Origin of the sequence: Suipraeoptans intestinalis, from assembly GCF_034091795.1 — a bacterium.
Lineage (GTDB): Bacteria > Bacillota > Clostridia > Lachnospirales > Lachnospiraceae > Suipraeoptans > Suipraeoptans intestinalis.
The window spans coordinates 57,672-106,542 of sequence record NZ_JAXFXH010000016.1; the positions used below are offsets into that span (position 1 = coordinate 57,672).

Here is a 48,871-nt window from a genome sequence, read left to right on the forward strand (position 1 = left end):
CAAAGAACTTGTAACAAAGATGCTTGACGATAATCCATACATGCCACTTTACATTGAGTTTCTAATTGCTAAAAAAAGAAATCCAGAGTTGAACAATCTCATGACAGAGCTACAAGAACAGACAAAAAAAAGATTTAAAATTGTTATGAGTGAAGTTCCAAGATGGATATCTGATTCTAATATTTTTCAATTTGTTACCGACTTTATCAATGCAATGATCCTTGCATCAGATGTTTTGGAGGCTAGAGAAAATTTCACTAAAAATAGACAGATTTTAGAACAAATGATTATTTGTATATTTGAAAATGGAGCGCAATAAAAATGAAGGTGTATAAAAAATTATGTTCCTATGTTCGGATGAAATGCTAAGAGAGTGTTTATCAAATTACTTATAATATTTTTGTGAATGGGATTATGGAAGGTTGTGAAATCTTAGATGAAGCAAGGAATAGCTTTATAAGTGATAGAGAGTTCTTTGTAGAAACTATAAAGCTGTCTATTGATAGCTGTAATAAATATAAAATAAATTTTTTGATTAGAAGTTAGCATACACTAATCAAAAGGAGGTAAATCAATGAAGAAGAAAAAATATAATGATGAATTGCTTGACTCTGCTTCGGGCAGCAAGACGCTCAAGCGAAATGAAAATCTGATAAAAGAGGTAGAGAGTCTAAACTTGGATGTTCCTGATGAGATTATGCAACGAATCGAAAGTGATGTTGAGCAAAGTGAAAAACAGCCCAAAATTAGTATGGGCAGTTTAAACAAGGCACTTATGAGTGTAGCTCCGGAATATAAAGGTAGGATGCGACTTTCTGTCATTTTTGCCTGCATTGGAGAACTTTTTAGCTTTTCTACTTATTTCTTCAGTGCCTATGCGGCAGGGTGGCTTATAAAAAATGCCGGCGGTAACCCGGTCAGTTTTGATGCACTTCTGAAATATGCTTTTTTGGCAATAGGTTCACTGCTCCTTTACTTTATATTTACCGGATTTAGCACAACCATTTCACATAAAACATCATTTTCTATACTCGCAAAACTTAGACAGATTTTATTTGAGAAGTTAAAGGTAATTCCAATGGGATACTTGGTGGATAATCCTGTAGGTAAAATTAAGGTGATTATCATGGATCGAGTTGCAGATATGGAAGATTGGGTAGCTCATCTTATGCCGGAACTGCCCAGTAGACTTTTACATCCGATACTTTGTGTAATCATTTTATTTTTCTTAGATTGGCGTATAGGGGTATCAATATTTGTACCACTGCCAATTGCCTTTATCGGAATGGCTACTATGATGTACAAATATCGCAGCAGGATGGCTGTGTGGTTATCAAGTTATGCCAATGTTGCCGATAGAAGTGCTGAATATGTTCGTGGAATCCCTGTAATCAAAGCATTTGCACAAGATAAAGCTTCGTATGGAAAATTTGCAGATGCGGTAAAATTTTATCATTTCTCTACGATGAAATGGTGGAAACAAAGCTGGTTTGGCAAAGCGCTGATGACTGCAGCAATGATGATACCACAGATAGTGAGTATGCCTTTAGCTTTTTATTTATATGGGAAGGAACAAATCGGCATCGAAACCCTGCTTTTAGCACTTATTCTGCCGATTGCCATTCTCCCACAGGCTTTTGCAATCATGATGAGCTTTGAACTTTTCCAGATGGCATCCAATACTTGGGTATCCATACAAGAATTGCTTGATATGCCTGCCCAAAAACGCCCTGATTCAGAAAATAAGGTTACTATAGACAAGAATAAGGGGATCAAATTTGATCATATAAGTTTTTCTTATCATGATGGAACGGAGATATTGCATAATATTTCTTTTGAAACAAAGCCGGGAGAAGTAACTGCAATTGTAGGGCCTTCAGGTGGGGGGAAATCTACAATTGCAAAGCTTTTAGCAGGCTTTTGGGATCAGTCATCGGGTACGATTTCTCTTGGAGGTGTGGATACAAAGAAAATTTCATTTAAACAGCTTGCAGAAGAGATTTCTTTCGTATCACAAGATAATTTTCTCTTCGATGTGAGTATCAGGGATAACATAAGACTTGGTAAGCCTTATGCGACCGAAGACGAAATTGTTGCGGCGGCAAAAGCTGCTCATTGTCATGATTTTATTATGTCACTTCCTGATGGCTATGATACTAAAGCAGGGGAAGAGGGCGGAGCAATGTCAGGAGGGGAACGACAACGAATAACTCTTGCCAGAGCAATTTTGAAGCCTGCATCAACAATTATTTTAGATGAAGCAACCGCTTATGCCGATCCGGAAAATGAAGCACTCATTCAAGAAGCAATATCCAATCTCGTAAAGGGGAAAAATCTTGTGATGGTCGCCCATAGATTAAATACCATTAAGCAGGCACACCAAATCATCCTAATCGATAAAGGTCAAATTATAGCCAAGGGCAAACATGAGGAGCTTATGGAAGAATCGCTCTATGCAAGTCTTTGGAAACAATATTTGGGAGAGGAGTAGAATATGGAGTTTATAAAATTATCATTCAAATTAGCGGGACAGTATAAGAATCGACTGAAAGCGGGGATGTTACTTATCTTTCTTCAAAATGCTTCCATGTTGTTTGGATTTTTCGCTCTATTCCTTGCATTCGGCTGGATGAATGAAACTACCATCGGGCATATGTGGACGATTTTGGGAGTATTGTTTGCATCCTTCCTTTTTAATTTTCTGACAGGGTGGGCGAAAAGCGGTCTTAGCGACGGTGTTTTCTTTGGGATTTTCAAGGATTACCGACTTACAGTTGGCGAAAAACTTAAAAAAGCACCTATGGGATATTTTGCAGAACAAAGTTTATCAAGAATTATGGCGGCATTTACCAATGTTATGAAGAGCCTTGAAAATTACTCCGCAATGAGTATAGACTTTGCTGTTTCCGGTATTTCAATATCCTTTTTCCTTTTAATCGGAATGTTTAGTGTAAATATTAAAATCGGAATTTTAACTTTCATTTGTCTAATTCTTATTTGGCTTTGCGTATTTCTCATGGTAAATCAGGCAAAGAGAGAGATTGCACGTGAACATGCTGCCATTACCAAGGTGGGAGACGCTCTGGTTGACAGTATCAGTGGCGTTCCTGTGCTTCGTAGTTTTCCTTTTGCGGACAAGGGCGTTGTGGAAGAAATTCACTCTAAATTAAAAAATGCTTCTGAGGAACTTAGAGTTTCCCAAGTACATTTCGAGATTGTTTTTGTTATTTATGCTAGAATTTTTTCTACTATTATCAATCTCTCAAGCCTGCTTGTTACACTGTTTTCTTGCTATCTTTATACGAAAGGGGAAGTTTTATTACCACAAGCACTCACTGTTTCGGCTGCTGGCTTTATGATTTTTGGCGGCTTAAAACAACTTGAGAATGCGGCTATCCTGATGGTGAAAAATCCTGCCAATATGCAGTATTTGGATGAGGTCTTAGATATTCCTGAAATCAGTGACGGGACTTTAGAAGTTATGGAAAACCAAGAGATCGTCTTTGATAAGGTGAGTTTTAGTTACGACAAAAGAAATACTGTTTTAAAAGATCTTTCATTTACGATTCCTCAAGGCTCAAAGACAGCTATTGTAGGACCGTCGGGTTCCGGAAAGACTACAATTATCAATTTAATATCTCGTTTTTATGATGTTGACAGTGGTGAAATCAGATTAGGGAATAAGGATATACGAGATTATAAAGTAGAAAGATTACTAAAAAAACTTTCACTTGTTTTCCAGGATGTGTATCTTTTCCAAGATACCATAGAAAACAATATTCGCTTTGCAAACCCTAAGGCAAGCCATGAAGAAGTAGTGGAGGCTGCCAAAAAGGCTCGTTGCCACAATTTCATTATGGAACTTCCTTATGGTTATAACACTATGGTAGGCGAGGGTGGAAGTTCCCTTTCCGGCGGAGAAAAACAGCGAGTTTCTATCGCAAGAGCGTTACTTAAAAATGCACCGATTATTCTTTTAGATGAAGCGACCAGTTCTGTTGACCCTGAAAATGAGCATGAGATTTTAGCGGCGATCGAAGAATTATCCAAGGGGCACACTGTTATTTCCATAGCGCACAGACTTTCTACCGTGAAAAAAGCGGATCAAATCTTGGTAATTGATAGTGGTACATTGGAGCAAGTGGGAAAACACAATGATTTGATCTGCAAGGAAGGAATTTATTCATCGTTTATTCAAGCACGAGAACGTGCGGCTAATTGGACATTGTAGAAGCCGAAAAATAAAAAATTTTAATAGGAGGATATAAATGAAAGAAAAGAAGCTAAAAATTAAAGATCTAGTAACTATTGGGGTATTTGCTGTCATCTATTTTATAGTGATGTTTGGTGTAGGAATGATTGGAATGGTGCCTGTTTTATTTTTAATCTATCCTAGCATTCTTGGTGTTGTGACAGGTACCATCGTTATGTTATTTATGGCAAAGGTTCAAAAGCCTTGGAGTTTGTTTATATTGGGAATACTATCCCCGTTATTAATGTTTGCCATGGGACATACTTATGTAATAGCAGTTCATGCTCTTGGCGTTATGGTTATTGCTGAAATGATCAGAAGAGCGGGGGAATACCATTCTTTTAAACACAATATGATGGCTTTTGCCATTTTTAATACATGGATTTGTGGATCTTTAATGCAAATGCTATGGGCAAAAGAAAAATATATTGAATTATCAATGATGATGGGCAAAGAATATGTAGATGCATTAGAAAAGTTGATTACCTATCCACATATGGCATTAGTGTATGTAGGTGCTGTAATCGGTGGAATTATAGGAGCATACATTGGAAGGGCACTTCTTAAAAAACACTTTAACAAAGCGGGGATTATTTAATGGTGGTTGCGGAAAACAGCAGATTAAATCCCAATCCCATAACAAAGTTTTTTGTTGTGGGGTTGTTGGGTTTAACTGTGGTGCATTCTATTCACCCTATTTTGGAATGGGCAGTCATATTTATTATTTCCATTATGTATTTAATAAATGGATTTAGAAAAGATGCAGTAAAAAATATCATAGTCTTTGGTATTTTATTTCTTGCACCAAATTTTAAGATACTAGCTCAGTTGCCAATCATAATAAAGCTGCTCTTTTCTTTGATTTTTGTGATTCGTATGTTTTACATCCCTTATGCAGCAGGTAAATTCCTAATTAAAACATCAGATGTGGGGAGCATTATTTCATCTATGGATGCTTTAAAGATACCAAAAGTTGTATCTGTTCCTGTGGCAGTGATGTTTCGATTTTTTCCGTCTTTTGTGGAGGAAAAGAATAACATCAAAATGGCAATGAAAATAAGGGGGATAGATACAAAAAATCCTTTGAAATACTTAGAGTATGTAGCTGTACCGCTTTTAATTATTTCATCTAATATCGCTGATGACATCTCCAAGGCTGCAGAAACGAAATGTATTGCAAATCCCATAGAGAAAACAAGATATATTACAGTGGGGGTAGGACTGATTGATTTTATTTATGGGCTAACGATGGCGGTAATAGTGATAGGAGGATGGTTATGCTTGAAATAAAAGAGTTTTCTTTATCCTATGGAGAAAATAGAGTATTGGAGGATATTTCCCTAAAAGCCCTTGAGGGAGAATGTATTTTACTCACGGGAGAAAGCGGAAGTGGAAAATCTTCCGTTATTAATTCAATTAATGGAGTAGCTTTTGCCTATGAAAATGCTAGTAGCACAGGAAGTATTAAAGTCAATGATAAGCAAATAAAAGACTTAGAGATTTATGAAATATCACTAGCTATTGCTAGCGTTTTTCAAAATCCAAAGACGCATTTCTTTAACGTCAACACGACACTTGAACTCTTATTTTATTTAGAAAATATTGGATTAGTGAAAGAAGAAATGGATGTTCGTATGGAAGAAATGTTAAGAATTTTTCATATAGAGCATTTACTTGGACGTAGTATTTTTGAATTGTCCGGTGGTGAAAAGCAAATTTTATGTATAGCTTCTTGCTACATCTCAGGGTGTAAAATCATAGTTCTCGATGAACCATCTGCCAACCTGGATGATAAGCATACGGATGTTATAACAGAAATGCTGAAAATTCTGAAAAGGAAAAATGTAACACTTATTCTTGCGGAGCATCGAATTTACTACCTAATGGATTTGGTTGATCGTATTTACTTGATTCACCAAGGAAGGATTCAGCAGGCCTTTAGTAAAGAAGAGTTTTTATCTTTGTCAAACGAATATTTACTTATGCGTGGACTTCGTTCAAGACAAAAAACACTTTTAACTAAGGATAAAATACATCAAGGAAAAGATTTTATGATTCGAACGATGAAAATTGAGTTTGAAGATAAATGTAAGCTAAGGCTTGACAATGTATCTTTTGATTTGGGAAAGATTTATGGCGTTGTTGGCAGAAATGGTTGTGGCAAGTCTACTTTTTTGCGTGTAATGACAGGGCTAAATAAAAAAGATAAGAGTGAAATTGTTTTTAGAAGTAAAAAACTAAGCAAAAGAGAAAGAATAAAAAATTCAGCCTTGGTCATGCAAGATGTAAATCATCAACTTTTTACAGACTCCGTAGAAGAAGAATTGAAACTTGGAGTTAAGGATTTAAGTCAAGACAAAATGGATAGAGTACTTATTGGCCTTGGACTTACTAAATTAAAAGACAGGCATCCCATGAGTTTATCAGGAGGACAAAAACAAAGGGTGGCGATTGCTTCCGTTTTATGTAAAAATTCGAGATTTATATTTTTTGATGAACCGACAAGTGGGATGGATTACAAGAATATGCTAAGAATTTCAAAATTGATAAAGCAAATGAAAACAGAAAATAACATCATATTTATTGCTTCTCATGACATTGAATTTCTAAATGCAACAACAGATTATGTCCTTTGCTTAGAGGACTTTCAAAGCTATAAACATTCAGAATAATTACGAATAATGTTCAGAATAATGTTCAAATGAAATAAAAAGGAATTCAATAAGGTAAGGGATGTATGTAGAACTTTAATAAGTGAGAGAATTAATAATGTGAACAATAACACATTAAAAATAAAGGAGTTGCTTATGAAAAAAGATGTGAAAGAACAATTATTAACCAAAAAGCCGATAGATTTACTATTTCAGTTATCTGTTCCGGCAGTTATAGGGATGATAGTGATTGGACTTTACCCGTTGATGGATGGAATATTTGCAGGGAATATTATTGGCCAAAATGCTATGACTGCTTGTGGGATTGCAATGCCGCTTACTTTTTTCAACAGCGGTGTTTCAACCTTACTTGGCGTAGGTTCTGCTTCTGTTTTATCACGAGCAATTGGAAAAGGCGATCAGAAAACTGTAGATAAAATCATGGGAAATCTGATTTTCTGGGTGATTTTGTTTTCCGCAATCATAACGGTTGGAGGAATACTGCTTGCACCACATTTTTTAAATATGGTAGGCGCAACAGGGGAAATCAAAGCTTATGGCATGAGATACCTGAGAGTGATTTTTATTGGCTCCATCTTTGTAAACTTCACACAGTCCGCAAACATGGTCATGCGTGGCGAAGGACTGATGGAAAAAGCCATGATGATTATGGGGCTTGGAGCTTTACTAAATATTATTCTTGATCCGATTTTAATGACAATCATGGGGGAATATGCCATTGAAGGTGCTGCTATTGCTACCGTTACAGCTCAGTTTGTTCAAGCGATCGTAACGTTGCACTACTTCTTGAAAAAGAGTAAAGTTGTTAAAATTCATAAGATTGAGTCTGATACGGAAATAAAAAAAGAAATGTTCGGAGTAGGTTCATCTGCGATGCTGATGCAACTTCTGTTTATGATTCAGCAGACCATGCTGTATAAAATGGCATTTAAATACGGGGGAGATAGCAATGGGATTTTGATGGCAGCTTCATTAAGAATGTATGCATTTTCATTTATACCACTTTGGGGAATGAGTCAGGGGTTACAACCTGTAGTAGGAACGAACTTTGGAGCAAAGAAATATGACAGAGTAAGACAGACGATGAAAGTATTTTCTATTGGCGGACTTATCCTTGCTGTTATGTTCTGGCTTCCATCTTTATTGCTATCCAGTCAAGTACTTTCTTTGTTCGGCGTAGAAGCAAACATTATTGCACAAGGAGTTGGTAACTTTAGATTATTCTACTCTGTGTTTAGTTTATATGGGATAATGGTTATGAGTATTACCTTTTTCCAATCAATCGGAAACGGGAAGAAAGCAGGAATAATTGTGATGCTTAGACAACTGTTCCTGTTTGTTCCCGCTATGATTTTCTTACCAATGATATTTGGTATAAATGCGGTATGGTTTACGCAACCACTTATAGATTTCATAATGATTGTTGTTGGAATACTTATGATGATTGGGGAGCTGAATAAGATGGGAAGAGAAAAGGCGGTCAATTAAAGTTTGTTAAAAAATACTTAGATATTCATATCTATCCTGTTCACCTCTCTTCTGAAATGGGTGTATGTTGTTTAAACAACATACACTGGCTGTTGTCGGACTATAATGAAGGTATGAAAAAGACAAGGAGGCAAATGCGATGGCAAAGAAAATAGATTTCACAAAAACAGTGTTTGAGCTGACGGAAGAATACCCGGAACTGATAAAGATTATGGCGGATCTCGGGTTTTCAGAGATCATGAAGCCGCTGGTTTTAAATTCGGTGGGAAGGATGGTCACCATACCCAAAGGGGCGAAGATGAAGCAGATCTCCATGCTGGATATTGTCACAGCGCTGGTGGCAAATGGATTTGAGCTGGAGGGAGAGATGCCCTCTGTGGTTTCCACTGAAAATCCCGCAGAGCAGTCGGTTTTGCAGGGCGCAAAAAAAGCGGAACCTCAAAGCCGTAAGGAATTGCTAAAGAGTTATCTCAAAAGATTGGGAAATGGCGAGGATCTGGAAAGTGTCCGGATGGATTTTGTGAAGCATTTTCATGCCGTGGAGGCCACAGAGATCATGGAGGCAGAGCAGGAATTAATGAAAGAGGGGACGCCCATTACGGAGGTACAAAGATTGTGCGATCTTCACTCTGCTCTGTTTCACGGAACGACCACGGAGGAAAAGCTTGTCGGGGAGGAAAAGGATGCAGAAAAGTCCCTTCTGGTAAAAAAAGCGAGGGAAGAACTGGCAAAAAGAGACGCTTTCCCTCAGAAGGATTATTCAGACAAGCAGGCACGTGCGGCAGCCCTGGCTGAGATTCCGGGACATCCCCTCTATACCTTTGTAAAAGAAAATGAAGCGCTTTCCGGATTACTTGCACAGTTTCGGGAATCCGAAACAAAGGAACTTTTTGCCTCTATCCGTGAGCTTTCCATCCATTATGCAAAAAAGGGAGATCTGCTCTATCCCCACCTAAAGGTCAAATATGGGATTTCAGGACCATCTGATGTGATGTGGACAGTAGATGATGAGATCCGGGATGAGTTGGGAGCGCTGGGCAAAGAACAGGAGCAAAGTGCAGAGTGGAACACACGCCTGGATGCTGTGTTGAAGCGGGCGCAGGAAATGATCTACAAGGAGCAAAACGTGTTGTTTCCCATCTGTGCAGTAAACTTTACAGAGGAGGAATGGTACGGGATTTATCAGGATTCCAAGGATTATGCCACCTGCTTTGGCGTGGAGCACGAAACGTGGGAAGAAGCGGAAAAATACCGACCCGGGAAAATTGTGGCGTCGGAAGGTGAGATCGTAATGCCCGGCGGCCATATGACGCTTCCGCAGCTTACCGCCCTGCTGAACACCATACCGCTGGAGATCAGCTTTATTGATGCGGACAATATCAACCGTTTTTTCAACGAAGGCCCCAAAGTGTTCAAACGTCCCGGCATGGCCATTGACCGAGAAGTGTTTTCGTGCCATCCGCCTAAGATAGAACCCATGGTGCGTTCCATTCTTGAGGATTTCCGCAAGGGTGTCAGGGACAGTGTTCCGGTGTGGATGGAAAAAAACGGCAGGCTGATGCTGGTCACCTATATGGCAGTCAGAGATCGTGACCAAACCTATCTGGGGACAGTAGAGCTGGTGCAGGATATGGAATTTGCAAAAGCACATTTTCAAAAATAGAAAAGATAGGGAGGTCCTTCTAAAGGAAGAGGTTTTGTAAGCCGGAAAGCTAAACCGGAAATCGAAAACCTCTTGACGGAGAAGGCATCCTGTACTACACTGAAGAAAAAAACAGGGGAGCTTGTACTGGCAGGCTGAGAGGAAGTGATCAACTTCGACCCTTTAACCTGATGCGGATAATGCCGTCGTAGGAAGTAAAAGAAACGATTACAAGGGGCGCCCGCAGGGCGCCTTTTTTTGCTTCCCGGGAGATGGCGCCTGGTGGAACAAAATCAGGGCGTCGCCTGGAAGGCAGAAGCAAAGCACAGATAAAGGGTGGCAGGATAGTCGAATATAGAAACAGGCTTCGCAAAAGGAGGATGACGATGTTTCAGGAATGTTTAGAGGAAGTAAGGAAGAAAACCCCGTTGGTGCATAATATTACCAACTATGTAACCGTCAATGATTGTGCCAATATTTTATTGGCCTGCAAAGCCTCTCCCATTATGGCAGATGATGTGGAAGAGGTGGAGGAGATCACTGCCATCTGCAGCGGACTGAATCTGAATATCGGTACGTTGAACCAAAGAACGATACAGGCTATGAAGCTGGCAGGAAAGAAGGCAGGACAGTTGGGGCATCCGATTCTTTTGGATCCGGTGGGAGCAGGAGCCTCGGCTCTCAGAACCCGTACAGCCCGGGAGTTGCTGGAGGATCTGAAGATCTCTGCAGTTCGAGGAAACAGTTCGGAGATAAAGACGTTGGCGCTGGGAACGGGAGCGACCAGAGGCGTGGATGCAGATATCAGCGACCGGATAACGGAAGATAGCCTGGAAAAGGCGGCGGCTTTCGCCAAAGCATTTTCCAAAAAAACGGGAGCGGTGATCGCGATCACCGGAGCCATTGACATCGTGGCAGATGAAGAAAAAGCGTTTTGCATATTTAACGGGCATCCCATGATGAGCAGCATTACGGGAACCGGGTGTCAGCTTTCCGCAATGATGACCGCCTACATCTGTGCCAATCCGGACAGAAGGACAGAGGCGGCGGCAGCGGCAGTGGCAGCAATGGGAGTGTGCGGAGAAAAGGCATACGAAAGCCTGACGGTACAAGACGGAAACACAGCCTATCGGAGTCGTATCATAGATCAGGTATTTCATCTGACGGGAGAAGAACTGGAAAAACGGGCAAAATATAAGCTGCTGTAAGAAGCTGTCTTCCTAAAAGAAAACACCGGAAAATGGGAGCTACGTCAAAAGTCAAAGCGGGAAGCAAAAAACCGGTTCTGACGGGGCGAAAGTGAAAGGACAGAAGCACAAAAAAAGACAGAAAGGAACATACAGAAGCTGAAAAAGATGGGAAAAAACATGGAAATACAAGAAAAAAGAGAGTGGATCCGAAACAGGTTGCTTTTATATGGGGTGACGGATCGGGCCTGGACAGGGAAACAGACATTGCTGCAGCAGGTAGAGGCGGCATTAAAGGGAGGCGTTACCTGCATCCAGCTAAGAGAAAAAGACCTGGATCCCCAGGCGTTTTTGGAGGAAGCAAAGCAGATCAAACGGGTGTGCAGGGCATATCAGGTACCCTTTATCATAAATGATCAGGTAGAGATCGCCATTGCCTGTCAGGCGGACGGGGTACACGTAGGACAAAAAGACAGGGAAGCGGCGCAGGTGCGAAAACAGATAGGAAAAGACAGGATACTGGGAGTATCGGTCCAGACGGTGGAGCAGGCGAAACGGGCGCAGGAAGCAGGGGCGGACTACCTGGGAGTAGGAGCAGTATTTCCTACGGGAACAAAGCAGGATGCCTGTGAAGTTTCTCATTTGGTACTGCGGGACATCTGCCGGGCGTGCCGGATTCCGGTAGTAGCCATAGGGGGGATCCACGCCGGGAATATCCATCAGCTGGCGGGAACAGGAATTGACGGGGTGGCGCTGGTTTCCGCCATATTTGGAGCGGCAGACATCGAGGAGGCATGCAGAAGACTGGCGGTTGCCTCAGAGAAAATCACAGGAGAGCAGACAGATGAAAACGGTAGTATCGATTGCAGGAAGTGATTCCAGCGGAGGAGCCGGAATCCAGGCAGATCTAAAGACGATGATCATGAATGGAGTCTATGGTATGAGTGTGGTCACAGCGCTGACCGCACAGAACACGTTGGGAGTGACGGGGATCTATGAAGTATCTGCCGAGTTTGTAGGGCGGCAGATGGAGGCAGTATTTGAAGACATCCCTCCGGATGCAGTGAAGGTAGGGATGGTATCCTCTGCCTGTATCATCCATGAAATCGCAGAAAAATTAAAGAAATACAAGGGAGAGAACATTGTGGTAGATCCGGTGATGGTGGCGACCAGCGGGGCCAGGCTGATCCGGCCGGAGGCTTTGGAGGTCCTGCGAAAGGAGCTGCTGCCTCTTGCCAGTGTGATGACGCCCAATCTGCCGGAGGCAGAAATTTTGCTGCAGGCGGAAGAGGAAGAAAGCGGAAGAGAGTTTTTCCGGATCCGGACAAAGGAAGATATGGAGAGGGCAGCCAGAAGGCTGGGAGAAAAATATAAGGTAGCGGTCCTTTTAAAAGGAGGACACGCAGTAGAAGACGCCAATGATCTTTTGTTTCAGAAAGGGGAATTCAGGTGGTACAAAGGAAGGAGGATCCCAACGCCAAACACACACGGAACCGGATGCACCCTTTCCAGTGCCATTGCAGCCAACCTGGCCAAGAAGTTTCCGCTGGAACAGGCAGTAGAGGCAGCCAAAGAGTACATCTCGAAGGCCCTGGAAGCCGGACTGGATCTGGGAGAGGGAAGTGGGCCGATGAATCATGGCTTTTGTATCCCCGAGGCCTACAGAAGGGAGAAGTAAGATGGAAAAACGAAAAACGACACTGCTGGAGAACGGACTGATCTGGTTTGGGGCAGGTATTTCCATTGCAGAGATCCATACAGGAACCTATTTTTCCGGGCTCGGATGGCAGAAGGGGATTCTGGCGATCTTACTGGGGCATTTGATCGGGTGTACGCTTTTGTTTCTGGCGGGAGTGCTGGGAGGAAGGCAGGGAAAAAGCGCTATGGAGACGGTGAAGGGAAGCTTCGGAGAAAAAGGCGGCGTATTGTTTGCCGTGCTGAACATCGTCCAACTGGCAGGCTGGACGGCGATCATGATCTACGATGGCGCCATAGCGGCCAATGAGATCTGGGGGCTTTCTCTTCGGATCTGGTGCTTGATCATAGGCGGGCTGATCCTGCTGTGGATCTGTATAGGGATCACACATCTGGGCAAATTAAACAGAATCGCTATGACCGGCCTGTTTTTTCTGACCGTGCTGTTGAGCTTTGTGATCTTTGAGGGAGAGGCCGGCCAGAAAGCGGGAAAAGAGGTTCTTTCCTTTGGGATGGCGGTAGAATTGTCGGTAGCTATGCCCCTTTCCTGGCTTCCTTTGATCAGCGACTATACACGGGAGGCCAGGGAACCGGTGAAAGCGTCTGCTGTCAGCGCCGTTGTCTATGGAGGGATCAGCAGCTGGATGTATGTGATCGGAATGGGAATGGGGATGATGACCGGAGAATCCGACATTGCCCGCATCATGTGGAAAGCGGGGCTTTCAGCGGCCGGTCTGTTTATTATTGTATTTTCAACCGTTACTACCACATTTTTAGATGCTTATTCGGCGGGGGTATCGGGAGAGTCGGTATTTCCGGGACTTCGGGAAAGATACCTGGCGATGGCGGTAACCGGCGTGGGAGTGGCGGGAGCCATGTTTTTCCCACTATCCAACATGACCGGCTTTTTGTATCTGATCGGCTCCGTCTTTTCGCCTATGATCGCAATACAGATTACGGATGTATTTTTCCTGAAAAAGGAGAGTACAAAAAAAGTTGTGGATAAAAGAAATCTGTTGCTGTGGGGAGCAGGATTTGTCATTTACCGTTTTCTTATGAAGATGGATTTTGCCCTGGGAAGTACTGTCTTGGCCATGCTGCTGACGGGACTGCTGTGTGTGGGGGCAGATTGGTTCTGCCGGAGAAAGGCGGATACGGCAAGAGCCTGACGGCAGACTTTTAGATGCTGTCGTGCGTGGGGAAACTGCTTTACATCGGAGGGAAGCCCGTTGTAGAATGAAACATGCGACAAAAAGAAAACGGGCAGAGAAAGGAACGGATACATGATAAGACATATCGTACTATGGAAATTGAGAGAAGAGCTGGGGGTGGAAGAAAAAGACAGGATCAAGGCGGGCATAAAGGAAGGGCTGGAAGGGCTTTTTGGGAAGATTCCCGGATTGAGGGAGATAGATGTACAGATGAAAGGGACAGACGGATCTACGGCAGACCTGATGCTGGATTCTGTGTTTGAAGATCTGGAAGCGCTGGCTGCTTACAGAAAGCATCCGGCGCATGTAGAGGTGGCGACCGCCAAGGTGCGCCCCTTCGTAGAAGAGAGACTGTGTCTGAACTTTGAGGTTTAGGGCGGCAGTACCGGAACCATCAAAAAAAGAATGGATCCTGTATCGTTTCTCTCTGCCGGAGAAATTTCCGGCAGAGAGAAACGATACAGGATCCATTTTGCGGCTTGTGGTTATTTGCCACGCAGCCTTGCAAAAAACCCTTTTTTCTTTTCGGGAGTCTCCAATGCTCCGCGAAGCCCTTTGACATGGGTGATATAAATGCCGCTGACTGTGGCTTTTACTTCCTTTTTTACGGGAATCAATGGAAAGATCTGTGCGTCACACATCAAAGTCATCACCTTTGGTCCCACCTTTGCCTTTACGACGGGAACTTTGGAACGACGTAGATATTTGGGCGTGCTTTCCACTACAATAGATGGAAAACCGGCATCCTTCAGACGGATCTTGCCCTTATCAATGATCAGCATGGATACTGTCTGGGCAACGGAAGCCATCTGCTCCTGTTGCTCTTCCTGTCTTTTCTGTGCTTTTTTTCCAAGGAAATACAGCACGATGCAGGCAATGATCAAAATTGCCAAGATTACGAGTAAAACTATCGTTAACGTACTCACGGAAACCCTCCTCACATCAATTTATCGCGAAGACTATTGTATCATTGTTTGAAAGGAAGTGCAAGGAAAAACGGGATGCTTCTACGTTGTTGACAGCGGACCGATCTCCTTACATAATAAAAGCGAGGAAACGCTTTCCAAATGTTTGTGAAAACGGGACAACGCTTTTTCGGAAGAAAAATTCTGCTGAAACAGATCTCATACAGGGAGGGATAGGAATGAGTGTGATCCAGGTTCAAAATCTGACAAGAGATTACGGTTCGGGAAAAGGGATTTTTGATCTGTCTATCCATGTAGACAGTGGAGAGATTTTTGGGTTTTTAGGTCCCAACGGGGCGGGGAAAACAACAACGATCCGCCATCTGATGGGCTTTATCAGGCCGCAGACCGGAAGATGTCAGATTGATGGAAAGAATTGCTGGGAGAAACGGGACCAGATTCAAAAAAGACTGGGATATATTCCTGGTGAAATCAGTTTCTTTGACGATATGACAGGAAAAGAGTTCCTGAAATTCAGTCTGGATTACCGGAACATAAAAAATGGGAATCGTATGCAGGAGCTGCTTGAAAGGTTTGAACTGGATGCCAAGGGAAAAATTAAAAAAATGAGCAAGGGAATGAAACAAAAGATCGGGATCGTTGCCGCTTTTATGCATGATCCTGATATTCTGATTCTGGATGAGCCTACAAGCGGACTGGATCCTCTCATGCAAAACCGCTTTATAGAATTGCTGGAAGAAGAAAAGAAGAAGGGAAAGACCATTTTGCTTTCCAGCCACATATTTGAAGAGGTGGAGAAGACCTGCGATCGTATCGGCATGATCCGAAACGGAAGGCTGGTTACGGTAGACTCGGTTGAAACGCTGAGAAGCCGCCATATGCACACGTATACTGTGCGTTTAGATACACCGGAGGAGGCAGAAGCATTTGCAAAAGATTTTGGCGGGATCTGTCATACGGATCGTGTAACGGTTACCGCAAAGCAGGGACTGGAAGAGATCTTTATGGACTACTATGGAGGGAAGCCGGATGATTCAGTTGACTTTGTATAAACGAGAAATGAAAAACAGCATAAAGATCCTCTGCCTTTTTGCGGCGGTACTCTCCCTGTACGTCACCATGATAATCAGAATGTATGATCCGAAAATGATGGCGTCTCTGGATCAGTTTTATGAAGCGATGCCGGAGCTTATGTCAGCGGTTGGGATGGAAGCCGGAGCAACCAGCCTGATAGGATTTATGATCTCTTATCTGTATGGATTTATTTTTCTGGTATTTCCCATGATATTCTGTATAGTAAGAGGCAATGGGCTGCTTGCAAAATACATGGACAAGGGCTCGATGGTAACACTTTTGGCGGCGCCGGTAAAACGCAGCACGGTAGCGGTTACACAAATGTCTGTGTTGATAAGCGGAATCGTTTTGCTCCTTCTGTATTCTACCGGTCTGGAACTTGTCGTTGCATCTACGAGTTATCCGGGAGAACTGGCTGTTTCTGATCTGCTGAAAGTGAATGCGGCGCTGCTTTGTTTGCAGTTGTTTATTGGCGGCATCTGTTACCTTGCTTCCTGTCTGTTTTCAGAAACAAGGTACAGCATCGCATGCGGAGCCGGGATCCCTGCGCTCATGTATGTGCTTCAAATGCTTGCAAATGCGGGAGAAAAAACGGAGGCAGTAAAGTATGCCACCTTCTTCACCCTGTTTGATGCAAACGGCGTACTGGCCGGCGACAGAACTGCAGTGACAGGAGCAGTGATATTGGGGATCGGCGCAGTGGCATTTTACTGGGCAGGAGCGATGGTTTTCTGTAAAAAGGATCTACATATTTAACCGGAGCTGCATCTGGGGAAATCGGGCAAAAGTCTGAAATAACTGTGAAAAGTCTATGAAACAGAGAACAGATATGTTATAACTGTAGGGTATGTAGGCTGTAGCTCCGAAGGCAGGGGATACAGGAATCGAGGTATGGAGGATAAAAGAAATGAGCAAAAAGACGACGACCGTATTGTTGGCGGGAATGTTGGCGGGTGCGCTGTGTCTGACCGGCTGTGCGACCAGCAAGGGACTGGAAACAAAAAACCTGAAGATCAGTAAATATAAGGGCGTGGAAGTGGACAAGGTGGACAAGCCGCAGAAAGTGACTGATGAAGCGGTGGACAGTGCCATTGAGGCCAGTCTGAATGCCAATGCCACGAAAAAGGAAATTACCGACAGGGCAGTAGAAAACGGAGACACCGTTACGATTGATTTTGTGGGTAAGATAGACGGAGAAGCCTTTGAAGGGGGATCCGCACAGGATTATCCTCTGGTAATCGGATCCGGATCGTTTATTCCGGGATTTGAGGAGAGCGTCATCGGCCACAAGACAGGAGAGACGTTTGACTGGAACGGAACATTTCCGGATAACTATACACCGGAGTATGCGGGAAAAGCGGTGACATTTACGATCACGGTAAAGGGGATCACCCAGAACGATGTTCCCAAGCTGACAGACGAAGTGGTAAAGACCTTGTCGAAAACTTCCAAAACGGTGAAGGAATACAAGGAAGAAGTCAGGAAAAATCTGGAAACAGAAGCGCAGAGCAATTACGACAACACTTTGGCGCAGAAGGTATGGGATAAGGTGCTGGAAAATACCAAGATCAAATCCTATCCGAAGAAAGAAGTCAAGGCATTTGCAGATAAATTTATCAACCGGTACAAAGAAATGGCCTCTAGCTATGGCATGGAGTATGAGACCATGATCAAAGAGCAGATGAATATGTCGGTGGAAGACTTTGAGAAGGAAGTGGACAAAATGGCCAAGTCCAGCCTGAAGCAGACGATGATCACAGAGGCGATCGCAAAGGAGGAAGGGATCAAGGTTTCCGGAAAAGAATATGAGAAGCAGCTGAAGGCGCTTGCGAAGAATTATGGATACGGCAGCGTAAAGGAATTGAAGGCAGTGGCACCCAAGGAGGATCTGGAAGATATCGTGCAGAACAAGCTGGTAAAAGAATGGCTGGTGAAGCACTGTGTACAGGTAGAGAAAAAATAGGCGGAACAGGCAGAAAAATCGGCCGTCAATGAATTGGGAAATAGAAAAGGATGTTTCCGAGGGACAGAGTGCCCGGGAAACATCCTTTTGTTTTTATAGCGACATCCTTCTAGAGAGGAAGCCGGGCTTCAAAACGGTCTTTTCTGGTGTCGGAGGGAATGGAAGTAGGATACTGCCCGTCAAAACAGGCGCTGCAGTACCCGTGACCGCCGGCCAGGGCAGACAATTGATCCAGGGGGAAAAATCCAAGACTGTCGGCGCCGATGGATCGTGCAATGCCATCGGGATCCATCGAGGTGGCGATCAGATGCTCCCGGGAGTCAATATCCGTTCCGTAATAGCAGGGATTGAGAAAAGGCGGCGCAGAGATCCGAAGATGGATCCTGGCGGCGCCTGCGTCCCGCAGCAGTCGGATCAGTCGTTCGCTGGTCGTTCCACGGACGATGGAATCGTCCACCAAAACGACATTTTTCCCGCGGACGACAGCTTCCACCGGACTCAGTTTAATCTTCACACTGTTTTGCCGCTGCGTTTGCCCGGGAGAGATAAAGGTTCTCCCAATGTATTTGTTTTTGATCAGACCAATGCCGTAAGGAATGCCGGATTGCTGGCTATAGCCCAAAGCGGCGTCCAGCCCGGAATCCGGAACCCCCACCACGACATCGGCGGACACCGGATGCTGCCGGGCAAGGATTTGTCCGGCCTGAATTCTTGCGGAGTGCACCGAAATCCCGTCGATCACAGAATCCGGGCGGGCAAAGTAGATGTACTCAAAGACGCACAGCCTGTTGGGGCGGGTTTTGCAGTGTTCTGTGCGGGAAAGGATCCCGTCTTTGGTAAAGACCAGAATCTCTCCGGGAAGAAGATCCCGGATCACGGTGCCGCCTACGGTGGTAATCGCACAGCTTTCTGAGGCGACAATGTAGGTGCCGTCCTCCAGCACTCCATAACAGAGAGGACGAAAGCCGTAGGGATCCCGTACCGCGATCATTTTTGCGCTGGACATCAGACACAGGGAATAAGCCCCTTCCAGCGTATGCATGGCACGGCTGACAGCCTCTTCAATGGAAGGGGCAGAAAGCCGTTCACGGGTTACGATATAGGCAATGGTCTCCGTATCGCTGGTGGTATGGAAGATGGCGCCGGACAATTCCAGACGGTTGCGCAGTTCTGCCGCATTGGAGAGATTTCCGTTGTGAGCAAGCGCCATCTTCCCCTTTTGATGGTTGACTTCAATAGGCTGACAGTTTTTCCGGCTGCTGCCGCCGGTGGTGCCATAGCGGACATGCCCCACTGCCATGGAGCCTTCCGGAAAGTCGGACAGTACTTCCGGAGAGAACACCTCGCTTACCAGACCAAGGTCCTTGTGGGAGGAAAACACCCCTCTGTCATTGACCACCATACCGCAGCTTTCCTGTCCCCGATGTTGGAGAGCGTACAATCCATAGTAACAAACGGCTGCAACATTTTGAGGATGTTTGGAAAATATCCCGAATACTCCGCATTCTTCGTGTATGCTCATGATCTGCTCCTCCTTTTCATAGCCGCCTGGACAAATCCTTTGAACAGAGGATGAGGCTTGTTGGGACGGCTCTTGAATTCCGGATGAAACTGGACGCCCACATAAAAATCCCGGGAGGACAGTTCCACCGTTTCTACCAGAAGGTCGTCCGGGGAGGTTCCGCTGAAGATAAGGCCGGCGTCTGCCATTTCCCGGCGATATGCGTTGTTAAATTCATAGCGGTGCCGGTGGCGTTCATGGATCAGGAGGCTGCTGTAACACGCCTCCATCACGGAACCTTCGGCGATGCGACAGGGGTAAGAGCCAAGACGAAGGGTCCCTCCCTTGTTGATCTCCTGGGTCTGTCCGGGGATGAAGTCGATGACCTTATGAGGCGTCTCTTCGTCAAATTCTCCGGAGCTGGCATCAGAAAGACCAAGGACATGTCTGGCAAATTCAATGACGCAGATCTGCATGCCCAGGCAGATTCCAAAATAGGGAAGGTGCTGTTCCCTGGCATATTGGCAGGCGGTGATCATGCCCTCGATCCCACGGCTGCCAAAACCGCCGGGAATCAGGATGCCGTCCAGATCACCCAGGAGCGTGGAAACATTTTCCCGGGTGATCTCCTCAGAATCGATCCACTGGATCGTTACATGAGTATTGTAATCATATCCGGCATGACTGAGAGCTTCGGCCACCGACAGGTAGGCGTCGTGAAGTCCCACATATTTTCCCACCAGACCGATCTGTACCGTATGTCGGCGACTTTTGATCTTTTCCACCAGATCCGTCCATTCCTTCAGATCAGGTGTGGTATCGGGAAGCCGCAGCTCCCGGCATACGATAGAAGAAAAGTTGGATTCCTCCAGCATGAGAGGCGCTTCGTACAGGTTTGGAAGGGTAATATTTTCAATGACACAGTCCGGTTTCACATTACAGAACAGGGAAATCTTTTGAAAAATGGAGCTCTCCAAGGGTTCGTCGCTGCGCAGGACAATGATGTTGGGAGTTATCCCCATTCCCCGAAGCTCTTTCACCGAATGCTGGGTGGGCTTGGATTTATGCTCATCGGAGCCTCGAAGAAATGGCACCAGGGTAACATGAATGAAGAGGCTGTTTTCCTGGCCGACCTCCAGAGAAACCTGCCGGACGGCCTCCAGAAAGGGCTGAGACTCGATATCTCCGATCGTGCCGCCGATCTCCGTAATCACGACATCGGCATTGGTCTGCTTCCCCACAGAGTAAATAAACTCTTTGATCTCGTTGGTGATGTGGGGAATGACCTGGACGGTAGAACCCAGATATTCTCCACGACGCTCTTTATTCAAAACATTCCAGTAAACCTTTCCGGTAGTCAGATTGGAGAAGCGGTTCAGGTCTTCATCAATAAACCGTTCATAGTGCCCCAGGTCCAGGTCGGTTTCAGCACCGTCTTCCGTGACATAGACTTCTCCATGCTGGAAAGGGCTCATGGTGCCGGGATCCACATTAATATAAGGATCCAGCTTTTGAGCGGCGACTTTCCAGCCTCGCGCTTTCAGGAGACGACCCAGGGAGGCGGAGGTGATTCCCTTTCCGAGACCGGATACGACACCGCCGGTTACAAAAATATACTTCGTCATAACAGCATTGCTGCACTGGCAGCTTTCACATGGATACACCAGTGCACTCCTTTCTTTGGTAATTTGAATGGCTCCCTGACTAAGAGCCGGTCAGGAAGCGGTTTCGTGTTTCTTTGAAGAGTTCAGACATTGCCCCGAATACGCCTCCTACTTTCCGCTGTCACCGTAATTGGACAGGACACGGGCGGAGGGATCGTTTACGTTGCAGCCTTCCCAGGTTTTGTTGGGCATCCAGAAATCCGTGATCATATGACTCTGGCCGGGGTAGTAGGCTTCAAATATCTGACGGTACAAAAGAGACTCTTTTGTGAAAGGCGCAGCATGGGTGTAGGTGTTACAGAGGGCTTCAAAGGTATCGTCAGAATAACGGCTTTCTGCGTAATCCTTCAGATGATCTACCAGAGAATGACCTACCGCGTCAGAAAAGGCCGCCTTTTCCCGGTAGAGAATATCGGAAGGAAGATAACCGTCTTCAAAGGCGTGGCGGAGCAGATATTTCCCTTTTCCGTAGGTGTTCAGCTTTAAAGCAGGATCGACGGACATGACGTACTTTACAAAATCCAGATCTCCGAAAGGAACTCTTGCCTCCAGGGAGTTTACACTGATACAGCGGTCTGCCCGAAGAACATCATACAGATGCAGTTCCCGGATCCGTTTGGCAGACTCTTCCTGAAAGGCCGCGGCAGAAGGGGCAAAATCGGTGTATTTATATCCAAACAGTTCATCGGAGATCTCACCGGTAAGGAGGACGCGAATGTCTGTGGTTTCATGGATCGCCTTGCAGAGAAGGTACATTCCCATACTTGCCCGGATCGTGGTGATGTCAAAGGTCCCAAGAAGAGCGATCACTTCCTCCAAAGAAGAGAGCACATCCTCTTTGGTAATAAGGACTTCTGTGTGATCGCTGTGGATATGATCCGCCACCTGCCTTGCGTATTTCAGATCGATGGCGTCCTCGTTCATGCCGATGGCGAAGGTACGGATGGGAGTGGAAGATTCCCGGGCGGCAATGGCGCATACCAGGGAAGAATCCAGACCGCCGGACAGGAGAAAACCTACTTTTGCATCGGCTGTCAGGCGCTTTTTGACGCCTGCTACCAGTTTTTTTTGAATCTTTTGGCAGACGGTCTCCAGATCGTCCCGGCAGACTTCTTTTACGTCGGTAATGTCACAGTAGCAGTGGAAAGCACCGTCCTGATAGTAGTGCCCCGGCGGAAAAGGAAAGATCTCCTGAACCAGGGGAACCAGATTTTTCGCCTCGCTGGCAAACACGATACAGTGGTCTTTGCTGTATCCATAGTAAAGGGGACGAATGCCGATAGGATCTCTTGCCGCAAGAAATTGCTTTGTTTCCCCATCGTAGAGGATCAGGGCAAATTCTGCGTCCAGCATGGAAAACATCTGAACGCCGTATTCCTTGTAAAGAGGAAGCAAAACCTCACAGTCCGAGTCGCTGTGAAACGAATAGGTACGGGACAGGGATTCTTTTAGAGCCTGAAACCCGTAGATCTCTCCATTACAGACCACATAGCTTCCGTCCAGTTGGAAGGGCTGCATGCCGGAGGGAGTCAGACCCATGATGGCAAGACGATGGAAACCGAGAAGTCCGGTGGGAAGAGAGACGATACGACTGTCGTCCGGTCCCCGGGAGACCGTTTTGGAAAACCCTTCCCGGAACAGGGAAAGGGGTGGGTGAGAGCTGTTACAGTAGCCCATGATGGAACACATAATCATTTCCTCCAATTCTGATGTAGTATCGATTTTCACAGCAGGATTGCCGTGCATATGACTGAAAATACCGACAGATATCTCCCGGAAAAAGACAGATATCTGCAGCAAACTATTTGAAAAGCTTCGGATCTACCATACGCCAAAGAGAAGGTCTCCGTATGTGGGGAATGGCCAGAGCCGTTTGGGACAAAGAAGCTCTGCCTCGTCACAGGCAACACGCAGGGTACACATGGAGGGCAGGATCACATCCCGTATCTGAAAAGCGGTGCGGCAGGTGTCGGAGAGTTCCTGTAATGCCACCAGATGATCGGACAAGGCTTGGACCTGGCTGTGAATCCGCTGGGACAGGCCGGTCAGCTGATGTAGGACTTCTTTTTCATAAACACAGGAAAGAGAAGCATCTACTTCCTGCTTCGTGCGAGCGATCTGAGCCATTTCCAGTGTGTAGCTGCTGATGGCGGGAAGGATCTCTTTCATGACCATATCCACCATGGTAGTGGCTTCAATGGTGATGGATTTGCAGTAATTTTCCAGAATGATCTCCATTCGGGAAGAAAGCTCTGCCGGGGTGAATACCTTGTGAGTAGTCAGCAGCTCCACGTTTTTCTGATCCAGAAGGTGAGGCAGGCAGTCCGGGGTAGTGCGATAATTCAAAAGACCTCTTTCTTTTACCGCTTCCCGGATCCAGGTGTCGTCATACCCATTGCCGTTAAAAATGATCCGCTTGTGGTCCTTGATGGTCTTTCGAATCATTGCATGGAGAGCAGAGGGGAAGTCCTTTGCATGCTCCAGGCGGTCGGCGTAGATCTTCAGACTCTCGGCCACAGCGGTATTCAGCATGATATTGACACAGGCAATACTGTCGGAAGAGCCAAGGGCACGAAATTCAAACTTGTTGCCGGTGAAGGCAAAAGGAGAAGTCCGGTTGCGATCGGTAGTATCTTTGGTAAACTTGGGAAGAACATCCACGCCCAGTTTCATTTTGGATCTTTTTTCCGCAAAGTAAGGAGTATCTGTTTCAATGGCTTCCAGGATAGAAGTCAGTTCATTTCCCAAAAAGATGGACATGACCGCCGGCGGAGCTTCATTGGCGCCAAGGCGATGATCATTTCCTGCAGTTGCCACAGAGATCCGAAGAAGATCCTGATAGTCGTCTACAGCTTTTATCACAGCGCAAAGAAATAGGAGGAACTGGGCATTTTCGTAGGGAGTGGCTCCCGGAGTGAAAAGGTTGCTGCCGTCGTCGGTAGTCATAGACCAGTTGTTGTGTTTTCCGCTTCCATTAACACCGGCAAAGGGCTTTTCGTGAAGAAGACAGACCAGGTGGTGCCGGGAAGCTGTTTTCTGGAGAAGCTCCATGGTCAGCTGGTTGTGATCAGTGGCAACGTTGGTGGTAGTATAGATAGGCGCCAACTCATGCTGGGCGGGCGCTACCTCGTTGTGCTCTGTTTTTGCAAGAACGCCCAGCTTCCAAAGCTCCTGATTTAAATCCTCCATAAAAGCAGCCACCCGGGGCTTGATCACGCCAAAATAGTGATCATCCATTTCCTGTCCCTTGGGAGGCTTGGCGCCGAACAGGGTTCTTCCGGTGTAGACCAGATCCTTTCGCTTCAGATACATCTCTTTGTCGATGAGAAAATACTCCTGCTCAGGACCGACAGAGGTATGAACGTATTTGGCAGTGCTGTTTCCAAACAGGCGCAGGATCCGCAGAGCCTGACGGTTCAATGCCTCCATGGAGCGCAGAAGAGGTGTTTTCTTATCCAGAGCCTCTCCGCCATAAGAGCAGAATGCAGTGGGGATGCAAAGCGTGTTGTCTTTGATAAAGGCATAAGAAGTGGGATCCCAGGCAGTATACCCTCTGGCTTCAAAGGTGGCGCGCAGTCCGCCGGAGGGGAAGGAGGAAGCATCCGGTTCTCCCTTGATCAGCTCTTTTCCTGAAAATTCCATGATCACGCCTCCATCGGGAGACGGGGTAATAAAGCTGTCATGTTTTTCGGCAGTGATCCCGGTGAGGGGCTGGAACCAGTGGGTATAATGGGTAGCACCCCGCAAAACGGCCCAGTCCTTCATGGCGGAGGCAACAGCGTCGGCGACGGTTGCGTCCAGCCTGGCTCCCTCATGAATGGTCTTTTCCAGGGAAGAATACACGGAAGCCGAAAGAGTTGCTTTCATGACTCTTTCATCAAATACCATGCTCCCGAAGCTTTCTGTGATTGTTTTCATTATGCAGTCACTCCTTTTCCTTTAAACTCTGTCGTTGCCGCAGTGTGATCCTTGCAAAGCGTTTGTTGTTTCGGGACTCTCATCTCCCCTGAAACAACAAAAAAGGCGTCTCTGAGTGTTTCACTCAAAGACGCCCTTGCCTTCAATGCTACGTATTATGCACCGTTTCCCGGCGTTTGTCAAGAGGAGAGGTGAAATGACTTGAAGTTTTGCAGGCAAAATGATATAAAGTGTTATTATACCAGTAGAAAGCACAGGAAATAGAAGGAAAGCAGGGTGAAAGATGAAGTACTCAAGAGAAGAAGTGATCCAGTATGTGGAGGAAGAGGATGTAAAGTTTATCCGACTGGCGTTTTGCGACGTATTCGGAAGGCAGAAAAATATTTCGATTATGCCGGAGGAGCTGCCCCGCGCATTTCGATACGGTATTGCTTTTGACGCTTCTGCCGTAGAAGGATTTGGAGATGAAAGTCACTGCGATCTTTTTTTGCATCCGGATCCGGAGACGCTTTCCCTTTTGCCGTGGAGGCCGGAGCACGGGAAGGTGGTCCGTATGTTTTGCAGGATCGCCTATCCGGACGGAAGCCCTTTCGAGGGAGATACAAGGGAGGTATTGAAGCGTGCGGAAGCCTATGCGCAGCAAAAAGGATATGCGATTTCTTTTGGTGCGGAGCAGGAATTTTACCTGTTTCGACTGGACGAAAACGGAGATCCTACCAAGATCCCTTATGATCAGGCGGGGTACATGGATATGGCGCCTTATGACAGAGGAGAAAATGTAAGAAGAGAGATCTGTCTGACACTGGAGCAGATGGGGATCCGCCCGGAAAGCTCCCACCATGAGGAAGGACCCGGACAAAATGAGATCGATTTTCGCTATAGTGACGCCCTGGTGGCGGCGGACAATGTGATGGCATTTCAGACGGTGGTAAAGACCATCGCCTATCGAAATGGACTTCTGGCAGATTTCAGCGCCAAACCTTTAAGCAGCAGACCGGGAAACGGATTTCACATCAATATGTCTGTGCGCAGCCGGGATGGAGAAGATCATATGTATCCTATGATGGCAGGAATTTTGGAGAAGATAGAAGAAATGACTATATTTTTGAACCCGTGGGAGAATTCCTATGAGAGATTCGGAAAGGAAAAGGCGCCGGCCTATGTGTCCTGGTCACATGAAAACCGTTCGCAGTTGGTCAGAGTGCCGGCAGCGGTGGGAGAGTATAAAAGAGCGGAGCTGCGGTCGCCGGATCCTACCGCCAACCCCTATCTGGCTTTTGCACTGCTGATCTATGCAGGGGTTCAGGGGATCGAGAAGGGGTTGGCCCTACCGCCGGCGGCAGACTTTAACTTTTTTACAGAGAAGGAGGAAATCCTGAGGCAGTACAGGAGACTTCCGAAAACGCGTCAGGAGGCATGCCGCAAAGCAGAAGGTAGCGCATTTATCCGGGAATGTGTTCCGGAAACTATCCGAAGAATTTATTGCGACAGAATCTAGCAGAGGAGATGGAAGAGCGCCCGGTACCGGCAGTGAGAGGCAGAGAAAGCAGAGCAAAGAGGAAAACGCCGGGAGGAAAGCAGGGCATTCGGCAGAAGAAACAGACATTTGATGACGGAAGGAGGGAAGCGGCGTGGAAATGAAAGAAACCAGTTACGGGGTTTTGATCGTATCAGCATCAGAAAACTTTAACCATTCTTTTGGCCAGCTGCTTTCCAGATCCAAGCATCAGCCGGTGCGGATCGCAAAGGATGTGGGAATGGCAAAAAGGATCCTGGCAGAAAAAAGATTTGACCTGGTAGTGATCAATTCTCCCCTTCCGGATGAAACGGGAATCCGATTTGCCATTGATGCCTGCAGCTGGGATTCGGTGGCAGTCTTGTTTCTGGTTCGCCAGGAAATCTATGAAGCCACCAGAGACGAATTGACCCGGCACGGAGTTTACACGCTGGCAAAACCGACTTCCCGCCAGATCCTGACCCAGGCTCTCAGCTGGCTGGAATGTGCCAGGGAGCGTTTGAGAAAACTGGGGAAAAAGACATTGAGTATGGAAGAAAAAATGCAGGAGATCCGGCTGGTAAACCGGGCGAAATGGCTCCTGATCAGTGAATTGAAGCTTAGCGAAGAAAACGCGCACAAATATATTGAAAAGCAGGCCATGGATCAGTGCGTCCCCAAAAAAGAGATCGCGGAAACGATCATCAGAACATACGGGTAGGGAGAAGGGAAGAAAAAGAATTTTTCTTTGTGCAGAGTATCTAAGAAATCAGGCGGAAATAGGAAAAGTGTCTGCCGGATTTTGTGGAATGCTCTGAAAATAAAAAAAGGGAAGTGGTTGGAATTGACAGAAAAAAAGAGAAACGGTATATTGAAGTCATAAATGAAACCGGTTACATAAAAGAGGAGCAGATAAGTAAGGAGAAGATACAGTGAAAAAATTGTCACCATCTATGATGTGTGTGGAAATTGATCAGTTGAAGGACTATCTGAGCATATTCGAGGAAGAGAAGATAGAGTATTTGCATATAGATATCATGGATGGTGAATATGTGCCGAATTTCACATTGGGGACAGATTACATCAGACAGCTTCGCCAACTGACAAAAATTCCTTTAGATGTACACCTGATGGTGATGCACCCGGAAAAAAAGATTGGATGGTTTGATTTTAAAGAGGGAGAATTGGTTTCTGTCCATGGAGAGAGTACCTTGCACCTGCAAAAAGCGCTGCAGGAGGTCAAATGTTCCGGGGCAAAGGCAATGGTCGCGCTGAATCCGGCCACACCGGTAAGCAGTTTGGAATATGTGCTGGATGATATTGACGGAGTGCTGATCATGACGGTTAATCCAGGGTTTGCAGGGCAGAAGGCAATCCCTATGGCTGTAGATAAAATCGCAGATTGTAGGACGTTTCTTGATGAAAAGGGATATCCAAACATAGAGATACAGGTGGATGGAAATGTTAGTTATGATCTGGCAGGTCAGATGTCAAAAAAAGGCGCGGACATCTTTGTGGCAGGAAGTTCCAGTTTCTTATGTGGGATCTCAGGAGTAAAAGAAGGAATACAGAAAATGCGCAGGATAATAGGATAACTTTTGAGGGAAAAAGATGGCAAAAGAGCTGACGATCAATGATATTGCGCGGGAGGCAAAAGTTTCAAAAGCAACGGTGTCGAGAGTGTTGAACGGAGTAGATTGTGTGAAACAGGATACCAAAGAAAAAGTATTGGAAGTGATGAAAGTAAGAAATTTTTCACCTTCTGCAACAGCAAGAAACCTCTCTAGGCAAAGTTCAGATACTATCGGAGTGATCGTGCCGGAGGTGGATAATCCTTTTTTTGGTGAGATACTCCGAGGGATCACAGAAATTGCAGATCAGGATAATACGACACTGATTTGCTGCAATTCAGATGACAGCGCCATGAAGGACAGAAAGGCACTTCTCATGCTGAAAGAGCACCGGGTTAAGGGACTTTTGTATACGCCGGCAGTAGATTACACCTCCAAGGAACAACAGAAAGCAATCCACAAGCTCTTAGAGGATTTGAATGCTCCGATAGTAATTATGGATCGGCAGACAGAAAGTCTGCGAAAATATGACGGAATTTTTTTTGATGATGAGACAGGAATCTATGAAGCAGTAACATACCTGATACAGAGTGGACATAAAAAAATTGCATTGATCAATGCGACTCAGGACAGGGTACTTGCCAGGGTTCGTCTGAGGGGATATGAAAAGGCCATGAAGGCACAAGGGATTCCCATAGACAGGGACAACATTCTAGAAGGAAATTACCGCATGACAAGGGCGTATGAACTGTCGGCAGAACTGCTGGACAGGAAAGAGCGTCCGACGGCAGTAGTGACCTGCAACAACAGGACCAGCTTGGGATTTTTGAAGGCATTGTATGAGAAAGGCGAACGTCTGGAAAAAGATATTTCTTGTATTGGACTGGACAGAATAGAAGCGCTGGATATTGTGGAGAGTCAATTCAACTATATTGAAAGAGACGCAAAGCAGATGGGGCGCAAGGCCGTTAAACTTTTAAACGAGAGGATTAAATATCCTGCGAAACATCAGGAGCAGGTCGTAATGAAACCTATTTTAAAAATATGGAAGGAAGACCGGAGGAAGGCAGATGAAAGACAGATTTAAGGAACTATCGCAGATGGCGCTGGAGGAACTAAACGAAGTATTCTCCCGGATGGAAGATGAAGATATCAGACCGCTTTTGGAAGCAATAAAAAAAGCAGACAGAATTTTTCTTTTGGGGGCAGGAAGGGAAGGACTTTCTACAAGAGCTTTTGCGATGCGGCTGATGCATTTGGGAAAGCAGGCTTACTGGATTTGGGATGACACGACTCCGTCCATAAACGAAGGAGATTTAATGATCTGTGCCTGTGGATCTGCGGATGTGGGGCATGAGAATTACATTGGAGAGATGGCGAAAAAGAATCGGGCAAAATTGATTCTGATTACTCCATCTTCAGAGGGATTTCTTCTTTCTGTGGCAGATCAGGTGATTCGCGTTCCGGCGGCTGCGTATAAAGCTGTGGGAGAGTTTGTTTCTACCGGGCAGTTGATGGGAAATCTGTTTGAGCAGTCTCTGCTAATCCTGTATGACGTGTTGGTCATGATGTTACGAGAGGAATTGGGAGTATCGACAGAAGAAATGGTAAAAAGACACAGAAATGTGGAATAGGAAATTTGCCCAAAATGGGCCATGTGACGACATGGGACAATTATTATACACAAAGTAAAGGGAGGAAGAAGGTATGAGAAATCTCAAAAAATGGATTGCCATTCTGGCAGTTGCTACAATGACTTTGTCTATGGTAGCATGCAGCAGCGAAAAAGGCAGTACGTCATCGGATTCTGGCAAGAAGTCAGAAAAGAGTGCGGACGGAGATTTGTTTGATCTGGCAAAGTACAAGTCAGACAAGGACAAATCAGAATGGACGATTGCCGTGGTAACAAAGGATAATACGGCAAACTGGTTTAAGCGCATGGAACTGGGAGTGAATGAGTTTGGAGAAGAAACAGGAATTAACGTTATTCAGAAGGGACCGGCGAATGCAGATGCAGCTTCCCAGGTGCAGGTCATTGATGATTTGATCAATCAGGGAGTAGATGCTCTTTGTGTGGTTCCTATCGATCCGGGAGCTATTGAAGCGTCTCTGAAGAAAGCGATGGAACAGGGAATCGTTGTGATCACACATGAAGCGTCCAACCAGAAAAATACGTTGTTTGACACGGAAGCATTTACGGCAGACGATTTTGGTGCGGCTATCATGGATGCACTGGCAAAGGACATGAACGAAGAAGGAAAGTATGCCATGATGGTAGCGTATACAACTTCTACTACACACATGGAGTATGCAAATGCGCAGTATGAACATCAGAAAAAGACTTATCCGAAGATGGAACTGATCAATGACGGAGCGATTCCGTCAGCAGAGTCGGAAGAATCTATTGATACTTCCTACGAAAGAGCAAAAGAAATCTTGAAAGCGAATCCAGATCTGAAAGGCTTTACAGGGGTAGCATCCACAGATTGTCCGGGAATTGCCAAAGCGGTAGAAGAATTGGGACTGAATGTGAAAGTGGTAGGAGTGGGAACTCCAAATGAATTTAAACCTTATGTGGAATCCGGAACCATTTCCACTATCAAACTGTGGGATCCGAAAGAATCCGGATATGTTATGTGCAAAGTTGCATCAATGATCCTTTCTGGGGAAAAAGTAGGAGACGGAACAGATCTTGGACGTGACGGATACAACAAAGTTATGCTGGTGGAAGGAGATAACAGATGTCTGATCGGACAGGCGGATCTGACTATCACAAAAGAAAATATCAATGATTACGATTTCTAAAAAAATCGGCAGCTGTTAGATGTTTTGGGAAAATCGCACATCTTACAATAGAGTGGGATGTGCGATTTCCTCGTTTCCCGGTGCAACGTAAGAGAATTGGAACAGTTGTTTTACGTTACACCGGTGAAAAGAAAGGGTGGGCGAGAGTATGGCGCAAACAAACATATTGGAAGTGAAAGGAATCAAGAAATCGTTTGGTGGAGTTCACGCATTGAAGGGGGTAGATCTGACGATAAAAAAAGGAGAGACTCACTGCCTTGCAGGGGAAAATGGTTGTGGGAAATCCACCATCATTAAGGTGATATCTGGATTTTACAAGCCAGATGCAGGAACAATAGAGGTAGACGGAAAGGGATATCCGGTAATGACGCCGGCAGAAGCCATTAAAGCAGGAATTCAGGTGATTTATCAGGATTTTTCTGTGTTTCCCAACCTTACAGTGGTAGAAAATCTGGCATTGAATCAGGTGCTTGCCAACAAACAGAAAATTGTAAGGAAGAAGGAGTTCAGACGGATCGCAGAGGAAGCAGTTCAAAAGATCAACTTTGAAGTGGATTTAGATGCACTGGTAGAGACGCTTCCGGTGGCAGATAAACAGCTGATTGCCATTTCCAGGGCCCTGTTGGACAATGCAAAGCTGATTATCATGGACGAACCTACAACGGCTTTGACAAAGAAAGAAGTAAATCGCCTGTTTGAGATTATTGCAGAGTTGAAGAAGAGTGGTGTCACCATTCTGTTCGTTTCCCACAAATTGGATGAAGTGTTTGAGATATCGGACAGAATCACTATTTTAAGAAATGGAGAAAATGTGATCAGCTGTCCGACAGAGGAAATGACAGAAGAAAAATTTGCATATTATATGACAGGAAGGCATTTTGAGACACAAAAAAAAGAGCTGCAGGAAAACAGGAAATACGGAAAAGTAGTTCTGGAAGCAGAGGATCTGAGTGCAGAAGGATTCGAGCATGTGAATTTTCAGTTGAGACAGGGAGAAATCTTGGGAATCACAGGTCAATTGGGATCGGGAAGAACGGAGTTGTCTTTGGCTTTGTTTGGAATGAATCGACCCACAGCAGGAAAGATTCGGATAGAAGGGAAGGAAGTCTGCTTGAAAGACGTGAAAGCAGCGCAAAAACAGGGGATTGCTTTGGTGCCGGAGGATAGGCTGACAGAGGGGCTGTTTTTGCCACAGTCTATTATTCGGAATATTACGGTAACGAGATTAGATCAGCTGGCCAAAAGGGCGGGAGTCCTGAATCCCAAAAAGGTATCGGAAGAATCCCAGACCTGGGTGGATGAAATCGGCGTGGCAACTAAGAATCACGAGTTTCCGGTACAGACCCTGTCAGGCGGAAACCAGCAGAAGGTGGTATTAGCCAGATGGTTATCCACCCATCCCAAGGTATTGATCCTAAATGGACCGACGGTAGGGGTTGATATCGGAGCGAAGTATGATATTCATAGACTGCTTAGGACACTTGCGGCGGAGGGGATGGCGATTATTGTGGTATCTGATGATGCGGCGGAGATCATCGCTACCTGTGACAGGGCGATTGTAATGCAGGGTGGAAAAGTAACAGGAACACTGGAAGCAGGAGATCTGAATGTGACAGCCTTGACAAGGGCATCTGTATAGAAGGAGGTGGGAAGATATGCAAAAAACATGGAAAAAATTAACTTCTCAGACAGAGTTTTATGTATTTTTGATCATAATAGGACTGTCTTTGGCCATACAGATGCGTTCGGGGCTGTTTTTTACAAATAACAATCTGGTGGATTTGCTTCGCTCTATGATCGTTCCTTCTATTTACGCCATTTGTGCGCTGCTTGCCTTTGTGAGTACAGGACCGGATGTGTCCTTTCCTCTGATTGCTGCATTGAGCAGTTACCTAGCTATTATTTTGACAAATAAAATGGGATTGCAGCAGGCACCCTGGATTCTGACTTTTTTGATAGGGATTGCATTTGGATGCGTCATGGGCGCCTTAAACGGATTTATCATTGTAAAATACAAATTTCCCAGCCTGATCGTTACCCTAGGGACCAGTTCTATTTTCAGTGGAATCCTATTGGGAGCATTTGAGGCAGAGAGAATGGATCTTCCGGAAAATCTGGCCGCTTTTGGGAAAATGTCTCTGCTAACGGTAAAAAATGCGAAAAGCGGATTAGGTTCTACACTACCGGTGACATTTTTGATTATGATCGCCCTATACATTTTTGCCTATTTGCTACTGAATAAAACTTTGGTAGGACGTGGAGTCTATGCTGTAGGCGGCGATGAAATTTCGGCAGAAAGAGCTGGATTTCAAGTAAATGCGATCCGCTTTGGGATTTTTGTGATCAATGGAGGAATTGCAGCTATTGCAGGGCTGTGTTATGCAGTCATGTCTATGAGATATTTACCTACAGAGTATGCCGGAGGGGAGATGATTGTGATCGCAGCCATCATTCTCGGAGGAACCAGAATGACGGGAGGGATCGGAACACTGAAAGGATGCCTGTTGGGAACGCTTCTCTTAACAATGGTATCCAATAGTCTGATACTTTTAGGGATTTCTGTTTACTGGCAGAAAGTGTTTATAGGGGCGATCATTATTGTAGGGACGGCAGTTTCAGCTGTTCGAAGCCATAGTTCCAATCGGATCAAAACAAAAGTAAAAAAGGAGGCAGCGTAAGAAATGAAAAAGACAGACCATAACATACAAAGATTATTGATCCTGTTGCTTGCTTTTGCTGTCCTCGCAGGAGTTACCAAAACATCAGAATTTATGAAGATCGGGAATTTTCAGACCATGGCAAAACAGCTGTCAGAATATGGGTTGATGGCTGTTGGAGTCGGAATCTGTATGATTTCCGGTGGAATCGATCTTTCTACTGTCTATATTGCAAACCTTTGCGGAATTATCGCAGGATTGCTAATGCAGAAGAACACGACACCAATGGTTGCGATCCTTGTAGCTGTCGCGGTGGGTCTGGCGTGTGGAGCTTTTAATGGATATTTGGTATCTTATCTGAAAATTCCAGCTATGCTGGCAACACTGGGAACCTATCAGCTATTTATGGGGCTTGCCATCATTGTATCCGGAGGAAGCACTGTCAGTGGAATCCCGGATAGCTATACCAGCTTTGCAACAACGGCTCTATTTGGCTACATTCCCCTATCTTTTGTGGTATTTATGATCGCAGTGGCTTTGACATCCTTTCTTATGGGACGTACAAAATTTGGGACACGGATCTACCTGGTGGGAACTAATCAGAAAGCGGCAAGATTTTCGGGAATTCACTGTAATCTCACGCTAATTCGTGCGTATATGCTGTCAGGACTTCTTTCTGCTGTGGCGGGGCTGTTAAGTTTGGCAAGAATCAATTCGGCTAAGGCAGATTTTGGGAGCAGTTATACTATGCAGTGCATTCTGATCGCTGTTTTAGGGGGCGTAAATCCAAACGGTGGATTTGGAACAGTACCGGGAATCGCTATTGCGGTAGTAATCCTGCAGATGATGTCATCTTATCTGAACATGTTTCCAAGTATCAGCAACTATTATAGAGACTTGATCTGGGGTGTGGCACTGGTGGGACTCCTGATTATTAATTTTGCGCTGGATAAGAGAAAAATCAAAAAACTAAGTAAAATCAGCAATTAGTACAGTAAGAAGAGGGTATCTTGGCGTGCAAAAGCACATGCCTGAGATACCCATACTTTATTGAAAAGCAAAATAAGTACCAGAAATCATATGTTAGGAGAAGGAAATGAAAAAACCAAAACTGTTAGTGGTAGGGAGTATGAACATGGATCTATTCATACAGGGAGCAGACAGGCTTCCGGAACTGGGTGAATCCGTCCTGTGTGGAGAATATGGATATACAGCAGGAGGGAAGGGATCCAATCAGGCGTTAGCAGCTGCGCTTCTGGGGGCAGAAGTAGTCATGGTAGGGAGGGTCGGGAAAGACCCTAACGGAGATAGACTGATTCAGGAATTGGAGAAGGGTACTGTTCGTACAGACGGGATCGTGCAGGATGAACAGGAACAGACCGGACTTGCCGTTATGCTTTTACAGCAGGACGGTAGATATGTTTCTTACGTGGCTTTGGGGGCAAACAGGAAGTTATGTAGGGAAGATGTAAAAAAAGTGTTGGAGCGGGAAATGTTTGACATGATTCTGATGCAGTTGGAAATGCCGATTCAGACAGTCTATGACACCTATGTGCTGGCAAAAGAAAAAAAGATTCCGGTGTTTTTGGACGCCGGGCCTGCTATGCAACTGGATTTGTCTCCCTTACAGGGGATTTACATTCTTTCTCCCAATGAATCTGAAACCAAAGCGTTGACAGGGATCTATCCAGGGACACAAGAAGAGACAGAGAGGGCAGCCCGTCAGTTGTATCGGATGGCGGAGCCGAAATATGTGGTCTTGAAGCTGGGAGAAAGAGGAGCTTTTGTGTATGATGGAAAGAAAGGAGCTTTCTTTCCGGGATTTCAGGTGGAGGCGGTGGATTCCACTGCAGCGGGGGACACTTTTGGAGCGGCACTGAGCATAGGCCTTTGTAGAAAGCAGGGACTGGAGGAAGCGATTCGATTTGCTCATGCAGCGGCAGGAATCTGTGTTTCCAGAATGGGAGCGCAGACAGCCATACCCACAGAGGAGGAGGTTAGTGCATTTCTGGAAAAGGAGGAAACAGGTGAAAGAAAATAGTTTTCTGGAAGTAGGAAGAATCATAACGGGAGAATGCACCGTCGTGTTGGAAAAGATTCGGGCTGAGGAGGCGGAGGGGTTTCTGGATTTGATAGAACAGGCGGAAAAAGTGTTTTTTGTAGGGGTAGGACGCGTTTTTTTATCTATGCAGGCGATGGCAAAAAGATATGCACACTTGGGAATTTCTACGGTGGTGGTAGGGCAGATTACAGAACCGGCCATGACGGACAGGGATTTGTTGGTAGTAGGATCCGGCAGTGGGGAAACCTTGTTTCCGCTAATGATTGCGAAAAAAGCGAAAGAACTGGGCGCAACAGTGGTGCAGATTGGATATCGAAAAACGTGTAGCATGGAGGCATATCGGGATTTTTTTGTGAAGATTCCGGTATCTGGAAAAGAACCAGAGCAAAATGATCAAAGGGTCGTATCAAAGCAGCCCATGACATCTTTATTTGAGCAGACACTGCTACTATTTGGAGATACGATAGCGATGCTTATGATCCAAAGAAAAAATATTTGTATGAAAAAACTTTGGCAGTACCATGCTAATCTGGAGTAGAAAAGGAGGAAGAAGCTAATGAAGATACAGTTGGCAATTGATGATCTGACATTAGAGGAAGCAATCACACTGGTAACAGTGATAGAGAAGGAGATCGACGTGATTGAAATAGGAACGCCACTCGTGTACCAGGAAGGTATGCGAGCGGTTACTACAATGAAAAAGCGATTCCCCAAAAAAGAAGTGCTGGCAGATCTGAAAATTATGGATGCAGGGTATTATGAAGCAAAAATGGCGTTTCAGGCGGGAGCAGATTATGTGACGGTCCTCGGGGTAACGGATGACCTGACGATAGAAGGATGCTTGCGAGCAGGAAAAGAAATGGGAAAACAGATAGTAGTAGATATGATTTGCGTAAAGGAACTGGAAAAAAGAATAGAAAGGCTAGAAACTCTTGGAGTAAGCATGCTGGCGGTACATGTGGGGACAGATCAGCAGGCAGAAGGGCGGCGTCCGATAGATGATCTGAAGCTAATGAAACGCTGTTGCAGACTGGCAGAAATATCCGTGGCGGGAGGGCTATCTTTGGATACCGTTTCAGAATATGCGCAGTTGCAGCCACAGATCCTGATTGTGGGAGGAGGACTGACGCATGCGAAGGATCCCGGGGAAACGGCGAAAGGGATTCGGAAAAAGATAAAGGAGTGGGAGTAGATGGCAGAGGAAAAAATCTTGCAGATGATATTGAAAGAACTGGAAGAAAAATCATCCAGAATCAGAGGAGAGCAGATTCGGGATGCTGTGCGGGAAATCCAAACAGGAAAGAGGATATTCGTGGCGGGAGTGGGACGATCCGGCTTTGTAGCCAGAGCTTTTTCAAATCGACTGATGCATTTGGGACTCACGGTGTATGTAGCAGGAGATGCGACGACGCCAAAGATTGGGGAGGGGGATCTTTTCTTTGTGATCTCAGGATCTGGAGAGACGGATAGTTTGAAAGCAATGGCGGAGAAAGCAAAACAATGCAAAGCAAGGCTGGGACTTCTTACGATCTTTAAAGAATCCTGTTTGGGAAGAAAAGCGGATGTGGTGATAGAGATCCCGGGAGCCACACCCAAAAGCACCCTTGACCAAAAGGAGACCTCCATTCAGCCAATGGGGAGTGCGTTCGAGCAACTGGCATGGATTGTATGCGATACTTTGATTCTGGGGTTGATGGAATGTATGCAATGTACAGCGGAGAAAATGTTTGAGCGGCATGCAAATCTGGAGTAGCAATTTGCACAGGAATAGTTCGGACTGCTCTACAATCTAAAAAAAGTATAAAACCTATAAAAAAAGAAGAAAAGCCCTCTTTGTTTTCTGAAAAAGGAGTATACTGAAGCGGTATAGAAACTATGGCAGGCAGAAAGCATGCCAAAAGCGTACCTTTTGAGTGAATCGGAAAAACAGGAAGACGTTGCAAAGTCACATATGAAGGAGGGAATTTTATGAAATTTAAAAACATTGTAGTAGCAGGCGGAGGCGTACTGGGAAGCCAGATTGCGTTTCAATCTGCATTTAAAGGATTTCGTGTAAAAATATGGTTGAGGAGTGAGGCTTCCATTGGAAGAACCCAGCCGAAGCTGGATAGATTATATCAGATCTACCTGAAAGAAGTGGAAGGATTGGAGGCACACCTGGGTAAAGACTATCCAGACTGCCCAAGAGGGTTTACTAATGAGTTTTCCAAGCTGACGGAGGCGGATATCCAGCAGTTCCGGCAGAAGATAGAAGAAGCATACAAAAATATAAAACTGGAGCTTTGTGAGGCAGAAGCGTTTCAGGATGCAGACCTTGTGATCGAAGCAATGGCAGAGAATCGGGAAGAAAAAGTGGCATTTTACAAGAGAATACGAGAGTATCTGCCGGAGCATACCATTCTGGTTACCAACTCTTCCACGCTGCTTCCCAGCATGTTTGCAGAGGATACCGGAAGACCGGACAGATACCTGGCACTGCATTTTGCGAACAATATCTGGAGAGGGAATACGGCTGAAATTATGGGCCATGAAGGAACTTCCAAGGAGGCTTATGATGCGGTGGTAGAATTTGCCGGGGAGATCGGAATGGTTCCATTGCCGCTGAAAAAGGAACAGCCGGGTTATATTCTGAATTCCATGCTGGTGCCATTTTTAAGTGCGGCGGAAGCGCTGTGGGCCAATGATGTGGCGGATCCCGAAACCATCGACAACACCTGGAAGCTGGGAACAGGATCGCCTTTGGGACCCTTCCAGATCCTGGACATTGTAGGCCTGATGACAGCGTATCAGATCGTTCTGGCAAAACCGGGGGCACAGGAGCCCGGTACGGTCATGTACAAGATCGCAGCGAAGCTGAAGGAGTATATTGACGCAGGAAAAACCGGCGTAAATGCAGGAGAAGGAATCTATAAATACTGATACAGAAAAAAGTGAAAGACGCAAAAAATCCGACCGCAAGGCCGGATTTTTTGCGTATAAAACACGGTATCCTGTAAAATAAAATGCCTCTTAGGGACGGCATTGTGGCGATCAGGGAGTGTGCCGCAAAAGCAATCCATCGCCTGTGAAGGATTCTGCACCGTGAGATCCTCTTTCAAGTCCGGGAGGAAAACCCTCAAAAAAACGGGAATTTCTGGAAGAATACTGGAAAAACAAGAAATTCTATGATAGAGTCAAAGCAGAAAATCTTAGGAAAGGGGAATTTTAGGAATGAGACCAAGGGGAAGGTGCTTATTGACGACACTGGTCATGTTGCTGGCGGCCATTTTCTGGCTGCCTGGAAATGCAGAGAGGGTGCATGCGGAGGAAGAGACGCCGGCACAGAGGTTTGCAGCTTTGCGGGAAAAGCTGCAGACGGCACAAGACGGTGAGGAGATCCTGCTGGAAGACGGAGACTATCTGTTTACAGAGACTTTAGTCCTGGAAGGGAAAAGCGTTGTGCTAAAGGCAGCGGGAAACGCTGTGTTTAAACGAGGGGAAGGATTTTCAGACACCTTTCTGACCGTGGCGGAAGGGGCAAGTCTGACACTGGAGGCAGGGATCGAGATAGACGGAGAACAGAAAGAGAGCAGGAGCAATGCGAATCTGCTCAGTGTGAAGGGCACACTTACTATCAATGGCGGACGATATCATGATGCAAAGGGAAGAGGGGGATCTTACAGGGCTCCGATCATTGCAAGCGGGGAAAATGCCAGAATCACGCTGAATCAGGGAACGATAGAAAACAATGATTATAGCACGGCCTCCACCGCATATTCTTCCGGCGCATTCCGGTTGGAAAACGGCGCAGAGATGGTTATGAACGGAGGGATCATCCGAAAAAATCAGGCGTCTGTCTATTATCCATATCCCAGTCTGCTGTGGTCAGACTCTCCGGGAGCCGGAGCTGTATTTGTGGCGCCGGGAAGCAAGATGACCATGAATGGCGGAGAGATCAGTGAAAATCAAGGCTGGGCGGGAGCTGTCCTTGTGGGAAGCGCAAGTCCCTATGATTACGAAAGAAGCGCGGTTTCAGAAGACCGTCTGAAGCCCCAGGAACTGGCAACGGCTGTATTTTCCGGTGGAATCCTGAAGGGCAACAGAGGAGTAGGCGGCGGAGGAATCTCGGCAAATGGAAATGTAGAGGTATCACTGCCGGAAGGAAGTACCGTTGTGATCCGGGAAAACAGAGCCTATCAGGGCGGAGGCGTCTTTGTGTCTGACTGGGCGGTAGACGGCATTGGCCTGGAAAAAGAAATCGCCAAACTTCCCATTGATACCTGGGAGAAGCATTATGCAGGAAAGTTTCATATGGCAGGAGGACAGATCACAGAAAACCGGTCGGATCAGGTAGGTGGCGGCGTTTTGGTCTCCTCCAACGGAGGACTTTTGACCGGAGGAGAGATTTCAAACAACGTTTCAGGAGATTATGGCGGAGGGGTCGGCGTAACGACGATTCCTTATACTCTGAAAATAGAGAATGCGTATGTCAGCGGAAATCAGGCGACAGGAAGCAAAGGGATCATGACAGAAACAGGGATATATCTTCCGGCAAAGAGCGGCGGCGGAGCCTGGTTCTGTCCTACCGGAGAAGCGAAGTTTTATGCGGAAAATGGGGCGGCTATCGTAGACAACCATGCCGGGGAGGCAGGAGATGAGTTGTGGAGCTCGGATAAGCTGTCCGGAAACTATTCTGTGACATTGACGGATCGGCTGATCGGAGGGACGAAGATCCGCCATTATGAGGATAAAAAGGGCGCCAGATATCAGGAGCCGGGAGTGGAAATCCAGGTAAAAGATGCCTCCCGGGAGATTGCAGTGAAAAGCATTGCAGATCCGGAGGGCGTAGCAATTGCCAAAGCCTTGTCCAAGCTGATGATCACTGGGAATACTTCCTCGAAGGGCGGCGGGATCGGCTCCAATGGGAATGTTGTGTTTGGAAAGGTTCCGAAAGAAGAGAATCCGTTAAAAGAAATAGAGATCATAAAGATCTGGGAAAAAGGATTACAGCCGAAAGAGATCAAGGTAGAACTGCGGGCAAAAGAGGGAGAAACGGACTGGCTGATCGAGACCTGTACATTAAATACGGAAAATGGATTTCGCTACAAAGTAAAGGATCTGCCGGCAACAGTTCACGGAAAACCGATAGAAGAGCTGCTGTATGTGAAGGAGCTGCAATCGGAAGAATATCAGGTTACCGTAGGCAAGATAGAAAGGCAGGAAGGGGCTCCGACGTTAAGTTTCCGGTTGAATCGGCCGCAGTTTTCAGATTATGAAAATCTCATGGCAGTGTATCAGGAAAATGCAGAAGTGTTCGATCAGGAGGCATGGGAGCTGAAAAGCTTTGAAGTGGCGATCCGGCTGGAGATAGAAGGACAGAAAGAGCCGGTTATTCAGAAGATGACCTACAATAAAGAAAGCTATTCCTGGGAGGGAAACGTTGCCTTTAAAGGAATTCCGATCACAGGGAAGGATGTGAAAGTGGAGTACGAGGAGGCTCCAAAGGGAGGATTTGTGGATCCGGGGCTGTTGGAATACCGATTAACTCTGAAGAAAAACCAGCAGGGAGAATGGGTGCTGAAGATTCCCAGGCTGCGTCCTTCCAATGTGCAGAATCCTACCGGAGAAGAAACAGTGCTGCGAGTAGAGGAGCTTGCCGTAAAAGCGCCGGAACAGGAAAGCTTTTCCATTCAGATCACAAACAAAGAGAGGATACCGGTCACCCCGCTGGAGCCGGCCAAAAGAAAACTGCAGGTGACCAAGGAATGGAAAGGGATCCAGCCGGAAAAAGCACCGGAAATAAAGGTGTATCTGGTAAAAAATGGAAAGAAAACAGATCGGTTTTTAACGCTGAATCGAGAGAATGAGTGGAAAGGAACCTTTGAAGATCTTCCGGTAACGGATACGGTGGAAGCAGAGGAAAATGTATATACGGTAGTGGAAGAGGGAGAAAAGGACGGCAGGGTTATTTTACAGGGAGACACTTACAAGGTGACCTATGACAAGTCTTCCATCCTCAATGAAAAAATCCCGCCTGAGGTTCAAAAAAAACCGGAGCAGCCGGGGAAAATCAAGAAAAACGAGAAAAAGGCGCCGAAGACAGGAGACACGAGGGCACTGCCGCTGCTGTTGCTGACTATGGTTTCGGCAGCAGGGATTCTGACAAGCAGAAAGCGATCGGGCAGGGACTCAGAAACGCTATAAAAGTCTGAAAAATGGAAGAAAAAGGGACGTTCCGGCACATCGGGGATCGATGAGGGGGCGTCCCTTTTTGGCGACTGTCTGTACTTCACTTTTCCGGCATCCTGGGATGTTAAGGCTCTTCCAGGATCTCTTTTAAGATTGCGATAGAATCCGATACAACCCTTGGACAAAGTTGAAAGAGCAGCCCTTTTTCAAAAATAATGGCGGCCTCTTCGTCCTTGGACAAATCATAGCCCAGGATCTGTCGGCAGAGACAGGAAGAATAGGTTTCGCAGAACTTCTCCTGAAACTTACGGGATTTTTCCATAAGAAGGGCTTTCTGCTTCCCTTCGTCTACATCGCCGTGCCCGTAAACCAGACCGAGGACTGCCAGGGCTCCGATGACGGCGCCGCAGCTTTCTCCCCGTCCCATGCCGCCGTCGAAGGCGCCGCCCAGCTTGCGTAGCTGCTCCCGGAGCAGACCGGTCTCTTGGGAAAACTCGCCGGTTACGATCTGGGCGCATCCCACTCCGTGCTGGAACAATTCTACAATGGTGGAAAGATCCGGTGGTGTTTGTGTATGCATATCTTCTCCTCCTTATTCCGTGGCTCCGCCGCAGCTGGAGCCCTGGCCTGCCGTGCAGCCATAACAGTGTTTGTCTACGCAGATACGCCGCTTTTTATAGGGCTTTCCTACCAGGTCGAAAATCGTCTCCCCCGTCAGGATGGGAAGGTCTTCCGCCTGATTGAAGTCGCAGTCGTATAGCTTGCCATCATATCGGACGGACAACTGGAAACGGCACATCAGTCCTTCTAAGGTGCCGGGATTGAAGGCCTGATACAGACTGTTCATATAAGAGGGCAGATTGCCGCTTCGAATAAGGAATTGTCCGAAACGTCCTATGGGATTATTTGTCAAGGTAAACAGATGGTGGAATACGATTCCGAAATCCTTTTGCAGGGCTGCCTTGTATTCCCGCTCCATAGCAGATTGCTCCGGAGGGAAAAAGGCGCCGGCCGGATTGTAGACCAGGTTCAAAACCAGATCCTCCTGTCTGCCATAGCCTGCCTGATTCAATCGGGTCAAAGCTTCAATCGATCGTTCAAAGGAGCTGTCTCCCCGCACCCGGTTCATTTCTTTGGGGCGGTAATAAGGGAGGGAACAGACCACCTCCACCTTGTGGGCTTTAAAAAAGTCGATAAAATCTTCGTAACCGGGTTCTGTCAGAATGACCAGGTTGGTACGCACGATCACATGAGGCGCGATCCGGACGGCCTGTTCCACAAGGTATTTGAAATCCGGATTCATCTCCGGAGCACCGCCGGTAATATCAATGGTTTCAATTTGTTGCTCTCTGGCATACCGAAGACAGGCATCCATCACATTTCGCGTCATGATCTCCGTGCGATGGGGACCTCCCTCCACATGGCAGTGCTTGCAGGCCAGATTGCAAAGATATCCGATATTCAGTTGTAAAACAGACAGATGATCGGCGGTATGGCCCCATTCCTCTGAAAGAAGCGTGGAGAAGGCCGGAATATCCGTCAATTCCTGAAATGCATTTCTCATTGCCATAGCTACAACTCCAATTTTTTTGCAATATTTTTCATCTGTACGCCATGTACCAGGGAAGCACCGCCGCGAATAGCAGTTGCCACATGGATCGCTTCTGTCATTTGCGCCTGGCTGACTCCTTTGTTTAGGCAGTCGTTTGTGTAAGCGTCAATGCAGTAAGGGCACTGAATAGAATGTGCCACGGCCAAAGCGATCAATGATTTTTCGCGAGCGGTCAGCTCTCCTTCTGCAAAAACTTTTCCATAGTAGTCAAAAAAGGCTCTGGCAAGCTCGGGAGCTTCCTCTCCCATTGTGGAAAACTTGGCCAGATCCTCGGGATTGTAGTAGGTGTTCATAAAAAGTTCCTCCTTTCAGACAGCGGCAGACTCCTTTGCAGAGTCTGCCCGATACTGAAAGTATTCTAGCATAAAAGTGGTCCGCAGGGCAATGCAAGAGGGAATACATTGAAAATACCAATGAAATGATGTCTATTATAGAAAATAACAATAATACCCTGTTCCCTCCCCGTTAGGATGAAGCTGTTGCTTAACAGCAGCAACCGCCACTGCCCTCTCCGGCGGCATCAGGCTCCGGCACAGAGGCACAGCCGTCAAATGCCCCAAAGTGGCGGGAACGATCCCCGATGATGGTAAAGTAGGGGGCAAAGCGTGTGTGCTCCAGCATGGCACAAGAATTGCCGCATACGGAAAGAGGAAGATGGGCATAGAGCCTGTGATGATCATCCAGATCAAAGAAATGTTCATGCCCTTCTATGCCGCCGTTGTAAATGGCAATCTGTCCGTATTGCTCGCAGATATCTTCCAAAAGATGAGGAAGCTTAAAAGCGCGCACGGTGCGGGAGGAATATTGGATATTTCCTACCAGTGCTTCAATGTCCGGATTATGAATGGCAGCCGGATAAGAGGTGGTATAACGAAAATCCTCCCACCCTACACGGCGCATCATACGCCGGAAGTCTTCGATATAAAGGCAGCCGCCCAGACACTCGCCAACCAGGACCGGGTGATGATTGATGGCATCCGGAACCCGACGATCTGCAAAAATATCACTGAAGAACAACTCGCCTCCGGGCTTCAAAACTCTCCAGATCTCTCGGAAAACCTTTTCCTTGTCCGGAGCGAGATTGATCACACAGTTGGAAATGACCACGTCCACACTTTCATCGGGGATCCCGACCTCCCGAAGATCCTCGATAAACCCCTTATGAAAGACCACGTTGTCGTATCCATATGCTTCCGCCATGGTTTTTTGATATTTTCTGGCGATGGCAAGCTGATCGTCATTCATGTCAACGCCGATGACCTTGCCGCTTTTTCCGACAAGAGCAGCCGCAATATACACGTCGCGGCCGGTCCCGCAGCCAAGATCCAATACGGTACAGCCTTCTAAGGCGTCGGGAAGGGGAGATCCACATCCATAAAAACGGGTGGTGATCTCTTCCGGGATCTTCCGGGCGATCTGCCGGATATGGGGAGGCATTTTGTCAGAAGCACAGCTACAGATCTGCGTTTCCATCTGTCCCCCCTGGTTGACGGTAATGTTGCTGTAGTATTCTTTTACATCCTGGTGTTCCATCGTTTTCTCCTTTTCCCCCTGAATACAGGGACTGATATTTTTACAGCAGATATAAGGACAGATATCTGCTGAATAACTGTGGGTCAAGCATACCATTTTTTTAAAAAACAGAAAAGAGAAAAGCGAAAAAACCGGGAAAGAAGGCGGGAGAAAAAGGCGGAAGATATTTCTGAAGAAAATCGAAAGAAAAGTGGCAGATTCAGAGAAATTACTTGTATTTGCAGGGGAGTCGTGATACTCTCCATAGGTAAGTGATGTTGGTAATACAGAGAGGTTTTTTCATAGATGTTTAAAAGAATAAAAAGGTTATGGGGAAGAAACAAAAGGCAGGAGAGACGCTGGAAAAAAGAGTTTTATGAGGAAGTGAAGGACCTGACAAGACATCCTGTGGTGCTACGTATGAAGCTTTATCCGCACCATGGAGTGACCAGTTGTTACGCACACTGTCTGAGTGTGGCCTATCAGAATTATAAGTGGAGCAGGATCCTGCGTCTGGATGCGCGGGCTGCAGCAAGAGGGGCGATGCTGCACGACCTGTTCTTATATGACTGGCATGAGTGCAGGGCGAAAACGGGAAATCCGGTTCACGGACTGACTCACCCGGAATCTGCCTATAAAAATGCAAGGAAGTTTTTCCGTTTGGGAAGAAAAGAAAGAGACGTGATACGGACACATATGTGGCCGCTGACCCTTTGGCGTATCCCGGAGACAAAAGAAGGATGGCTGACGGTGATAACGGATAAGTATTGTGGAGCTTTGGAGACTTGTAAGAGGAAAGAGAAGCGGAAAAGAGTGAAAGGAAGATAGACATGCGTCGCAAGGACAGGAACTTCAGGACTGTGAAGGAATCTGAAGATGGGACAGAGAAACTGATCGACCGGCTGGTGGAAGAGATCAATACGGAGGATATGACCATCCAGGATTTGGAACAGCAGATCCGCCGGCACAAGATACGGTTCTGGCAGAGAGTGGGAGCAGGGGTGGCCGTCACACTGGCGCTTGCCATTGGGATCTATCTGCTGATCGCTTTGCAGACATACAGTAAGGCGAGGGTGCTGAAAACGTATTCGGACGGCGAGATTGCCAACAGCAGTTATGCTTACTTTAACGGCGGGATTTTGAAATACAGCCGGGATGGGGCGGCTTATCTGAATCAACAGGGAGAAGAAAAATGGAACCAATCCTATCAGATCAGCAATCCTGTTGTGGAGCAAAACAAAAAAGCGGCGGTGATCGCAGACAAGGGAGGCAACGATATCTGGGTGGTAGAAAAGGACGGAGTAAAGGGAGAGATCCACACTACTATGCCCATTGAAAAGGTTGCAGTTTCACAACAGGGGATCGTGGGAGCTATCTTAAGAGACGATATGGCAGCCAAGATCCTGTGCTACGATATGGAGGGGAACGTGTTGGTGGAGATGAAAACGTCCCCGGCGAATACGGGCTACCCCATGGATCTTTCCATTTCAGAAAACGGGGAAACGGTGCAGGTGCTGTATCTGACTACGCAGGAGGGAAAGATTGCTTCAGAGATTGTGTATTATAATTTTGGAAAAAACGGGAATGAAAAAAAAGAGTATGTAGTATCCAGGGAACATTATGAAAATGTGGTAATGGCAGAGGGGGCTTTTCTGGACCGGACGAACTCAGTGGGAATACACGATAAGGGATTTGTCATCTATCGAGGAGAAAGCCAGCCAAAAGAAGTGGAAAAGGTCAGCATTAAGAAGAAAATCAAAAGTGCATTTTTCAATGACCGGTACATCGGACTTATCCTGCAAAATGAAAAAAAAGGCGGATGTGAGCTCAGACTGTACAATACGGCAGGAAAAAAAGTGTTATCGAAAAACTTCAAGGGAGAGTACAGCCAGGTTCAGATCCATGACAGTCAGGTGATTTTGTATGAAGGAAAAAAATGCTGTATTTTTTCAAAAAGTGGTGTGAAAAAGTTTGAAGGCGAGCTAAGCAGTTCCATACAGGAAATGTTTCCGATCTCAGGCGTGAACAAATATATTGTGATCAACACCGACGGGATCCAGGAAGTAAGGCTGGTAAAGTAAACAGGTGTACCTTCAGGGAGGCACCTGTAAGATCCGGCGCCTGCGGTGGAACAGAGATTGGAAAACAGAGTTTCACAATAGAAACACATGGAAACAAATGAGAGAGGACATACAAAACAGGCTTTCGCAGTACAAAAAGGAAAAGAAAAAGAAGGAAGACAGGGGGAAAGCGGATGAATCTGGCATTAATAGCAACCGGCATTATCTTTTTGATCTGCATCATCGTAGGAATTTGCAAGGGAGCGATCAGAATAGGCGTGTCTCTTTTGACGACGATTGTAACATTTCTTATCGTTTCTTTTGCGACGCCCTATGTGGCAAAAGCGATTGACAAATACACTCCGATAGACGAGGCCATAGAAGAGCAGGTAGAAGAGGCCATGATACGGATGGTCACAAATCAGGTACAGGAAGCGGGAACCTCTGGAAATCTTTCGGCAGAAGGGGTCAAAAAAGTGTTGAACGCAGCAGGAATTACGGAAGAAACCCTGCAGCAGTACGGAGTTACCGTGGATGATATTGTCAGCGGAAAGGTAGGAAAAGAGGAGCTGGCGAAATACGGAATTTCGGCCAGCCTGTTGGACGGTCTGTATGCAGGAGGAAAAGAAGCAAGCACGAAAGAGGTGTTGGATCTGGTAAATGTGCCGAGAGAGATGCAGATTTCTGCTATTAATACGGCGGATATCCCGGCGATTTTCAAGACACTGTTGATCCATCACAATAACGAAGAAGAATATAAGCGTCTGGGAGTGGATAGTTTCGGGGGGTATGTGGGAGCGTATCTTGCTGACCTGATCGTAAAGATCCTGGCATTTTTGGGCACATTTTTGCTGACGATCATTCTTTTACGGGCGATTATTTTTGCTTTGAATATCGTGTCAGAACTTCCTGTGATCGGGTTCCTTAACCGGCTGGGGGGAGGAATCCTGGGCGGTGTGGGCGCGCTGGTCATCGTGTGGATCCTGTTTGTTGTGATTACTCTGCTGTATACTACGGGGGTAGGCAAAGAAATCTATGATATGATACAAAACGATACGATCCTCCGGACAATTTATGACGGCAATCCGGTTATGAAGATCATTACTCTGATCCGGTAGAACCGGAATGTGGGGAATTGTTTCAGAAATGCTTGACAGGAACCGGAAAGTAATACTATAATAGCAATCGGGCTTGCAAAAGCCCGCAGTACGGAGAAATACCCAAGCTGGCCGAAGGGGCTCCCCTGGAAAGGGAGTAGGTCGTTAATAGCGGCGCGAGGGTTCAAATCCCTCTTTCTCCGCTGAAATGGGAAGCATCGAATTTAGATGGTTCTCATTTTTATTGCAGGTTTACTACAGGAAGCACGGCAGAAACCCAAGATCCATCTGGCGTCGATATTTGTGGCAAGAGCAATCACGAAATAATAGTGATGGAATATGTCAAAAAGAACAAAAAGTATTCTGGTTCTATACGGACATTTTCGGGCAACAAAAAAGGGCAACAAAAATGAGAGGATTTTGAAAAAATCTGTTGACAGAGATTCTTTACCTGTGATACTATGTCTAAGCTGATTCGCAACGAGCGAGCGGCAAAGTACCTTGATAACTGAACAATAGACAACAACCCTGAAAATTTCTTAAGAGAAAAATTCAGAACGGACAGGACCATGTTCTACATGGAACTGTCAACCTAAAACAACAGTAATAACGGGAAGATAAGCTAACGTTTATCTGAAA

The 48,871-nt window shown here is 46.1% G+C and carries 43 protein-coding genes, 1 tRNA gene and 1 riboswitch (1 of these 45 running past the window's edge); of the genes, 35 read left to right on the top strand and 9 right to left on the bottom strand.

Annotation, left to right across the window (positions count from 1 at the left end; all coding sequences use genetic code 11):
* From SOW26_RS05545 to SOW26_RS05605, 13 genes are all read left to right on the top strand, one after another.
* Positions 1 to 319: the 3' portion of a TetR/AcrR family transcriptional regulator gene (locus SOW26_RS05545; protein ID WP_276959619.1), read on the top strand. Its footprint begins 272 nt before the window's first position; the window shows 319 of its 591 coding nt (coding positions 273-591); its start codon lies beyond the left edge, outside the window; it ends in the stop codon at positions 317 to 319.
* Positions 320 to 574: 255 nt separating this feature from the next.
* Positions 575 to 2,491 (top strand): ABC transporter ATP-binding protein, encoded by a 1,917-nt coding sequence (locus SOW26_RS05550; protein WP_276959621.1) that lies wholly within the window; start codon positions 575 to 577, stop codon positions 2,489 to 2,491.
* A 3-nt stretch (positions 2,492 to 2,494) separates the two neighbouring features.
* Positions 2,495 to 4,231, top strand: a complete 1,737-nt coding sequence (locus tag SOW26_RS05555; RefSeq protein ID WP_320652039.1) for an ABC transporter ATP-binding protein — start codon at positions 2,495 to 2,497, stop codon at positions 4,229 to 4,231.
* Between the two features lie 37 nt (positions 4,232 to 4,268).
* Complete coding sequence (locus tag SOW26_RS05560; RefSeq protein ID WP_276959623.1) at positions 4,269 to 4,850, top strand: MptD family putative ECF transporter S component; 582 nt, start codon at positions 4,269 to 4,271, stop codon at positions 4,848 to 4,850.
* Positions 4,850 to 5,542, top strand: coding sequence for an energy-coupling factor transporter transmembrane component T (locus tag SOW26_RS05565; protein ID WP_276959625.1), 693 nt, complete (start codon positions 4,850 to 4,852; stop codon positions 5,540 to 5,542). The genes SOW26_RS05560 and SOW26_RS05565 overlap by 1 nt, the downstream gene beginning before the upstream one ends.
* Positions 5,530 to 6,924, top strand: a complete 1,395-nt coding sequence (locus tag SOW26_RS05570; RefSeq protein WP_320652040.1) for an ABC transporter ATP-binding protein — start codon at positions 5,530 to 5,532, stop codon at positions 6,922 to 6,924. Before SOW26_RS05565 ends, SOW26_RS05570 begins: the two co-directional genes overlap by 13 nt.
* 135 nt (positions 6,925 to 7,059) lie before the next feature.
* Positions 7,060 to 8,412, top strand: a complete 1,353-nt coding sequence (locus SOW26_RS05575; protein WP_320652041.1) for an MATE family efflux transporter — start codon at positions 7,060 to 7,062, stop codon at positions 8,410 to 8,412.
* 139 nt (positions 8,413 to 8,551) lie between these two features.
* Positions 8,552 to 10,075: a DUF438 domain-containing protein gene (locus SOW26_RS05580; RefSeq protein WP_320652042.1), complete on the top strand. Its 1,524-nt coding sequence runs from the start codon at positions 8,552 to 8,554 to the stop codon at positions 10,073 to 10,075.
* Positions 10,076 to 10,178: 103 nt separating this feature from the next.
* Positions 10,179 to 10,286, top strand: a riboswitch (TPP riboswitch).
* Between the two features lie 154 nt (positions 10,287 to 10,440).
* Positions 10,441 to 11,262 carry a hydroxyethylthiazole kinase gene (thiM, locus tag SOW26_RS05585; protein WP_320652043.1) on the top strand — a complete coding sequence of 274 codons (822 nt, stop codon included), beginning with the start codon at positions 10,441 to 10,443 and terminating at the stop codon, positions 11,260 to 11,262.
* 159 nt (positions 11,263 to 11,421) lie between these two features.
* Positions 11,422 to 12,117: a thiamine phosphate synthase gene (gene thiE, locus SOW26_RS05590; RefSeq protein ID WP_320652044.1), complete on the top strand. Its 696-nt coding sequence runs from the start codon at positions 11,422 to 11,424 to the stop codon at positions 12,115 to 12,117.
* Positions 12,086 to 12,919, top strand: coding sequence for a bifunctional hydroxymethylpyrimidine kinase/phosphomethylpyrimidine kinase (gene thiD, locus SOW26_RS05595; protein ID WP_276959635.1), 834 nt, complete (start codon positions 12,086 to 12,088; stop codon positions 12,917 to 12,919). The genes thiE and thiD overlap by 32 nt, the downstream gene beginning before the upstream one ends.
* Before the next feature lies 1 nt (position 12,920).
* Entirely contained in the window at positions 12,921 to 14,105 is a 1,185-nt protein-coding gene (gene cytX / locus SOW26_RS05600) for a putative hydroxymethylpyrimidine transporter CytX (RefSeq protein WP_320652045.1), read from the top strand.
* Between the two features lie 114 nt (positions 14,106 to 14,219).
* Entirely contained in the window at positions 14,220 to 14,522 is a 303-nt protein-coding gene (locus SOW26_RS05605; protein ID WP_276959639.1) for a Dabb family protein, read from the top strand.
* A gap of 110 nt (positions 14,523 to 14,632) precedes the next feature.
* Here the strand turns inward: SOW26_RS05605 and SOW26_RS05610 are convergent, their stop codons facing one another.
* Positions 14,633 to 15,073, bottom strand: a complete 441-nt coding sequence (locus SOW26_RS05610; protein WP_276959641.1) for a hypothetical protein — start codon at positions 15,071 to 15,073, stop codon at positions 14,633 to 14,635.
* Between the two features lie 218 nt (positions 15,074 to 15,291).
* Here SOW26_RS05610 and SOW26_RS05615 point away from each other — a divergent pair, with 218 nt between their 5' ends.
* From SOW26_RS05615 to tig, 3 genes are all read left to right on the top strand, one after another.
* Positions 15,292 to 16,125: an ABC transporter ATP-binding protein gene (locus SOW26_RS05615; RefSeq protein WP_276959643.1), complete on the top strand. Its 834-nt coding sequence runs from the start codon at positions 15,292 to 15,294 to the stop codon at positions 16,123 to 16,125.
* On the top strand, positions 16,103 to 16,903 hold the full coding sequence (locus SOW26_RS05620) for an ABC transporter permease subunit (RefSeq protein WP_276959645.1): 801 nt from the start codon (positions 16,103 to 16,105) through the stop codon (positions 16,901 to 16,903). Before SOW26_RS05615 ends, SOW26_RS05620 begins: the two co-directional genes overlap by 23 nt.
* Before the next feature lie 151 nt (positions 16,904 to 17,054).
* Entirely contained in the window at positions 17,055 to 18,110 is a 1,056-nt protein-coding gene (tig, locus tag SOW26_RS05625) for a trigger factor (RefSeq protein WP_154477700.1), read from the top strand.
* A 109-nt stretch (positions 18,111 to 18,219) separates the two neighbouring features.
* Here tig and purF read toward each other — a convergent pair whose 3' ends face one another.
* From purF to SOW26_RS05645, 4 genes are all read right to left on the bottom strand, one after another.
* Complete coding sequence (purF, locus tag SOW26_RS05630; protein ID WP_276959647.1) at positions 18,220 to 19,632, bottom strand: amidophosphoribosyltransferase; 1,413 nt, start codon at positions 19,630 to 19,632, stop codon at positions 18,220 to 18,222.
* Complete coding sequence (locus SOW26_RS05635) at positions 19,629 to 21,236, bottom strand: CTP synthase (protein ID WP_276959653.1); 1,608 nt, start codon at positions 21,234 to 21,236, stop codon at positions 19,629 to 19,631. The genes purF and SOW26_RS05635 overlap by 4 nt, the downstream gene beginning before the upstream one ends.
* Positions 21,237 to 21,383: 147 nt before the next feature.
* The gene (gene asnB, locus SOW26_RS05640; protein WP_154477704.1) at positions 21,384 to 22,964 is read right to left on the bottom strand and encodes an asparagine synthase B; all 1,581 of its coding nucleotides are present in this window, start codon (positions 22,962 to 22,964) and stop codon (positions 21,384 to 21,386) included.
* A gap of 132 nt (positions 22,965 to 23,096) precedes the next feature.
* Entirely contained in the window at positions 23,097 to 25,193 is a 2,097-nt protein-coding gene (locus SOW26_RS05645) for a glutamine synthetase III family protein (protein WP_320652046.1), read from the bottom strand.
* A 283-nt stretch (positions 25,194 to 25,476) separates the two neighbouring features.
* On the opposite strand from SOW26_RS05645, the gene SOW26_RS05650 reads away from it, so the two are divergent.
* From SOW26_RS05650 to SOW26_RS05720, 15 genes are all read left to right on the top strand, one after another.
* Positions 25,477 to 26,691, top strand: coding sequence for a glutamine synthetase family protein (locus tag SOW26_RS05650; RefSeq protein WP_276959351.1), 1,215 nt, complete (start codon positions 25,477 to 25,479; stop codon positions 26,689 to 26,691).
* Between the two features lie 139 nt (positions 26,692 to 26,830).
* On the top strand, positions 26,831 to 27,409 hold the full coding sequence (locus SOW26_RS05655) for an ANTAR domain-containing response regulator (protein WP_320652051.1): 579 nt from the start codon (positions 26,831 to 26,833) through the stop codon (positions 27,407 to 27,409).
* A gap of 211 nt (positions 27,410 to 27,620) precedes the next feature.
* Complete coding sequence (locus SOW26_RS05660; protein WP_320652047.1) at positions 27,621 to 28,283, top strand: ribulose-phosphate 3-epimerase; 663 nt, start codon at positions 27,621 to 27,623, stop codon at positions 28,281 to 28,283.
* Positions 28,284 to 28,299: 16 nt separating this feature from the next.
* Positions 28,300 to 29,346, top strand: coding sequence for a LacI family DNA-binding transcriptional regulator (locus tag SOW26_RS05665; RefSeq protein ID WP_276959355.1), 1,047 nt, complete (start codon positions 28,300 to 28,302; stop codon positions 29,344 to 29,346).
* Positions 29,330 to 29,893 carry a 6-phospho-3-hexuloisomerase gene (gene hxlB, locus SOW26_RS05670; protein WP_320652048.1) on the top strand — a complete coding sequence of 188 codons (564 nt, stop codon included), beginning with the start codon at positions 29,330 to 29,332 and terminating at the stop codon, positions 29,891 to 29,893. The genes SOW26_RS05665 and hxlB (SOW26_RS05670) overlap by 17 nt, the downstream gene beginning before the upstream one ends.
* A 73-nt stretch (positions 29,894 to 29,966) precedes the next feature.
* Complete coding sequence (locus SOW26_RS05675) at positions 29,967 to 31,064, top strand: autoinducer 2 ABC transporter substrate-binding protein (protein ID WP_154477715.1); 1,098 nt, start codon at positions 29,967 to 29,969, stop codon at positions 31,062 to 31,064.
* A gap of 148 nt (positions 31,065 to 31,212) precedes the next feature.
* Positions 31,213 to 32,703 carry a sugar ABC transporter ATP-binding protein gene (locus SOW26_RS05680; RefSeq protein WP_154477716.1) on the top strand — a complete coding sequence of 497 codons (1,491 nt, stop codon included), beginning with the start codon at positions 31,213 to 31,215 and terminating at the stop codon, positions 32,701 to 32,703.
* 16 nt (positions 32,704 to 32,719) lie between these two features.
* A complete protein-coding gene (locus SOW26_RS05685) occupies positions 32,720 to 33,742 on the top strand; it encodes an ABC transporter permease (protein WP_154477718.1) in 1,023 nt (340 codons plus the stop codon).
* A gap of 3 nt (positions 33,743 to 33,745) precedes the next feature.
* Positions 33,746 to 34,711 carry an ABC transporter permease gene (locus SOW26_RS05690; RefSeq protein ID WP_276959356.1) on the top strand — a complete coding sequence of 322 codons (966 nt, stop codon included), beginning with the start codon at positions 33,746 to 33,748 and terminating at the stop codon, positions 34,709 to 34,711.
* A 106-nt stretch (positions 34,712 to 34,817) separates the two neighbouring features.
* Positions 34,818 to 35,762, top strand: a complete 945-nt coding sequence (locus SOW26_RS05695) for a ribokinase (RefSeq protein WP_154477722.1) — start codon at positions 34,818 to 34,820, stop codon at positions 35,760 to 35,762.
* Positions 35,749 to 36,321, top strand: a complete 573-nt coding sequence (locus SOW26_RS05700; RefSeq protein WP_276959360.1) for an SIS domain-containing protein — start codon at positions 35,749 to 35,751, stop codon at positions 36,319 to 36,321. Before SOW26_RS05695 ends, SOW26_RS05700 begins: the two co-directional genes overlap by 14 nt.
* Before the next feature lie 18 nt (positions 36,322 to 36,339).
* Positions 36,340 to 36,975 carry a 3-hexulose-6-phosphate synthase gene (hxlA, locus tag SOW26_RS05705; RefSeq protein ID WP_154477724.1) on the top strand — a complete coding sequence of 212 codons (636 nt, stop codon included), beginning with the start codon at positions 36,340 to 36,342 and terminating at the stop codon, positions 36,973 to 36,975.
* Positions 36,976 to 37,536 (top strand): 6-phospho-3-hexuloisomerase, encoded by a 561-nt coding sequence (hxlB, locus tag SOW26_RS05710; protein WP_154477725.1) that lies wholly within the window; start codon positions 36,976 to 36,978, stop codon positions 37,534 to 37,536.
* A 215-nt stretch (positions 37,537 to 37,751) separates the two neighbouring features.
* On the top strand, positions 37,752 to 38,702 hold the full coding sequence (locus tag SOW26_RS05715; protein ID WP_276959362.1) for a 3-hydroxyacyl-CoA dehydrogenase: 951 nt from the start codon (positions 37,752 to 37,754) through the stop codon (positions 38,700 to 38,702).
* Between the two features lie 291 nt (positions 38,703 to 38,993).
* Positions 38,994 to 41,966, top strand: coding sequence for a Cna B-type domain-containing protein (locus SOW26_RS05720; RefSeq protein WP_320652049.1), 2,973 nt, complete (start codon positions 38,994 to 38,996; stop codon positions 41,964 to 41,966).
* Positions 41,967 to 42,075: 109 nt separating this feature from the next.
* Here SOW26_RS05720 and SOW26_RS05725 read toward each other — a convergent pair whose 3' ends face one another.
* The 4 genes from SOW26_RS05725 to SOW26_RS05740 form a co-directional block, all read right to left on the bottom strand.
* A complete protein-coding gene (locus SOW26_RS05725; protein WP_320652050.1) occupies positions 42,076 to 42,531 on the bottom strand; it encodes a C-GCAxxG-C-C family protein in 456 nt (151 codons plus the stop codon).
* A gap of 12 nt (positions 42,532 to 42,543) precedes the next feature.
* Complete coding sequence (gene arsS, locus SOW26_RS05730; protein ID WP_276959366.1) at positions 42,544 to 43,521, bottom strand: arsenosugar biosynthesis radical SAM (seleno)protein ArsS; 978 nt, start codon at positions 43,519 to 43,521, stop codon at positions 42,544 to 42,546.
* Between the two features lie 2 nt (positions 43,522 to 43,523).
* Positions 43,524 to 43,856 (bottom strand): arsenosugar biosynthesis-associated peroxidase-like protein, encoded by a 333-nt coding sequence (locus SOW26_RS05735; RefSeq protein ID WP_154477732.1) that lies wholly within the window; start codon positions 43,854 to 43,856, stop codon positions 43,524 to 43,526.
* Between the two features lie 190 nt (positions 43,857 to 44,046).
* Positions 44,047 to 45,096 (bottom strand): methyltransferase domain-containing protein, encoded by a 1,050-nt coding sequence (locus tag SOW26_RS05740; protein WP_276959368.1) that lies wholly within the window; start codon positions 45,094 to 45,096, stop codon positions 44,047 to 44,049.
* A 285-nt stretch (positions 45,097 to 45,381) separates the two neighbouring features.
* Between SOW26_RS05740 and SOW26_RS05745 the strand changes: the two genes are divergently transcribed.
* The 4 genes from SOW26_RS05745 to SOW26_RS05760 all read left to right on the top strand — a co-directional run bounded on the left by SOW26_RS05745 (position 45,382) and on the right by SOW26_RS05760 (position 48,435).
* Positions 45,382 to 45,903, top strand: a complete 522-nt coding sequence (locus SOW26_RS05745) for an HD domain-containing protein (protein WP_154477736.1) — start codon at positions 45,382 to 45,384, stop codon at positions 45,901 to 45,903.
* A gap of 32 nt (positions 45,904 to 45,935) precedes the next feature.
* Positions 45,936 to 47,156, top strand: a complete 1,221-nt coding sequence (locus SOW26_RS05750) for a DUF5711 family protein (protein WP_276959370.1) — start codon at positions 45,936 to 45,938, stop codon at positions 47,154 to 47,156.
* Positions 47,157 to 47,329: 173 nt separating this feature from the next.
* On the top strand, positions 47,330 to 48,253 hold the full coding sequence (locus tag SOW26_RS05755) for a CvpA family protein (RefSeq protein WP_154477739.1): 924 nt from the start codon (positions 47,330 to 47,332) through the stop codon (positions 48,251 to 48,253).
* A 92-nt stretch (positions 48,254 to 48,345) separates the two neighbouring features.
* Positions 48,346 to 48,435 (top strand) — tRNA-Ser (locus SOW26_RS05760).
* Positions 48,436 to 48,871: the final 436 nt, after the last annotated feature.

Bases quoted from the DNA above. Each gene is read 5' to 3' on its own strand.
- SOW26_RS05550 (WP_276959621.1), top strand. From the start codon at position 575: ATGAAGAAGAAAAAATATAATGATGAATTGCTTGACTCTGCTTCGGGC.
- SOW26_RS05555 (WP_320652039.1), top strand. From the start codon at position 2,495: ATGGAGTTTATAAAATTATCATTCAAATTAGCGGGACAGTATAAGAAT.
- SOW26_RS05560 (WP_276959623.1), top strand. From the start codon at position 4,269: ATGAAAGAAAAGAAGCTAAAAATTAAAGATCTAGTAACTATTGGGGTA.
- SOW26_RS05565 (WP_276959625.1), top strand. From the start codon at position 4,850: ATGGTGGTTGCGGAAAACAGCAGATTAAATCCCAATCCCATAACAAAG.
- SOW26_RS05570 (WP_320652040.1), top strand. From the start codon at position 5,530: ATGCTTGAAATAAAAGAGTTTTCTTTATCCTATGGAGAAAATAGAGTA.
- SOW26_RS05575 (WP_320652041.1), top strand. From the start codon at position 7,060: ATGAAAAAAGATGTGAAAGAACAATTATTAACCAAAAAGCCGATAGAT.
- SOW26_RS05580 (WP_320652042.1), top strand. From the start codon at position 8,552: ATGGCAAAGAAAATAGATTTCACAAAAACAGTGTTTGAGCTGACGGAA.
- thiM (WP_320652043.1), top strand. From the start codon at position 10,441: ATGTTTCAGGAATGTTTAGAGGAAGTAAGGAAGAAAACCCCGTTGGTG.
- thiE (WP_320652044.1), top strand. From the start codon at position 11,422: ATGGAAATACAAGAAAAAAGAGAGTGGATCCGAAACAGGTTGCTTTTA.
- thiD (WP_276959635.1), top strand. From the start codon at position 12,086: ATGAAAACGGTAGTATCGATTGCAGGAAGTGATTCCAGCGGAGGAGCC.
- cytX (WP_320652045.1), top strand. From the start codon at position 12,921: ATGGAAAAACGAAAAACGACACTGCTGGAGAACGGACTGATCTGGTTT.
- SOW26_RS05605 (WP_276959639.1), top strand. From the start codon at position 14,220: ATGATAAGACATATCGTACTATGGAAATTGAGAGAAGAGCTGGGGGTG.
- SOW26_RS05615 (WP_276959643.1), top strand. From the start codon at position 15,292: ATGAGTGTGATCCAGGTTCAAAATCTGACAAGAGATTACGGTTCGGGA.
- SOW26_RS05620 (WP_276959645.1), top strand. From the start codon at position 16,103: ATGATTCAGTTGACTTTGTATAAACGAGAAATGAAAAACAGCATAAAG.
- tig (WP_154477700.1), top strand. From the start codon at position 17,055: ATGAGCAAAAAGACGACGACCGTATTGTTGGCGGGAATGTTGGCGGGT.
- purF (WP_276959647.1), bottom strand. From the start codon at position 19,632: ATGAGCATACACGAAGAATGCGGAGTATTCGGGATATTTTCCAAACAT.
- SOW26_RS05635 (WP_276959653.1), bottom strand. From the start codon at position 21,236: ATGACGAAGTATATTTTTGTAACCGGCGGTGTCGTATCCGGTCTCGGA.
- asnB (WP_154477704.1), bottom strand. From the start codon at position 22,964: ATGTGTTCCATCATGGGCTACTGTAACAGCTCTCACCCACCCCTTTCC.
- SOW26_RS05645 (WP_320652046.1), bottom strand. From the start codon at position 25,193: ATGAAAACAATCACAGAAAGCTTCGGGAGCATGGTATTTGATGAAAGA.
- SOW26_RS05650 (WP_276959351.1), top strand. From the start codon at position 25,477: ATGAAGTACTCAAGAGAAGAAGTGATCCAGTATGTGGAGGAAGAGGAT.
- SOW26_RS05655 (WP_320652051.1), top strand. From the start codon at position 26,831: ATGAAAGAAACCAGTTACGGGGTTTTGATCGTATCAGCATCAGAAAAC.
- SOW26_RS05665 (WP_276959355.1), top strand. From the start codon at position 28,300: ATGGCAAAAGAGCTGACGATCAATGATATTGCGCGGGAGGCAAAAGTT.
- hxlB (WP_320652048.1), top strand. From the start codon at position 29,330: ATGAAAGACAGATTTAAGGAACTATCGCAGATGGCGCTGGAGGAACTA.
- SOW26_RS05675 (WP_154477715.1), top strand. From the start codon at position 29,967: ATGAGAAATCTCAAAAAATGGATTGCCATTCTGGCAGTTGCTACAATG.
- SOW26_RS05680 (WP_154477716.1), top strand. From the start codon at position 31,213: ATGGCGCAAACAAACATATTGGAAGTGAAAGGAATCAAGAAATCGTTT.
- SOW26_RS05685 (WP_154477718.1), top strand. From the start codon at position 32,720: ATGCAAAAAACATGGAAAAAATTAACTTCTCAGACAGAGTTTTATGTA.
- SOW26_RS05690 (WP_276959356.1), top strand. From the start codon at position 33,746: ATGAAAAAGACAGACCATAACATACAAAGATTATTGATCCTGTTGCTT.
- SOW26_RS05695 (WP_154477722.1), top strand. From the start codon at position 34,818: ATGAAAAAACCAAAACTGTTAGTGGTAGGGAGTATGAACATGGATCTA.
- hxlA (WP_154477724.1), top strand. From the start codon at position 36,340: ATGAAGATACAGTTGGCAATTGATGATCTGACATTAGAGGAAGCAATC.
- hxlB (WP_154477725.1), top strand. From the start codon at position 36,976: ATGGCAGAGGAAAAAATCTTGCAGATGATATTGAAAGAACTGGAAGAA.
- SOW26_RS05715 (WP_276959362.1), top strand. From the start codon at position 37,752: ATGAAATTTAAAAACATTGTAGTAGCAGGCGGAGGCGTACTGGGAAGC.
- SOW26_RS05720 (WP_320652049.1), top strand. From the start codon at position 38,994: ATGAGACCAAGGGGAAGGTGCTTATTGACGACACTGGTCATGTTGCTG.
- SOW26_RS05725 (WP_320652050.1), bottom strand. From the start codon at position 42,531: ATGCATACACAAACACCACCGGATCTTTCCACCATTGTAGAATTGTTC.
- arsS (WP_276959366.1), bottom strand. From the start codon at position 43,521: ATGGCAATGAGAAATGCATTTCAGGAATTGACGGATATTCCGGCCTTC.
- SOW26_RS05735 (WP_154477732.1), bottom strand. From the start codon at position 43,856: ATGAACACCTACTACAATCCCGAGGATCTGGCCAAGTTTTCCACAATG.
- SOW26_RS05740 (WP_276959368.1), bottom strand. From the start codon at position 45,096: ATGGAACACCAGGATGTAAAAGAATACTACAGCAACATTACCGTCAAC.
- SOW26_RS05745 (WP_154477736.1), top strand. From the start codon at position 45,382: ATGTTTAAAAGAATAAAAAGGTTATGGGGAAGAAACAAAAGGCAGGAG.
- SOW26_RS05755 (WP_154477739.1), top strand. From the start codon at position 47,330: ATGAATCTGGCATTAATAGCAACCGGCATTATCTTTTTGATCTGCATC.